Annotated in this window: 56 protein-coding genes and 1 other RNA gene (1 of these 57 cut by a window edge); 29 read left to right on the top strand and 28 right to left on the bottom strand. The window is 57.1% G+C overall.

Translation table 11 applies throughout. The features are described 5' to 3' along the window. Positions 1–511 carry the 5' portion of a LysR family transcriptional regulator gene (locus FQK12_RS11965; RefSeq protein WP_014226785.1) on the bottom strand. Its footprint begins 386 nt before the window's first position, so 511 of the gene's 897 nt are visible here — the first part of the coding sequence; it begins with the start codon at positions 509–511; its stop codon lies beyond the left edge, outside the window. 215 nt (positions 512–726) lie between these two features. On the opposite strand from FQK12_RS11965, the gene FQK12_RS11960 reads away from it, so the two are divergent. The 4 genes from FQK12_RS11960 to idi are packed head-to-tail and all read left to right on the top strand — an operon-like array spanning position 727 to position 4,143. Further along, positions 727–2,220 (top strand): UbiD family decarboxylase, encoded by a 1,494-nt coding sequence (locus tag FQK12_RS11960; RefSeq protein ID WP_014226786.1) that lies wholly within the window; start codon positions 727–729, stop codon positions 2,218–2,220. A gap of 12 nt (positions 2,221–2,232) precedes the next feature. Then, entirely contained in the window at positions 2,233–2,811 is a 579-nt protein-coding gene (locus FQK12_RS11955; RefSeq protein WP_014226787.1) for a UbiX family flavin prenyltransferase, read from the top strand. Positions 2,812–2,825: 14 nt separating this feature from the next. Continuing rightward, the gene (locus FQK12_RS11950) at positions 2,826–3,542 is read left to right on the top strand and encodes a DUF554 domain-containing protein (protein WP_146295717.1); all 717 of its coding nucleotides are present in this window, start codon (positions 2,826–2,828) and stop codon (positions 3,540–3,542) included. Between the two features lie 52 nt (positions 3,543–3,594). After that, the gene (gene idi, locus FQK12_RS11945; RefSeq protein ID WP_014226788.1) at positions 3,595–4,143 is read left to right on the top strand and encodes an isopentenyl-diphosphate Delta-isomerase; all 549 of its coding nucleotides are present in this window, start codon (positions 3,595–3,597) and stop codon (positions 4,141–4,143) included. A 40-nt stretch (positions 4,144–4,183) separates the two neighbouring features. Here idi and lysS read toward each other — a convergent pair whose 3' ends face one another. The 5 genes from lysS to xerD all read right to left on the bottom strand — a co-directional run bounded on the left by lysS (position 4,184) and on the right by xerD (position 10,266). Next, positions 4,184–5,701: a lysine--tRNA ligase gene (gene lysS / locus FQK12_RS11940; protein WP_014226789.1), complete on the bottom strand. Its 1,518-nt coding sequence runs from the start codon at positions 5,699–5,701 to the stop codon at positions 4,184–4,186. Positions 5,702–5,710: 9 nt separating this feature from the next. Continuing rightward, a protein-coding gene (gene prfB / locus FQK12_RS11935; protein WP_102962091.1) for a peptide chain release factor 2 occupies positions 5,711–6,809 on the bottom strand; the annotation gives its coding sequence in 2 pieces (ribosomal slippage) (positions 5,711–6,733 and positions 6,735–6,809; 1,098 coding nt in all). A gap of 85 nt (positions 6,810–6,894) precedes the next feature. Further along, positions 6,895–8,628 carry a single-stranded-DNA-specific exonuclease RecJ gene (recJ, locus tag FQK12_RS11930; protein ID WP_014226791.1) on the bottom strand — a complete coding sequence of 578 codons (1,734 nt, stop codon included), beginning with the start codon at positions 8,626–8,628 and terminating at the stop codon, positions 6,895–6,897. A gap of 5 nt (positions 8,629–8,633) precedes the next feature. Then, positions 8,634–9,347 (bottom strand): bifunctional protein-disulfide isomerase/oxidoreductase DsbC, encoded by a 714-nt coding sequence (gene dsbC, locus FQK12_RS11925; RefSeq protein WP_004854054.1) that lies wholly within the window; start codon positions 9,345–9,347, stop codon positions 8,634–8,636. Positions 9,348–9,369: 22 nt separating this feature from the next. Further along, entirely contained in the window at positions 9,370–10,266 is an 897-nt protein-coding gene (xerD, locus tag FQK12_RS11920) for a site-specific tyrosine recombinase XerD (RefSeq protein WP_004105555.1), read from the bottom strand. A gap of 121 nt (positions 10,267–10,387) precedes the next feature. Between xerD and fldB the strand changes: the two genes are divergently transcribed. Then, positions 10,388–10,909: a flavodoxin FldB gene (fldB, locus tag FQK12_RS11915; RefSeq protein WP_014226792.1), complete on the top strand. Its 522-nt coding sequence runs from the start codon at positions 10,388–10,390 to the stop codon at positions 10,907–10,909. A gap of 8 nt (positions 10,910–10,917) precedes the next feature. Here the strand turns inward: fldB and FQK12_RS11910 are convergent, their stop codons facing one another. After that, a complete protein-coding gene (locus FQK12_RS11910) occupies positions 10,918–11,328 on the bottom strand; it encodes a protein YgfX (protein ID WP_004854060.1) in 411 nt (136 codons plus the stop codon). After that, complete coding sequence (gene sdhE, locus FQK12_RS11905; protein WP_004124953.1) at positions 11,309–11,575, bottom strand: FAD assembly factor SdhE; 267 nt, start codon at positions 11,573–11,575, stop codon at positions 11,309–11,311. The genes FQK12_RS11910 and sdhE overlap by 20 nt, the downstream gene beginning before the upstream one ends. Positions 11,576–11,819: 244 nt before the next feature. Between sdhE and ygfZ the strand changes: the two genes are divergently transcribed. The 8 genes from ygfZ to dagF all read left to right on the top strand — a co-directional run bounded on the left by ygfZ (position 11,820) and on the right by dagF (position 20,314). Beyond that, on the top strand, positions 11,820–12,803 hold the full coding sequence (ygfZ, locus tag FQK12_RS11900) for a tRNA-modifying protein YgfZ (RefSeq protein ID WP_014226793.1): 984 nt from the start codon (positions 11,820–11,822) through the stop codon (positions 12,801–12,803). A 193-nt stretch (positions 12,804–12,996) separates the two neighbouring features. Further along, a complete protein-coding gene (gene dagR / locus FQK12_RS11895; protein ID WP_014226794.1) occupies positions 12,997–15,795 on the top strand; it encodes a transcriptional regulator DagR in 2,799 nt (932 codons plus the stop codon). Between the two features lie 120 nt (positions 15,796–15,915). Beyond that, a complete protein-coding gene (locus FQK12_RS11890) occupies positions 15,916–16,341 on the top strand; it encodes a PTS sugar transporter subunit IIA (protein WP_004854067.1) in 426 nt (141 codons plus the stop codon). A gap of 12 nt (positions 16,342–16,353) precedes the next feature. After that, the gene (locus FQK12_RS11885; protein ID WP_014226795.1) at positions 16,354–16,839 is read left to right on the top strand and encodes a PTS system mannose/fructose/N-acetylgalactosamine-transporter subunit IIB; all 486 of its coding nucleotides are present in this window, start codon (positions 16,354–16,356) and stop codon (positions 16,837–16,839) included. A 25-nt stretch (positions 16,840–16,864) separates the two neighbouring features. Next, positions 16,865–17,614 (top strand): PTS mannose/fructose/sorbose/N-acetylgalactosamine transporter subunit IIC, encoded by a 750-nt coding sequence (locus FQK12_RS11880; protein ID WP_004124968.1) that lies wholly within the window; start codon positions 16,865–16,867, stop codon positions 17,612–17,614. Next, positions 17,611–18,471, top strand: coding sequence for a PTS system mannose/fructose/sorbose family transporter subunit IID (locus FQK12_RS11875; RefSeq protein WP_014839507.1), 861 nt, complete (start codon positions 17,611–17,613; stop codon positions 18,469–18,471). Before FQK12_RS11880 ends, FQK12_RS11875 begins: the two co-directional genes overlap by 4 nt. 3 nt (positions 18,472–18,474) lie before the next feature. Next, positions 18,475–19,584: a D-glucosaminate-6-phosphate ammonia lyase gene (dgaE, locus tag FQK12_RS11870; RefSeq protein WP_014226797.1), complete on the top strand. Its 1,110-nt coding sequence runs from the start codon at positions 18,475–18,477 to the stop codon at positions 19,582–19,584. Then, positions 19,571–20,314 carry a 2-dehydro-3-deoxy-phosphogluconate aldolase gene (gene dagF / locus FQK12_RS11865; protein WP_014226798.1) on the top strand — a complete coding sequence of 248 codons (744 nt, stop codon included), beginning with the start codon at positions 19,571–19,573 and terminating at the stop codon, positions 20,312–20,314. Before dgaE ends, dagF begins: the two co-directional genes overlap by 14 nt. Positions 20,315–20,473: 159 nt before the next feature. On the opposite strand, the gene trhA is transcribed toward dagF, so the two are convergent. Beyond that, positions 20,474–21,133: a PAQR family membrane homeostasis protein TrhA gene (gene trhA / locus FQK12_RS11860; RefSeq protein WP_014226799.1), complete on the bottom strand. Its 660-nt coding sequence runs from the start codon at positions 21,131–21,133 to the stop codon at positions 20,474–20,476. 161 nt (positions 21,134–21,294) lie between these two features. Then, positions 21,295–21,606, bottom strand: coding sequence for a N(4)-acetylcytidine aminohydrolase (yqfB, locus tag FQK12_RS11855; protein ID WP_014226800.1), 312 nt, complete (start codon positions 21,604–21,606; stop codon positions 21,295–21,297). 50 nt (positions 21,607–21,656) lie between these two features. On the opposite strand from yqfB, the gene FQK12_RS11850 reads away from it, so the two are divergent. From FQK12_RS11850 to FQK12_RS11840, 3 genes are all read left to right on the top strand, one after another. After that, complete coding sequence (locus FQK12_RS11850; protein ID WP_025105967.1) at positions 21,657–22,385, top strand: MurR/RpiR family transcriptional regulator; 729 nt, start codon at positions 21,657–21,659, stop codon at positions 22,383–22,385. Positions 22,386–22,506: 121 nt separating this feature from the next. After that, positions 22,507–23,940, top strand: coding sequence for a 6-phospho-beta-glucosidase (locus FQK12_RS11845; protein WP_014226802.1), 1,434 nt, complete (start codon positions 22,507–22,509; stop codon positions 23,938–23,940). A 190-nt stretch (positions 23,941–24,130) separates the two neighbouring features. After that, positions 24,131–24,622 carry a protein disulfide oxidoreductase gene (locus tag FQK12_RS11840; protein ID WP_014226803.1) on the top strand — a complete coding sequence of 164 codons (492 nt, stop codon included), beginning with the start codon at positions 24,131–24,133 and terminating at the stop codon, positions 24,620–24,622. A gap of 108 nt (positions 24,623–24,730) precedes the next feature. On the opposite strand, the gene FQK12_RS11835 is transcribed toward FQK12_RS11840, so the two are convergent. The 8 genes from FQK12_RS11835 to FQK12_RS11800 all read right to left on the bottom strand — a co-directional run bounded on the left by FQK12_RS11835 (position 24,731) and on the right by FQK12_RS11800 (position 34,791). Continuing rightward, positions 24,731–25,474, bottom strand: a complete 744-nt coding sequence (locus tag FQK12_RS11835) for an SDR family oxidoreductase (RefSeq protein WP_014226804.1) — start codon at positions 25,472–25,474, stop codon at positions 24,731–24,733. A 60-nt stretch (positions 25,475–25,534) separates the two neighbouring features. Next, on the bottom strand, positions 25,535–28,408 hold the full coding sequence (gene gcvP, locus FQK12_RS11830; RefSeq protein WP_014226805.1) for an aminomethyl-transferring glycine dehydrogenase: 2,874 nt from the start codon (positions 28,406–28,408) through the stop codon (positions 25,535–25,537). 143 nt (positions 28,409–28,551) lie between these two features. Next, a complete protein-coding gene (gene gcvH / locus FQK12_RS11825; protein WP_004854088.1) occupies positions 28,552–28,941 on the bottom strand; it encodes a glycine cleavage system protein GcvH in 390 nt (129 codons plus the stop codon). A gap of 22 nt (positions 28,942–28,963) precedes the next feature. Next, the gene (gcvT, locus tag FQK12_RS11820) at positions 28,964–30,058 is read right to left on the bottom strand and encodes a glycine cleavage system aminomethyltransferase GcvT (RefSeq protein ID WP_009654955.1); all 1,095 of its coding nucleotides are present in this window, start codon (positions 30,056–30,058) and stop codon (positions 28,964–28,966) included. A 421-nt stretch (positions 30,059–30,479) separates the two neighbouring features. Then, a complete protein-coding gene (gene ubiI / locus FQK12_RS11815; protein ID WP_004854091.1) occupies positions 30,480–31,682 on the bottom strand; it encodes an FAD-dependent 2-octaprenylphenol hydroxylase in 1,203 nt (400 codons plus the stop codon). Positions 31,683–31,692: 10 nt separating this feature from the next. After that, on the bottom strand, positions 31,693–32,871 hold the full coding sequence (gene ubiH / locus FQK12_RS11810; protein ID WP_014226806.1) for a 2-octaprenyl-6-methoxyphenyl hydroxylase: 1,179 nt from the start codon (positions 32,869–32,871) through the stop codon (positions 31,693–31,695). After that, the gene (pepP, locus tag FQK12_RS11805) at positions 32,868–34,184 is read right to left on the bottom strand and encodes a Xaa-Pro aminopeptidase (RefSeq protein ID WP_014226807.1); all 1,317 of its coding nucleotides are present in this window, start codon (positions 34,182–34,184) and stop codon (positions 32,868–32,870) included. Before pepP ends, ubiH begins: the two co-directional genes overlap by 4 nt. A 28-nt stretch (positions 34,185–34,212) precedes the next feature. After that, positions 34,213–34,791, bottom strand: coding sequence for a YecA family protein (locus FQK12_RS11800; protein ID WP_014226808.1), 579 nt, complete (start codon positions 34,789–34,791; stop codon positions 34,213–34,215). Between the two features lie 165 nt (positions 34,792–34,956). Between FQK12_RS11800 and zapA the strand changes: the two genes are divergently transcribed. The 3 genes from zapA (at position 34,957) to FQK12_RS11785 (ending at position 36,210) form a co-directional block, all read left to right on the top strand. Then, positions 34,957–35,286, top strand: a complete 330-nt coding sequence (gene zapA, locus FQK12_RS11795) for a cell division protein ZapA (RefSeq protein ID WP_004105598.1) — start codon at positions 34,957–34,959, stop codon at positions 35,284–35,286. Between the two features lie 41 nt (positions 35,287–35,327). Beyond that, positions 35,328–35,511: non-coding RNA, 6S RNA (gene ssrS / locus FQK12_RS11790), on the top strand. A gap of 102 nt (positions 35,512–35,613) precedes the next feature. Then, positions 35,614–36,210, top strand: a complete 597-nt coding sequence (locus tag FQK12_RS11785; protein ID WP_014226809.1) for a 5-formyltetrahydrofolate cyclo-ligase — start codon at positions 35,614–35,616, stop codon at positions 36,208–36,210. A gap of 377 nt (positions 36,211–36,587) precedes the next feature. Here FQK12_RS11785 and serA read toward each other — a convergent pair whose 3' ends face one another. Next, positions 36,588–37,820 carry a phosphoglycerate dehydrogenase gene (serA, locus tag FQK12_RS11780; RefSeq protein WP_004115297.1) on the bottom strand — a complete coding sequence of 411 codons (1,233 nt, stop codon included), beginning with the start codon at positions 37,818–37,820 and terminating at the stop codon, positions 36,588–36,590. A gap of 269 nt (positions 37,821–38,089) precedes the next feature. Continuing rightward, positions 38,090–38,749, bottom strand: coding sequence for a ribose-5-phosphate isomerase RpiA (gene rpiA, locus FQK12_RS11775; RefSeq protein ID WP_004125006.1), 660 nt, complete (start codon positions 38,747–38,749; stop codon positions 38,090–38,092). 169 nt (positions 38,750–38,918) lie between these two features. On the opposite strand from rpiA, the gene argP reads away from it, so the two are divergent. From argP to FQK12_RS11750, 5 genes are all read left to right on the top strand, one after another. After that, the gene (argP, locus tag FQK12_RS11770; RefSeq protein ID WP_004105608.1) at positions 38,919–39,812 is read left to right on the top strand and encodes a DNA-binding transcriptional regulator ArgP; all 894 of its coding nucleotides are present in this window, start codon (positions 38,919–38,921) and stop codon (positions 39,810–39,812) included. Between the two features lie 198 nt (positions 39,813–40,010). Continuing rightward, positions 40,011–42,155, top strand: coding sequence for a methylmalonyl-CoA mutase (gene scpA, locus FQK12_RS11765; protein ID WP_014226810.1), 2,145 nt, complete (start codon positions 40,011–40,013; stop codon positions 42,153–42,155). Next, positions 42,148–43,143: a methylmalonyl Co-A mutase-associated GTPase MeaB gene (gene meaB, locus FQK12_RS11760; protein WP_014226811.1), complete on the top strand. Its 996-nt coding sequence runs from the start codon at positions 42,148–42,150 to the stop codon at positions 43,141–43,143. Before scpA ends, meaB begins: the two co-directional genes overlap by 8 nt. 10 nt (positions 43,144–43,153) lie before the next feature. Continuing rightward, positions 43,154–43,939, top strand: coding sequence for a methylmalonyl-CoA decarboxylase (gene scpB / locus FQK12_RS11755; RefSeq protein ID WP_014226812.1), 786 nt, complete (start codon positions 43,154–43,156; stop codon positions 43,937–43,939). A 24-nt stretch (positions 43,940–43,963) separates the two neighbouring features. Beyond that, positions 43,964–45,430 (top strand): acetyl-CoA hydrolase/transferase family protein, encoded by a 1,467-nt coding sequence (locus FQK12_RS11750; protein WP_014226813.1) that lies wholly within the window; start codon positions 43,964–43,966, stop codon positions 45,428–45,430. On the opposite strand, the gene srsR is transcribed toward FQK12_RS11750, so the two are convergent. From srsR to epd, 7 genes are all read right to left on the bottom strand, one after another. Then, positions 45,427–46,323, bottom strand: coding sequence for a LysR family transcriptional regulator SrsR (srsR, locus tag FQK12_RS11745; RefSeq protein ID WP_014226814.1), 897 nt, complete (start codon positions 46,321–46,323; stop codon positions 45,427–45,429). The two genes, FQK12_RS11750 and srsR, sit on opposite strands and share 4 nt — an antisense overlap. 120 nt (positions 46,324–46,443) lie before the next feature. Beyond that, positions 46,444–47,211, bottom strand: coding sequence for an oxidative stress defense protein (locus FQK12_RS11740; RefSeq protein ID WP_014226815.1), 768 nt, complete (start codon positions 47,209–47,211; stop codon positions 46,444–46,446). A 121-nt stretch (positions 47,212–47,332) separates the two neighbouring features. After that, complete coding sequence (gene argO, locus FQK12_RS11735; protein ID WP_014226816.1) at positions 47,333–47,968, bottom strand: arginine exporter ArgO; 636 nt, start codon at positions 47,966–47,968, stop codon at positions 47,333–47,335. 149 nt (positions 47,969–48,117) lie between these two features. After that, complete coding sequence (locus tag FQK12_RS11730; protein WP_014226817.1) at positions 48,118–48,975, bottom strand: small-conductance mechanosensitive channel MscS; 858 nt, start codon at positions 48,973–48,975, stop codon at positions 48,118–48,120. A gap of 188 nt (positions 48,976–49,163) precedes the next feature. Continuing rightward, positions 49,164–50,243, bottom strand: coding sequence for a class II fructose-bisphosphate aldolase (gene fbaA / locus FQK12_RS11725; protein WP_009654956.1), 1,080 nt, complete (start codon positions 50,241–50,243; stop codon positions 49,164–49,166). A 97-nt stretch (positions 50,244–50,340) separates the two neighbouring features. Further along, entirely contained in the window at positions 50,341–51,504 is a 1,164-nt protein-coding gene (gene pgk / locus FQK12_RS11720) for a phosphoglycerate kinase (RefSeq protein ID WP_014226818.1), read from the bottom strand. A 51-nt stretch (positions 51,505–51,555) separates the two neighbouring features. After that, positions 51,556–52,575, bottom strand: coding sequence for an erythrose-4-phosphate dehydrogenase (epd, locus tag FQK12_RS11715; protein ID WP_014226819.1), 1,020 nt, complete (start codon positions 52,573–52,575; stop codon positions 51,556–51,558). A gap of 376 nt (positions 52,576–52,951) precedes the next feature. Between epd and FQK12_RS11710 the strand changes: the two genes are divergently transcribed. From FQK12_RS11710 to FQK12_RS11690, 5 genes are read left to right on the top strand one after another with little or no spacing between them, the layout of a single operon-like run. Next, a complete protein-coding gene (locus tag FQK12_RS11710; protein ID WP_032693818.1) occupies positions 52,952–53,377 on the top strand; it encodes a PPC domain-containing DNA-binding protein in 426 nt (141 codons plus the stop codon). A 23-nt stretch (positions 53,378–53,400) separates the two neighbouring features. Further along, positions 53,401–53,979, top strand: a complete 579-nt coding sequence (locus tag FQK12_RS11705) for an ECF transporter S component (protein WP_014226821.1) — start codon at positions 53,401–53,403, stop codon at positions 53,977–53,979. Continuing rightward, positions 53,979–54,686: an energy-coupling factor transporter transmembrane component T gene (locus FQK12_RS11700; protein WP_014226822.1), complete on the top strand. Its 708-nt coding sequence runs from the start codon at positions 53,979–53,981 to the stop codon at positions 54,684–54,686. Before FQK12_RS11705 ends, FQK12_RS11700 begins: the two co-directional genes overlap by 1 nt. Beyond that, complete coding sequence (locus tag FQK12_RS11695) at positions 54,674–55,351, top strand: ABC transporter ATP-binding protein (RefSeq protein WP_014226823.1); 678 nt, start codon at positions 54,674–54,676, stop codon at positions 55,349–55,351. The genes FQK12_RS11700 and FQK12_RS11695 overlap by 13 nt, the downstream gene beginning before the upstream one ends. Continuing rightward, positions 55,345–56,001 (top strand): ABC transporter ATP-binding protein, encoded by a 657-nt coding sequence (locus FQK12_RS11690; RefSeq protein WP_014226824.1) that lies wholly within the window; start codon positions 55,345–55,347, stop codon positions 55,999–56,001. Before FQK12_RS11695 ends, FQK12_RS11690 begins: the two co-directional genes overlap by 7 nt. A 129-nt stretch (positions 56,002–56,130) precedes the next feature. Here FQK12_RS11690 and FQK12_RS27650 read toward each other — a convergent pair. Continuing rightward, on the bottom strand, positions 56,131–56,426 hold a 296-nt coding region (locus FQK12_RS27650), incomplete at its 5' end, for a transketolase-like TK C-terminal-containing protein (protein WP_275951730.1).

Here is a 56,426-nt window from a genome sequence, read left to right as displayed (position 1 = left end):
TTTTATTGATCACCGCGACCAGCTTAATCGGGTCAAAAGAGACATAATCAAAGCCTTCGCTACGGTAGGGGCGCTGGATTAAGGCGAAATCAATTGCGCCCTCGGTTAATAACGTTTCGAGATGGCTGGAGTCAGTAACGGAAATATTTATGGAAGTGTCGGGATGACGTCGATATACCTCCATCAGCAACGCTTTAAAATAATTCTGATAGAGATGAGTTAAGCCGATTCTCAATTCAGTTCTGTTTTTGTGCGCAATATCCATCGTTTCCCGCGCCGTATCCTCTACCTGGCGTAATATTTCACACGCTTTTCGATAGAGAAAAAAACCGGCTTCCGTAGGCTCAATGCGGTTTCCCCGGCGAACAAAAAGCGATACCTGAAGCTCCTCTTCCAGCTCCTGAATTCGCTTGCTGAGCGGCGGCTGCGCCATGTTCAGCGACTTCGCCGCCTGGCTCACCGAACCTTGTTCCACCACCCGACAAAAATAGCGTAAGCGCTTTAAATCCATCATCATTATCCGCAGTGTAATTTATCACCAGTATCACACTTAGCCGGAGAAATAAAAAGCCGCAGCGTTGCTCCTCATATTAATTAATCATTATTTAACACCTTGTTAAAATAAACTTTTTTGATCTACTGACCATCCGGTAAACGGTATTTGTTTATGCGCGCCAGGGAAAATATTGTGCCGGGAGCAAAACTTCTTTTCCGAAGGAACATCCCATGGCAAATAGTGATAACAAAACCCCCTCATCGGTACATGATTTACGCTCCGCGCTGGAACTGCTGAAAACGCTTCCCGGCGAGTATGTTGAAACCGATACCGAAGTCGACCCGCATGCTGAACTCTCCGGCGTCTATCGTTACGTAGGCGCCGGCGGGACCTGCCAGCGTCCGACCCGCAAAAATGGCCCGGTCATGGTCTTTAACAAAATCAAAGGCTTTAAAGATATCAGCGTGGCGATTGGCCTGAATGGCTCCCGCCAGCGCGTCAGCCATTTCCTCCAGTGTGAACCGGCTAAACTGGGGCATCTGCTGAAGGATTCGGTGGAGAATGCGATAGCGCCGGTGATGGCCCAGGGCGCAGCGGTCTGCCAGCAAGTGGTCCACCTGGCAAGCGATGCCGATTTCGATCTGCGCAAGCTGCTGCCGGCGCCGACGAATACCGAAGAGGACGCGGGCCCCTATATCACTATGGGTCTGTGCTACGCCTCCGATCCAGAAACGCATGAGTCCGATATCACCATTCATCGCCTGTGCGTCCAGAGCCGCGACGAACTCTCCATGTGGCTAACGCCCGGCCGCCATATCGATGCTTTTCGCATGAAGGCGGAAGCGGCAGGCCAGCCGCTGCCGATTTCAATCAGCATCGGCGTCGATCCGGCCATTGAAATTGCCGCCTGTTTTGAGCCGCCGACCACCCCGCTAGGCTTCAATGAGTTAAGCATCGCCGGCGCGCTGCGCGGCAAAGCGGTGGAGATGACGCAGTGTAAAACTATTAACGAGAAAGCGATCGCCCACGCTGAGATCGTGATTGAAGGCGAACTGCGGCCCAACGCGCGCGTACGAGAAGATCAGAACACCCATACCGGCCGCGCGATGCCTGAGTTTCCGGGCTACACCGGCGAAGCTAAAGAGGCGATCCCGGTCATCAAAGTGAAAGCCGTCACTCACCGTATCAATCCTATCTGGCGCACCACCGTAGGGCCAGGCGAAGAACACGTCAATATGGCCGGTATCCCGACCGAAGCCAGCATTCTGGATATGGTCGAGCGCGCGATGCCCGGCAAGTTGCTGAACGTCTTCGCCCATTCCGCGGGAGGCGGCAAACTGCTGGCGGTGCTGCAGTTTAAAAAATCCTCCCCGGCGGACGAAGGGCGCCAGCGTCAGGCTGCTCTGCTGGCGTTCTCAGCCTTCCCGGAACTGAAGCACGTCATTCTGGTTGATGAAGACGTCGATATTTTCGACAGCGACGACGTGCTTTGGGCCATGCAAACCCGCTACCAGGGCGATGTCGATACGATCGTTATTCCCGGCGTTCGCTGCCATCCGCTCGATCCGTCGCAGGTACCGGAATACAGCCCGAGCATCCTGCAGCAGGGAATGTCCTGCAAAACGATATTCGACTGCACGGTGCCGTTCCATCTGAAGCACACCTTCCAGCGCTCCAGATTTAAAGAAGTGGACGTGAAGCGCTTCCTGCCGGATTTCGAATAAAAGGAGAACCTCATGACGGCACGCATCATCATTGGTATCAGCGGCGCATCCGGGTTTCAGTACGGCGTTAAGGCGCTGGAGCTACTGCGCCCGCATCCCGTTGAAGTCCACCTGGTCGTCTCTAAAGGCGCGGAAAAAACCTGCGAGCTGGAGACGGATCACCGCCTGGACGAGGTGATGGCGCTGGCCGACGTGGTGCATCCCATCGCGAATCTTGGGGCGGCTATCTCCAGCGGTTCGTTTAAAACGCTGGGAATGTTGATCGCGCCGTGTTCAATGCGTTCTTTAGGCGCCATCGCCCACTGCCTGACCGACAACCTGCTCACCCGCGCTGCGGACGTGGTGCTGAAAGAGCGTCGCCGCCTGGTGCTGCTGGCCCGGGAAACACCGCTGAACCTTGGCCATATCCGCAATATGGCCGCCGTAACCGAAATGGGCGGAATTATCTTTCCGCCGGTCCCGGCACTTTACCAGCGTCCGCAAACGGCGGACGACATCGTTACCCATAGCGTCAATCGCGCGCTCGATCTGTTTGACCTGCAGGTCAACAACATCCCCCGCTGGGGTGAAGGCGAGCTACGTTTTAATTAACCGGAAATTATTCAATGTTAATCGGCCCATATGTAAACGGAGCCGCCGTGATTATCGGCGGACTCAGCGGCGCTGCGGCGGGCGGCAAGCTCCCCGAGCGCGTCAAAACGGCGCTGCCGATGACCTTCGGCCTGTGCTCCGTTGGTCTTGGTATTACGCTGGTGCTCAAAGTGAAATATATGCCCGCCGTCGTGCTGGCAATGGTGATTGGCGCCATCCTCGGCGAATTGCTGCATCTGGAAAAGGGCATCGGTAAAGCCGCAGGTTCCACCCGCGGTTTGATCAACAAGGTGCTGCCGCCGGTCAATGGCCTCGGCCATGAAGAGTTTACCGAGAAATTTGTCGCCATCCTGGTTCTGTTTTGCGCCAGCGGCACCGGTATTTTCGGCGCGATGACCGAAGGCATGAGCGGCGATCCGTCAATTCTGTATATCAAAACGATTCTCGATCTATTTACCGCCGGGATTTTCGCGACGCTGCTGGGCTACGCGGTGATGACCATTGCTATCCCGCAGGTCATTATTCAGGTGGCGCTGGCGATGCTGGCGGTGGTTATTCTGCCGTCGATCTCGCCTGATATGATGGCGGATTTCTCCTGCGCCGGCGGGCTGCTGATGGTGGCGACCGGGTTGCGTATCTGTAACATTAAGCTCTTTCCGGTAGCCAACATGTTGCCAGGGCTTGTTTTGGTAATGCCTTTGTCCCATTTATGGGCTACCCTAGTGGCCTGAGTACATGACCCGGCGGGTTTGTGCCGGGTCATTTTCTATTTCAGGAGTTGTCATGGCCGGGGAACATGTCATTTTGCTGGACGAGCAAGATAAGCCTACAGGTATGCTGGAGAAGTATGTCGCCCACACCCTCAACACCCCTCTGCATCTCGCGTTTTCCAGCTGGCTGTTCAATGAACAAGGCCAGCTGCTGGTCACGCGCCGCTCGCTGGGCAAAAAAGCCTGGCCAGGCGTATGGACGAACTCAGTCTGCGGGCATCCGCAAACCGGCGAAACCTTTGAACAGGCCGTTGAGCGCCGCTGCCGCTTTGAGCTCGGCGTCGAGATAACCCGCATCGTCCCGGTCTTTCCGGGGTTCCGTTACCGGGCCGTCGCGCCGAATGGCATTGTCGAAAACGAGGTCTGCCCGGTCTATGCGGCACGAGTCGCCAGCGCGTTACGGATAAATGCTGACGAAGTGATGGATTTTCAGTGGAGCAATCTTGCGGATGTGTTAAGCGGGATTCGCGCGACGCCCTGGGCTTTTAGTCCGTGGATGGTGCTGCAGGCGGCGGACGATAATGCGCGTAACGCATTAATCAGCTTTAGCAATCAGGCATAAAAAAACCCAGCTCTGCTGGGTTTTTTTATTCGCGTAATGCTTATTTTACCGGACGCATCGCCGGGAACAGGATCACGTCGCGGATGGTGTGGCTGTTGGTAAACAGCATCACCATACGGTCGATACCGATACCCAGGCCCGCGGTCGGCGGCAGGCCGTGCTCCAGCGCGGTAACGTAGTCTTCGTCATAGAACATCGCTTCGTCGTCACCGGCGGCTTTCGCGTTAACCTGATCGAGGAAACGCTGCGCCTGGTCTTCCGCATCGTTCAGCTCGCTAAAGCCGTTACCGATTTCACGCCCGCCGATGAAGAATTCAAAGCGGTCGGTGATTTCCGGGTTCTCGTCGTTACGACGCGCCAGCGGAGAGACTTCTGCCGGATATTCGGTAATGAAGGTCGGCTGAATCAGGTGCGCTTCCGCCACTTCTTCGAAGATCTCGGTCACGATGCGGCCCAGACCCCAGCTCTTCTCAACGTGGATACCGATGCTTTCCGCAATGGCTTTTGCAGAATCGAAGTTATCCAGATCGGCCATCTCGGTTTCCGGACGATACTTCTTGATCGCTTCGCGCATGGTCAGCTTTTCAAACGGCTTGCCGAAATCAAAAGTCTGATCGCCGTAAGGCACTTCAGTATGGCCCAGAACGTCCTGCGCCAGAGTGCGGAACAGGGATTCGGTCAGTTCGATCAGATCTTTGTAATCCGCATACGCCATATAGAGTTCCATCATGGTGAACTCTGGGTTGTGGCGAACGGAGATACCTTCGTTACGGAAGTTACGGTTGATTTCGAACACGCGCTCAAAGCCGCCAACCACCAGACGCTTCAGGTACAGTTCCGGCGCGATACGCAGGTACATGTCCAGATCCAGCGCGTTGTGATGGGTGATGAACGGACGCGCGGACGCGCCACCGGGGATCACCTGCATCATCGGGGTTTCCACTTCCATAAAGCCGCGGCCGACCATGAACTGGCGGATGCCGGCCAGGATCTGCGAACGCACTTTAAAGGTGTTGCGCGATTCATCGTTGGAGATCAGATCCAGGTAGCGCTGACGATAGCGCGCTTCCTGATCCTGCAGGCCGTGGAATTTGTCCGGCAGCGGGCGCAGGGCTTTGGTCAGCAGGCGCAGCTCGGTACAATGGATGGAGAGTTCACCGGTCTTGGTTTTGAACAGCTTACCGCGCGCCGCGATGATGTCCCCGAGGTCCCATTTTTTGAACTGCTCGTTGTAGACGCCTTCCGCCAGATCGTCGCGGGCGACGTACAGCTGAATGCGGCCGCCAACGTCCTGCAGCGTAACGAAGGAGGCTTTACCCATGATACGGCGGGTCATCATGCGGCCAGCAACGGCGACTTCAACGTTCAGCGCTTCCAGCTCTTCGTTTTCTTTGCCATCGAAGTCAGCGTGCAGAAGGTCTGAGGTATGGTCACGACGGAAATCATTCGGGAACGGGATACCCTGCTCACGCAGCGCGGCCAGCTTCTCACGACGGGCTTTCAGTTCATTATTAAGGTCAATTGCCGCGTCAGCGCCCTGTGCTTGTTGTTCAGACATGTTGGTTCCTCATAACCCTGCTTTCAAACTTGCTTCGATAAATTGATCCAGGCTGCCGTCCAGCACCGCCTGAGTGTTGCGGGTTTCCACCCCGGTACGCAGATCTTTAATGCGGGAGTCATCCAGCACGTAAGAACGGATCTGGCTGCCCCAGCCGATGTCGGATTTGGTATCTTCCATCGCCTGCTTCTCGGCATTTTTCTTCTGCATTTCCAGCTCATAAAGCTTCGCTTTCATCTGCTTCATGGCCTGGTCTTTGTTCTTGTGCTGTGAACGGTCGTTCTGGCACTGGGTCACTAAGCCGGTCGGAATGTGGGTAATACGCACCGCGGATTCCGTACGGTTAACGTGCTGACCGCCCGCGCCGGATGCGCGATAAACGTCAATGCGCAGATCCGCCGGGTTGATGTCGATATCAATATCGTCATCCACTTCCGGATAAACGAACGCGGAGCTGAAAGAGGTGTGGCGGCGGCCGCCGGAATCGAACGGGCTCTTACGCACCAGGCGATGAACGCCGGTTTCGGTACGCAGCCAGCCGTAGGCGTAGTCGCCGATAATCTTGATGGTCACAGACTTAATGCCCGCCACTTCGCCTTCAGACTCTTCGATGATCTCGGTCTTGAAGCCGCGCGCTTCGGCCCAGCGCAGATACATGCGCATCAGCATGCTGGCCCAGTCCTGCGCTTCCGTTCCGCCGGAACCGGCCTGGATATCGAGGTAGCAATCGGCGCTGTCGTATTCACCGGAGAACATGCGGCGGAATTCCAGCTGCGCCAGCTTCTCTTCCAGCACATCGAGCTCGGCGACGGCTTCGTTGAAGGTCTCTTCGTCTTCGGCTTCAATGGCCAGCTCCAGCAGGCCGGAAACGTCCTCCAGCCCCTGAGACATCTGATCCAGCGTATCAACGATGGCTTCCAGCGAGGAACGCTCTTTACCCAGCGCCTGCGCGCGCTCTGGTTCGTTCCAGACGTCAGGCTGCTCCAGCTCGGCGTTTACTTCTTCGAGACGCTCTTTCTTAGCATCGTAGTCAAAGATACCCCCTAAGAACGTCCGAGCGCTCCGTGAGGTCCTGAATACGGTTTTTTACCGGATTTATTTCAAACATGGTCGGTTTCTTTTAATGGATTCGTCAAAATGCGGTGATAAGAGCGGAATTCTACCGGATTCGCGCCCTCATTAATATACTGTTCTCAATTTGGCCAGAGGTGGTCAATGATCAGCTGCAGGCTGCGGTTGCCGCGGAACTCATTGATATCAAGCTTATAGGCAAGCTGAACTTCGCGAACGCCGTTATCCGGCCAAAGGGAAGTATCAACATTGAACGCGATACCGTCCAGCAGCGGGCCGCCGCCGACCGGCTCAACCATCACCTTCAGATGACGCTCGCCGACCAGGCGCTGCTGTAGCAGACGGAAACGGCCGTCAAACAGCGGCTCCGGGAACATCTGCCCCCACGGTCCGGCGTCGCGCAGCATCTGCGCGACCTCCATGCTCATCTCTGCCGCCGCCAGCGGACCGTCGGAGACCACTTCCCCCTGCAGCAGCGCAGGATCGAGCCACTCGGTCACCAGCTCGCCGAAGCGCTGCTGGAACTCTTCAAAGCGCGCCTCTTCCAGCGATAGCCCCGCCGCCATGGCATGGCCGCCAAACTTCAGAATCAGCCCGGGATAGAGCGTATCCAGACGCTCCAGCGCATCGCGCATATGCAGCCCCTGAATCGACCGACCGGAGCCTTTGAGCGTACCGTCGCCGGTGGGCGCAAAGGCGATAACCGGACGATGGAAACGCTCTTTGATACGCGAGGCCAGAATGCCAACGACGCCCTGGTGCCACTGCGGATGGTACATCGCCAGGCCGCCGGGCAGCGTCTCACCGCTGCGCTCCAGCTTCTCACACAGGGTCAGGGCTTCCGCCTGCATCCCCTGCTCTATCTCTTTGCGCGTCTGGTTCAACGCGTCCAGCTCATTGGCCAGCACCCGCGCTTCGCCGGTGTTGTCGCACAGCAGCAGCGCCACGCCGACGGACATATCGTCCAGCCGCCCAGCCGCGTTAAGCCGCGGACCGAGCGCGAAGCCGAGATCGCTTGCCGCCAGCTTTTGCGGGTCGCGGTTGGCGATCTCCAGCAGCGCCTTAATGCCCGGACGGCATTTCCCCGCCCGGATGCGGCTCAGCCCCTGCCAGGTCAGAATACGGTTGTTGGCATCCAGCGGTACGACGTCCGCCACGGTGCCGAGCGCCACCAGATCGAGGAGGTCAGCCAGATTCGGCGGCGCAATGCCGCGCTCCTCAAACCAGCCTTTATCGCGCAGAAAAGTGCGCAGCGCCAGCATCAGATAAAAAGCCACGCCCACCCCGGCCAGCGATTTCGACGGAAACTCACAGTCGCGCAGGTTCGGGTTAATAATCGCTTCCGCCGCGGGCAGCGAATCCCCCGGCAGGTGGTGATCGGTCACCAGCACCGGAATACCCAGCGCATGGGCGCGATCGACGCCAGCGTGCGAAGAAATACCGTTATCCACGGTCATAATCATCTGCGCGCCGCGGGCGTGAGCCTGATCGACCACTTCCGGGCTCAGGCCGTAGCCATCTTCAAAACGGTTTGGCACCAGGTACGAGACGTTGCCGTAGCCCAGCGCCCGCAGGGCCAGAACGCTCAGCGCGGTGCTGGTGGCGCCGTCGGCGTCAAAATCGCCGACCACCACAATATGCAGCCCCTGCTGAAATGCGCCGTAGAGCATCTCTACCGCTTTTTCGACGCCGGTCAGCTGCGACCACGGCAGCATGCCTTTCACGCCGCGTTCCAGCTCCTGCGCGCTACGCACGCCGCGGCTGGCGTACAGCCGCTGCAGCAGCGGTGGGAGATCGGCAGGTAAATCGACGCCGTCAGCCGCCTCGCGGCGGCGTAGTTGTATCTGTTGTTTCACGCGAATCAGTTACCGCTTGTCTGTTTTTGATGCTCATCAAGGAGCGCTTTCAGGTCTTTAGGATCGCGATAGCCGGGCATCAGCGTGCCGTCGCTCAGCACCATCGCCGGCGTGCCGTTAACGCCAAGCTGCACGCCCAGCATGTAGTGTTTAGCGATATCAACATCGCAGCTGGCCGGCTGCACGCCCTTACCGCTCATCGCGTCATCCAGCGCTTTGTTACGATCTTTAGCGCACCAGATAGCCTTCATATTCTGCTCGGCTTCGCTTTGCAGCCCCTGGCGCGGGAAGGCCAGATAGCGCACGGTAATACCCAGCGCGTTATAGTCGCTCATCTGCTCATGCAATTTATGGCAATAACCACAGGTAATATCGGTGAAGACGGTGATGACGTGTTTTTCCTGCGGCGCTTTATAGACGATCATCTCTTTTTCCAGCGCGTTCAGCTTACCGGCCAGCAGCGTATTGGTGACGTTTACCGGCTGCGCGCCGCTGACGTCGTACATCGGCCCCTGGATAATGTGCTTACCGTCATCGGTAACGTATATCACGCCGCTGTCCGTCAATACGGTGCTGATGCCTTTGATCGGCGAAGGTTGCACGTCCGAACTCTGCACGCCCAGCTTCGCCAGCAGTTGCTTGATCGCCGCGCTATCGGCATGCGCCGCACCGGATAAGGTGGTCGCCAGCAGAGTGAACATCAGTAAACCTTTTTTCATACTCAGTCCTTTTTTTCAGCACTCACGCACGCGGGTGATGCTGTTGATGGAGTTGTCGCAGACGCTCGGTCGCCACGTGGGTGTAGATCTGCGTCGTGGAGAGATCGCTGTGTCCTAACAGCATCTGCACCACGCGTAAGTCGGCGCCATGGTTAAGTAAATGCGTCGCGAACGCATGGCGTAACACGTGCGGGGAGAGCTTTTCGCTGTCAATCCCTGCCAGTACGGCATAGTGCTTAATTCGATGCCAGAACGTCTGGCGCGTCATCTGCTGCGCGCGCTGGCTGGGAAAAAGCACATCGGACGCCACGCCGTTCAGCAGCCAGGGGCGCCCGTATTCAAGGTAATTCTCAACCCACAGCACCGCCTCTTCACCCAGCGGTACCAGACGTTCTTTATTTCCTTTACCAATCACGCGCAGCACGCCCTGTCGCAGGCTAATGTCGCTCATGGTCAGGCCCACCAGCTCGGAAACGCGCAGACCGGTGGCGTACAGCACTTCCAGCATCGCTTTATCGCGCAGCTCCAGCGGTTGTTCAACCAGCGGCGCCTGGAGCAGGCGTTCCACCTGCGCCTCGCTCAGATCCTTCGGCAGCCTCTGCGGCAGCTTTGGCGAGGCCAACAGCGCGCTGGGATCGTCCGGGCGAATTTTCTCCCGGTAAAGATGCTGGAAGAAACGGCGCACGGCGCTTAGCAGGCGCGCGGTGCTGGTGGCTTTATAGCCGCCGGTTTGCCGCTCCGCCAGCAGCGACTGGAGATCTTCGCCGCTGACGCTGGCAAGCGACAGGCCACGATGATGCAGCCATTCGACCACCATCGTCAGGTCCCGGCGGTAGGCGCTTAGCGTGTTCTCCGCCAGATTCCGCTCCAGCCATAAGGCATCAAGAAACTGCTCGATTTGTGCGAGATCCTGTTCCACTCCGGCCTCTTTGCTTATTAAAACGGCGCCATTATACCCTAAATAATTCGAGTTGCAGGCGGGCGCGGCCTTTCTGGTACACTAAGCGCAAAGTCACAGCAAGAATTGAGACGTTTCCGCGATGAACATAGGTCTTTTTTACGGTTCCAGCACCTGCTACACCGAAATGGCGGCGGAAAAAATCCGCGATATTATCGGCCCTGAACTGGTCACGCTGCACAACCTGAAAGATGATTCCCCTGCCCTGATGACGCAATACGATGTGCTGATCCTCGGCATTCCAACCTGGGATTTCGGCGAGATCCAGGAGGACTGGGAGGCGGTCTGGCAGCAGCTCGATACGCTGGATCTGCAGGGTAAAATCGTCGCGCTGTACGGCATGGGCGACCAGCTAGGCTACGGCGAATGGTTCCTTGATGCGCTCGGCATGCTGCACGATAAGCTGGCGACCAAAGGGGTTAAGTTTATCGGCTACTGGCCTACTGAAGGCTATGAATTCACCAGCCCGAAACCGGTCATTGCCGATGGGCAGCTGTTCGTTGGCCTGGCGCTTGATGAAACGAACCAGTACGACCTGAGCGATGAGCGCATTCAGAACTGGTGCGAGCAAATCCTCGGTGAAATGGCTGAGCAGTTCTCCTGAGTCCTTGCCTACTCTTGCGTCGGTTTTAGCAACACCAGCCGACGCAGGTCTCGCCATTCTCCCGCGTCCATGCTATCCGCCGCGACCCACAAATGCTGGGTTCGTTGGTTTTCCGTATTCCGCAGGCGCAGCAGCATTCCGCTGTTAATCACCCACGGGGTGCCGATGATATCCCACTCCGCCTTTTGCCAGCGCAGACGGGAGTCGATCAGCAGCTTGATTTCTCCCTGACGGGCATGGATCCGCCGCTGGCTGCGCACGCAGTCGAACACCACCAGCGACAGCAGTATCAGCCACAGCGGGGTATAGCTCAGCGGCCAGGGCATCAGCAGCACAAGCGCCGCCACCACGCCGTGCATCAGCAGCGAAAACCACTGCGCTCGCCACGAGATGCGTAAATCAGATTGCCACAGGACCACGTTCCCGATTCCGTGTCTGAATTAATTTTACCATCCGCTGCAGTTCTGCATCAGCCGGCTCGCCATGATTCATCAACCAGTTGAACAGATCCGGATCGTCGTTTTCCAGCAGGCGGATGAATAACGCTTTATCGCCATCGCTGAGCGTGTCGTACTCATGCTCGAAAAACGGCATGATGGAGATATCGAGTTCACGCATACCTCGACGGCATGCCCAGTGGATGCGGGCTTTATTGTTAATGTCCATGTTTTACTTCCTGCTTATAAATATCTCTTAGTTTAACCCGTTTTCGGCGCTGACTTCACTGGAATATCAAGTTTCGCGAGCGCTATTCCATGAAAACCCTAAAATAATCAGGCCATTTATTATTTCGCTGGTTTCAGCGCCCCGTCTTTGAGGGCACGAATGGCCTGTCAAAAGCGCTTGCATTGCACCATAGCTCTTTTACCATTAGTCACACACTCTGCGTTAAGCTATTCAGGATATGACTATGGCTTTTACACCTTTTCCTCCGCGTCAGCCTTCCTCTTCCGCTCGTCTGCCGTTAACGCTGATGACGCTGGACGACTGGGCGCTGGCGACGATTACCGGTCCGGATGGCGAAAAATATCTGCAGGGGCAGATTACCGCCGACGTCAGCCACCTGACCGACGAGCAGCATCTGCTTGCCGCGCATTGTGACGCCAAGGGCAAGATGTGGAGCAATCTGCGCGTTTTCCGCCGCAACGAGGGTTTTGCGTGGATTGAGCGCCGCAGCCTGCGCGATGCGCAGCTGACCGAACTGAAAAAATACGCGGTGTTCTCTAAAGTGACCATCGCCGCCGATGATGAATCCGTACTGCTGGGCGTTGCCGGGTTTCAGGCGCGCGCTGCGCTGTCGCCGCTGTTTAGTGAGCTGCCGAACGCCGAGAAACAGGTTGTCAGCGAAGGTGCCACCAGCGTGCTGTGGTTTGCGCATCCGGCCGAGCGTTTCCTGCTGGTGACCGATGTGGCAACCGCCACCCGCATCACCGATGCGCTACGCGGTGAAGCGCAGCTCAACAACAGCCAGCAGTGGCTGGCGCTGAATATTGAAGCCGGGCTGCCGGTTATCGACAGCGCCAACAGCGCGCAGTTTATTCCGCAGGCCACCAACCTACAGGCGCTGGGCGGCATCAGCTTTAAGAAAGGCTGCTATACCGGCCAGGAGATGGTTGCCCGCGCTAAATTCCGCGGCGCCAACAAGCGCGCCCTGTGGTATCTGGCGGGAACAGCCAGCCGCGTGCCTGAGGCCGGGGAAGACCTGGAGCTGAAGATGGGTGAAAACTGGCGCCGAACCGGCACCGTTTTAGCGGCCGTGCAGCTGGACGACGGTCGCCTGCTGGTACAGGTGGTGATGAATAACGATATGGAGCCGGACAGCGTGTTTCGCGTACGCGATGATGCCGGTAGCCTGAGCATCGAGCCGCTGCCGTATTCGCTGGAAGAGAGTTAAAGCGATATTCCCTGCCGCCTTCTCCCCGGAGGCGGCAATCCCGCGCCTGTCTGGGCTACCCCACCCGCAAACCACGAAACACCCGCGGCCGCGCGCTTTGCGCAAATGCGCCATCTCTGGCCCAGGCCACTTTCTTGCGTAGAAGAATAGTGTATGTTCTGAACAATCATTTATTTCTTAAGCGGTAAAAGAGATGAGACGGATTGAGGTCATACTGGGAGAGCTGGAGCGGTTAACTCGCGGGCTGAATCTTGCGGATCTGGAACAGGAAACGGCATTTACGGCGGAAGCCATCGGCTTTAACCTCGGGCTTGCGCGCAACTCGGTCAGCAAAGACCTCAATCAGTTATGGAACGACGGCCTGGCGATTAAGAGCAGAGGACGCCCCGTGTTCTTTTGGCACCGCCAGGCAATGGAAACGCTGCTGGGGCGCAGACTGAATGATACCGAATGTGAAGTGCGCACGGTTGCCGACCTTCTGCCGCATCAGGAAGGTTGCTCAACGGATGACCCCTTCAGCGGCCTGATTGGCTACGATCGCAGCCTCCGTGATGCGGTGGAAAAAGGCCGCGCAGCGGTGCTTTATCCTCACGGGCTCCACGTATTGCTGACCGGCCCCTCCGGAGTAGGTAAAACTTTCTTTGCCGAGCTGATGCACCGTTTTGCCTGCGAGCATGCGGCGGGTTCTCCCCCGCCGCTGGTCTACTTTAACTGCGCCGAGTATGCGCATAACCCGGAGCTACTCTCTTCGCATTTGTTCGGCCATCGGCAGGGCGCATTTACCGGCGCCAGTGAGAATAAAGCCGGTCTGGTGGAGCAGGCGGACGGCGGATATCTGCTGCTTGATGAGGTGCACCGCCTGCCGTATGAAGGACAGGAAAAACTCTTCTCCATTCTCGACAAAGGCCAATATCGCCCGCTCGGTTCAAGCGCCACGGCGCGGTCCATCACGGTGCGCTTGATTTGCGCCACCACCGAACCGGTCAGCTCAGCCCTGCTGCGAACGTTCCAGAGGCGCATCCAGGTCTGTATCGATCTCCCCGGGATCCGTCAGCGCTCGGTGGAAGAACAGGTGGAACTTATTGTCGGTTTTCTCCAGCGCGAGAGCCGCAAAATTGAGCGTACGGTCAGTATCGACAAAACGCTGTTGCTCTGGCTGCTGAATAAACCGCTGGAAGGCAATATCGGCCAGCTCAAAAGCGATATCCAGTTTCTTTGCGCCCAGGCGTGGGCCGCGGGAATGACCGAGCATAACGACACGCTCCAGCTGGATAAACGGCTGGTAGAAGTGCCGTTCAACGCCACCCCGGAACAGCGTCTGCTGGTCGATACCTTGTTTGACGGCCAGGATCGGCTAAGCGTCGATGCGCGCACGTTACCCGCATTGAAAACCTCTCTGGCGACAGGAGCGGAGATCGAAGAAAGCGATCTGTTTTACAGCTTCCTGACCCGCGAATACGTCAACCTGCGCAACAGCAACGTCCCACCGGCTGAGACGCTGGCGATCCTCAAAAACAAACTCAGTTCTATCTTTGAATATGGTCTCTACAGCCGCGACAGCGTGGCCCATCCGCCGCGCTATGGCGATCGGATTGAAGAGCGGGTGACCCTGCTAATTGGCTGTGTGGAACAGGTGCTGGGCTTTACGCTGCCAGAAAACCTGATGAATCCGCTGCGTAAACACTTTCTGGCGCTGATTGGCTACGTGCAGCGCGGGCTGATCCCACAGCTCTACTCCTCCAGCCTGATCCTCGACCGCTGCAAAGACGAGTATGAAAACGCGACTCTGCTGTGCCGGAAAATCAACGAACTGCTGCATATTCAGTGCCCGGCGACGGAGGTCGTCTGGCTATGTCTGTTCCTGAAAGAGTGCCGCCATTATCGCCAGCGGATCGACGCCAGTCCCGACTGCGGCGTCATTTTAATCGCCCACGGCGCGACGACGGCGACCAGTCAGGCGCAGTACGTCAACCGGGTGCTGGAGCGCGAGCTGTTCAGCGCCATCGATATGCCCTTTGAGCAGTCGGTGCATGACACGCTGGAAACGCTAACCCAGCGGATCCAGAGCCAACGCTACCGGCGGCTGATTCTGATGGTGGATATCGGCTCGCTGGTGCATTTTGGCAGCACCATCAGCAAGCTATTCCAGATTGACGTCCTGTTAATGCCCAATATTACGCTGACCAGTCTGCTGGAGCTGGGTCTGGATTTAAGCTATGAAACCAGCGAGCTACCGCAGCTGGCGGAATTACTGCAGAGTAAAAATATCCCCTGTCAGCTCTGTACTCCGCAGCAGGAGAACGGCGGTAAGGTGCTGGTGATCTCCTGCATTACCGGCATGGGAACCGCAGAGAAAATCAAAAAAGTGCTGGAGGAAAGTTTTGGCGAGCTGATGTCGCAGGATACGCGAATGGTGATCCTCGATTACAACGAGGTTCGCAGCCTGGAGCGCGTTCAGCAGTCGCTGCTGGCCGGTGAGCGACTGGCGGGGATTGTCGGCACCTTCCAGCCGGGGCTGCCGGATATTCCGTTTATCTCACTTGAAGAGCTGTTCTCCGAGCAGGGGCCGGAACTGGTGCTCAGCCTGCTCACGCCGGACCTCTCAAGCAGTGAGCGCCGTCTGGAGATGGAGCGCAGCGCGATGCGCTTCATCAGCGCGCTGACCATGGAAAGCATCATCAACCATATTTCGGTACTCAATCCCCAGCGCATTCTCAAAGAGATGGAGGGGGTGTTTAACCATTTAACCACCTCGCTTTCGCTGAAACCCAGCCGCCAGGTGACACTGCGCTTCCTGATCCACTGCTGTTGCATGGTCGAGCGTATCGTAATTAACCGGAAACCGTTACAGATGTCGCTGGAGAGCCAGCCCGCGCTGGACGTCCGCGCGTTTAGTGTCATTAAATCCGCCTTCCAGCCGATCGAAGAGGCTTATGCCATTCGTTTATCCGACGCGGAATATTTTTATATCTACGAACTGCTGTATCGCTGATCCCTTAACTGGCGTGGCTTTACGCCGCGCCTGCCCCTCTTCGCCCCCCATGTGACACAAATTCTGGCACAGCCTTTGCTCTTATTACGTATATCAACGTAATAGCGCCAGGAGGCCATTTTGATTACCACTGAACCTTTGTCCCAGATCCTGCTGCTGACCCATGGCGGCTGGGGACAGCAGCTCTGCAACAGCCTGTGCATGGTGACGGGCGAAATTAAAGGCGTAACGGAAATCGCCCTGATGCCCGTCGATACCTTGGGCGAGTTTTATCAGCGCGTAGAAGCCGTCGTGAAAACCCTGCCCGAAGGCTCGCTTATTCTGACCGATTTTATTGGCGGGACCACCTCTAACGTGGCCGCGCGGCTAAGCGCCGATTATCCGGTGGCGGTGATTTCCGGACTGAATGCCTCGCTGCTGCTGGAGGCCCTGGACAAGCGGGAACAGGGGCCACTATCCGCCTGCGTAGCTGAATTAGTGGAAGCCGCGCGCAGCAGCTGTCTGGACGTTGTCGCCCACGTTCGGCAATTACAACAATCACAATAAGGAAAAAATATCATGGCTAACATCGTGTTATGTCGCATCGACAGCCGCCTCATTCATGGACAAGTGGTGACGAAGTGGGTCGGACAATCCCAGGCCAACCGGATTGCGGTAGTGAGTGATGAGCTGGACGCCGATCCGTTTATGAAAAATATCTATCTGATGGCGGCACCGCCAAACATCAAAGTGGATTGCTACAGCAATCAGAGCTTTGCCGCATCGTGGAAAGAAAACCAGCTTGGCGACGGCAGCGTGATGGTGCTGTTCCCCTCTCTCGCGGCGATTCAGGAAGCCGTACAGCTCGGGTTTGATGTTTCCGCCATTCAGGTTGGCGGCTTAGGCGGCGGGCCGAACCGCAAGGTCGTTTTCCAGAACATCACGTTGGATGAAAAAGACGTTGGCATTCTTCTCGACCTGAAAAGTCGAGGGATTAAGGCGGTCTTCCAGACTATCCCGGAAGATAAGCCGCAGTCGCTGGACGATATCCTGAAAAAATTCTAATCCTCTGATTACAGGGTAAATAACTATGGATACTTTAGTCTTCGCAAGCCTGATGGGGTTGTATTACTGGTTTGCCCGCTTACGCCTTGGCTACACCTTCTCCGCCATGCTGTTACAACCTGTTGTAATCGCCGTTTTTGTCGGCCTGCTGTTGGGCAATATGGAAACGGCAATGATTATTGGCGCAGGTATGCAGCTGGTTTACCTCGGCGTGACCTCAACGCCCGGGGGTAACGTGCCGTCAGATCCGGCGCTGGCGGCCTGTATCTCGATTCCTATCGCCGTAAAAGCCGGGATGGACCCGAACCTGGCCATCGCGCTGGCCATCCCGTTTGGCGTGATCGGCGTTTTCCTTGACCAGCTCAGACGCACGCTGAACGCCGCGTGGGTGCATATGGCGGATAAACACGCGGAAACGGCCAACATGGGCGGTATTATGCGCTGCGCGTTCCTCTACCCGGCGTTGCTCGGCCTGGTGCTGCGTTTCCCGGTGGTGTTTGCTGCCAACTATTTTGGCCAGGACGTGGTAGAGAGCTTCCTTAAGCTGATGCCGCACTGGTTGACCCACTCCTTTGAAATTATGGGCGGAATTCTGCCGGCGCTGGGCTTTGCCATCACCATCATGGTGATCGGTAAGAAGAGCCTGCTGCCGTGGTTTATCGGCGGATTCTTTGCGGTGCTGTACCTGAAGGTGGACATCATGGCGATGGCAATCTTTGGTACCTGCGTGGCCTTCCTGATTAAAGGCCTGGCGAAAAATGAAGGAGCAGCATGATGAGTAGCGACGTAATGCAGCATGAACTGGTGGAGCGCGCGCGGGAGAACGGCACGCTGACCAAAGCGGACATCACCAAAGCCTGGTTTATTTACTGGCTGGGCGCGGAAGTTTCCAGCTCCTATGAGCGTTTACAAAGCCTGATTTTCTGCGCCTCAATGACGCCGATTATCAAAAAACTCTACCCGCAAAAAGAAGAGCAGGTGGAGGCGCTAAAACGCCATCTGAACTTCTTCAACTCTGAGCAGACCTTTGGCGCGGTGATTCAGGGGATCTCGATTGCGATGGAGGAGCAGAAAACCCGCGGTGAACCGATTAGCGACGCGTCTATCACCGGGATTAAAACCGGGCTGATGGGGCCGCTGGCCGGAATGGGGGACTCCATCATCTGGGCGGCCGTCATGCCGTTGCTGATTGCGATTTTCATCCCGTTCGCCGCCAGCGGCAGCGCGATGGGCGGCATTGTGCCCTTAATTCTCTATCCGGCCATTACGCTGGCGATCAGCTACGGCATGGTGCACAAAGGCTACACGCTGGGACGCGACTCAATCATCGGCCTGCTCCAGGGAGGGCGAATTAAGGAGCTTATCTACGGCGCGAACGTGCTGGGCCTGATAATGATGGGCGCGCTCTCCGCAAGCTACGTCAAAATAACGACCCCCTTAAAGCTCAGCGCGCTGAAGGGCTCGGAGGTGGTGGTCCAGCAAATCCTCGACTCTATCGCGCCCGGCCTGTTGCCGCTGGCGGCGGTGTTTGCCATCTACTTCTATCTGGTGAAGAAAGGGCCGCGCTACACCACCATTCTGCTGTCAATTGTCGCGCTCAGCGTGGTCTGTTCGCTGCTGGGAGTGCTGTAAACCATGACGCAGAATATCTATCAACAGCTGGGGTTAAAACAGGTGATTAACGCCTGCGGCAAAATGACGATTCTGGGCGTTTCCAGCGTGGCGCCGGAGGTGATGCAGGCAACGGCGCGGGCGGCATCGGCCTTTGTGGAAATCGACAGCCTGGTAGACCGAACCGGCGAGCGGGTCTCCCGCTTTACCGGCGCGGAGGACAGCTATATCACCTCCTGCGCCTCGGCGGGAATCGCCATCGCCGTGGCCGCCGCGATTACCCATGGCGACCAGGCGCGAGTGATGCAGATGCCGGACAGTCGCGGTATGGCCAACGAAGTCGTCATGCTCCGCGGGCATAACGTCGATTACGGCGCGCCCATCACCAGCGCGATTCGCTTAGGCGGTGGGCGCGTTGTGGAGGTCGGTTCAAGCAATCTGGCGGCGCGCTGGCAGCTGGAGAGCGCGATCTCTGCCAGCACCGCCGCCCTGCTGTATGTGAAATCACACCACTGCGTGCAAAAAGGGATGTTGAGTATCGAGGATTTCGTGCAGGTCGCACAGACTCACAACCTGCCGCTGATTGTCGATGCCGCCGCCGAGGAGGATTTACGCGTCTGGGCGGCGAGCGGAGCGGACATGGTTATCTATAGCGGGGCAAAAGCGTTTAACGCGCCCACCTCCGGATTCATCACCGGGAAAAAACAGTGGATAGCGGCGTGTAAGGCGCAGCATCACGGTATTGCCCGGGCGATGAAAATCGGCAAGGAGAATATGGTCGGTCTGGTTTATGCGCTGGAACACTATCATCAGGGGCAGAAGGGGGTCACTGCCGAGGAACTCCTGCCCGTCGCGAAAGCGATCTCAGCGATAAACGGCTTACAAGCCGATATTGAGCAGGATGAAGCCGGACGCGCTATCTGGCGTATCCGCATTCAGGTGAATGCCCAGGAACTCGGCCTGGATGCCCGCGAAGTCGAAGCACAGCTGCGCAATGGCGATATCGCCATTTACGCCCGGCGCTATAACCTCCATCAGGGGGTTTTTAGCCTGGACCCACGAACGGTAGCCGAGGGTGAAATGAGCCTGATCGTGGCGCGCCTAAAGGAGATTGCAGACCATGCAGCAAATTAATTTTTACCGTCAACGCGTCGCGATTAACGTGCTGGCGAAAGATATCGCCAACGCCCGGGACATTTATGATGCCGCCGAAGGCCATGCGGCGATTGGCGTCCTCTCGGCACAGTTTGCCTCCGTGGAAGAAGGTGTTCAGGAGGTAAAACGCTGGATGGCGGAGATACCCTCCATCTCCGTAGGCCTGGGCGCCGGCGATCCTGCGCAGTATTACAAAGCGGCGATGATCGCGTCAGCGCTTCACCCGGCGCACGTTAATCAGACCTTTACCGGCTGCGGGTTTGCCGCAGGGGCGCTGGCGGCTACGGGGGGGCAGCAAACCTGCATTAACGCGCTGGTCAGCCCGACGGGAACCCCTGGCGAGGTTCTTATCTCCACCGGCGTCAGCAGCTGTCAGGGCACGCCGGCCCGCGTCTCCTGCGATGCGGCGGTACGCATGATGCAGGACATGGGGGCCCATGCGGCGAAGTTTTTCCCCATGGGCGGCGAAAAGTCGTTACCGGAGCTGTATATGCTGGCGACCACGGCAGCCCGTAACGGGATGACGTTAATCGAACCAACCGGCGGAATCGATCTCGATAACTTTGGCATTATTTTGCAAAGCTGTCTGGAAGCAGGCGTACCTCGCGTGATGCCCCATGTTTACAGCTCGATAATCGACCCGCAAACCGGCAATACCCGGCCAGAAGATATCCGCAGATTAATGGATATCGTGAAAGCCGTGGTCTGAATAAAAAACACCAGGCCGTAGCCCGGGCAGGCAGGCCATCACCAACGAAGAATGTCCCGGAGGCGGCGCTGGCGCGCCATGTCCGGGCTACCAGCCCTCAGACGACGATGAACCTGTAGCCCGGCTAAGCGTAGCGCGAGCCGGGAGATTTCGCGAAATTTAAACCTGCCCGACGTACAAATAAATGGCCAGGAAGTGGCACACGCTGCCGCCCAGGACAAAACCGTGCCAGATAGCGTGGTTGTACGGAATACGTTTGCAGACGTAGAAAATAACCCCCAGCGAATAGACCACGCCACCCACGGCAAGCAGCGTCACGCCGCCCACCGCCAGCTTAATCGCCAGCTGATAAACGACGATCAGCGACAGCCAGCCCATGGTCAGGTAGGTCACTAAAGAGAGGATCTTAAAACGATGCGCAATGGTCAGCTTAAACAGGATCCCCAGCAGCGCCAGGCTCCAGATGACGATCATCAGCCCACGCGATAGCGGCGAATTTAGCCCCACCAGCAGAAACGGCGTGTAGGTCCCGGCAATCAGCAAATAGATGGCGCAGTGGTCGAATTTTTTCAGCCACAGCTTAGCCCGCTGATGCGGAATCGCGTGATAGAGGGTCGAGGCGAGGAACAGCAAAATCATGCTGCCGCCGTACAGGCTGTAGCTGGTAATGGCCGTGGCGCCGGCGTTGCTGTCCACCGCCTGCACCAGCAGCAGCACCAGACCGACGATACCGAACACCAGCCCAATCCCGTGACTGACGCTGTTGGCAATTTCCTCTGCCAGAGAATATCCCTGTGTGATTAACGATTTGCGACCCATATTTGACTCCGAAAACAAGTACGCTTTCAATGCACACTTAGGTTAACTGAGAATGATTCCAGTGAACACCTGTTCGCTAAAATAAAAAGATGAATATTTATGAACAGTATAAAATCAATAGGTTACATAAAAATTTCAACTAACAGACGTTCACTGTTTATTTAAAGCTTTTCGAATTCAATAACATAAAACTGCTTTTCTTCAGGATAGATCTCCGCAATCACCTCACGCAGCTGCGCCAGGGTCATATTCTCCTGCTGCGCGTGCAGTTCACTCAGCGTATCCAGCGTCACCGTTGAGGTGGCCACCACGCGAATGGTGCAAAAATAGCCGTCATCTTCATAGCGGCCAACGCGCAACACATCGCCCGTTTTAAAGAGTGATTCAGCCGCATCGCGGAGGGTAATGGTTTTGCGTCCGGCGAGGATGTCGTCCTGAAAACGCTGAAAAAAGGTTATGTCATTTGGCTGCATGATATCATTCCGTCCTGGTCATTATGAATTGTGAGTTCGCCACTGTGAGTATCTTCTCCCACGCCGCTATCGCCAGTCTCAATAACCTTGAGATGATGGTCTATCACTACGTCATTAAAAATCGCGACAAAGTGATGTACATGACCATCCGCGAGCTGGCGGAAGCGGCCGGAGTCTCCACGACTACCGTTTTGCGCTTCTGCCGCAAGCTGCAGTGCGAAGGCTACTCGGAGTTTCGCGTACGCTTTAAATTATATCTGGAGCAGAATGAGCCTCAACAGGCAAATATCGGCGCCAGCGAAATAATGAGCTTTTTTAAAAGCGTTAATAACGATGAATTTGACCAGCTGCTCGAGCAGGCGGTCGATATTATTCTGTCTTCAGAACGTATTATTTTTGTTGGCGCCGGCACCTCCGGCGCGCTGGCAAAATATGGCGCGCGTTTCTTTTCTAACGTCGGGAAATTCAGTAACCATATCGACGACCCTTATTTCCCGGTGACCAATGATATGGCGCGTAATGCGCTGGCCATCGTGCTGTCGGTCTCCGGCGAAACCGAAGAGATCCTGCGCTTCGCCAGCCAGTTCAGCCTGCATCGCTGTAAAGTGATGTCCATCACCAGCCACGAGCACTCGCGGCTGGCAAAGCTTGCCGACTTTAATCTCTCCTGGCACGTTCCGCAAACGCGCATCGGCGGCGTCTATGACATTACCACCCAGATCCCGGTCATTTATATTCTGGAAACGCTGGGGCGTAAATTAGCGCGCAAACTCGCCTGAAAATAACAGGGTGTTTTTTCGATGTAACAAATTCCATTCCGGGCAAATTGTTATATCGTGACATTTATATTCCCTTTGTTAGACTCGCAGCCAACAAGTCATTAAGACGAGATGAGCAAAGATGAAGAAAATTCCTTTACCAAAAGACTTTTTATGGGGTGGCGCCGTCGCCGCGCACCAGGTTGAAGGCGGCTGGAATAAAGACGGCAAAGGCCCGAGCATCTGCGACGTGCTTACCGGCGGCGCGCACGGCGTGCCGCGCGAGATAACCCAGCAGGTAGAGCCGGGCAAGTACTATCCGAACCACGAAGCCATCGATTTCCACGGCCGCTACAAAGAAGACATCAAGCTGTTCGCCGAGATAGGCTTCAAGTGCTTCCGCACCTCTATCGCCTGGACGCGCATCTTCCCGCTGGGCGACGAAAGCCAGCCGAATGAAGAAGGGCTGAAATTCTACGATGACATGTTCGATGAACTGCTGAAGTACAACATCGAACCGGTTATTACCCTCTCCCACTTTGAGATGCCGCTGCATCTGGTTCAGCAGTACGGCGGCTGGACCAACCGCAAAGTGGTCGATTTCTTTGTGCGCTTCGCCGAAGTGGTCTTCGAGCGCTATAAGCACAAAGTGAAATACTGGATGACCTTTAACGAGATCAACAACCAGCGTAACTGGCGCGCGCCGCTGTTTGGCTACTGCTGCTCCGGCGTGGTCTATACCGAGCATGAAAACCCGGAAGAGACCATGTACCAGGTGCTGCACCATCAGTTTGTCGCCAGCGCGCTGGCGGTGAAGGCAGCGCGTCAAATCAATCCGGAGATGCAGGTGGGCTGCATGCTGGCAATGGTCGCCCTCTATCCGTTCTCCTGCAAGCCGGAAGACGTGATGTTTGCCCAGGAATCAATGCGTGAACGCTACGTCTTTACCGACGTCCAGCTGCGCGGCTACTACCCGAGCTACGTCCTGAACGAATGGGAACGCCGCGGCTTCAATATCAACATGGAGGACGGCGATGCGCAAATCCTGCGCGAAGGCACCTGCGCGTATCTCGGCTTCAGCTACTACATGACCAACGCGGTGAAAGCGGAAGGCGGCACCGGCGACGCGATCTCCGGCTTTGAAGGCAGCGTGCCCAACCCGCACGTCAAAGCCTCCGACTGGGGCTGGCAGATTGACCCGGTCGGCCTGCGCTATGCGCTGTGTGAACTGTATGAGCGCTACCAGAAGCCGCTGTTTATCGTCGAAAACGGCTTCGGCGCGTACGATAAAGTCGAGGAAGACGGCAGCATCAACGACGACTATCGCATCGACTATCTGCGCGCTCACGTCGAAGAGATGATCAAAGCGGTGACTTACGACGGCGTTGAGCTAATGGGCTATACCCCGTGGGGCTGCATCGACTGCGTCTCCTTCACGACCGGTCAGTACAGCAAGCGCTACGGCTTTATCTACGTCAACAAACATGACGATGGTACCGGCGATATGTCCCGCTCGCGCAAGAAGAGCTTTAACTGGTACAAAGAGGTTATCGCCAGCAACGGCGAGAAACTGTAATCATCTTGCCCCTTTCCAGCCGGAAGGGGGCAAAACTTCCCACAAAACAGACACTTCTTTACAGCTTTAGCATTGCTAACCCACGCTCAGCCGATAAGATAAACCACATTAATCGTTGAGTCGCTGACGCTGACTTCGTGAATCAACGCCGCACGCTGCCGGCCTTTCCGGCGCATCACAATGTAGAAAAATGATGCTAAACCTCTTCAGACAGATCCTGATATGGCTGCTGATTGTCGCCGCCGTCAGCCTGGCGGTGGATTACCTGCGCAGGCCCGCGCTGCCGCAGAATTTCTCCAGCATGCCGCTGCAAACGCTTGATGGCCGAACGGTCGATCTGGCGGCAATGAGCCACGAGCGCCCTTTGCTGCTGTACGTCTGGGCCACCTGGTGCGGCGTTTGCCGCTATACCACCCCGTCGGTGGCCGCTTTAGCCAACGATGGCGGCAATGTGATGACGGTAGCGCTACGCTCCGGCGACAACGCCGCTCTGGCGCGATGGCTGGCGCATAAAAAAATGGCGCTGCCGACGATCAATGACGCCAGCGGTCAGCTATCCCAACGGTGGGAGGTGCAGGTCACGCCGACCCTTATCGTTATCTCGCGCGGCGAGGTGAAGTCAGTCACCACCGGCTGGACCAGCGGCTGGGGGATGCGCCTGCGGCTGTGGCTGGCGTCGTAGCGCATTTCCCTGCTTGCGCTGCGCTTAGCAGGGCCAGGGATGGGGTGAGGTAAACAGATGTTGTATCCCGGGCAAGGCGTTAGCCGCCCCCCGGAAAACGAGTTCCGATTATCTCCCGCCCGCCAGCTCCAGAAAGCTGCCGGTCACGTAGGAAGCCTTCTCACTCAGCAGCCAGACGATGGCCTGAGCCACCTCCTCCGGCTGCCCGCCGCGCCGCATGGGCAGCATCGACTTCACGCGATCCACGCGCCCCGGCTCACCGCCGCTGGCGTGCATGTCGGTATAAATTAAGCCGGGACGCACGCCGTTAACCCGAATCCCCTGCGCCGCCACCTCCAGCGACAGGCCGGTGGTCAGAGTATCAACCGCGCCCTTTGACGCGGCATAATCCACATACTCCCCCGGCGCCCCGAGGCGCGATGCTGCGGATGAAACATTCACAATCGCCCCACCTTTACCGCCATGCTTGTGCGACATCCGCTTTACCGCCTCCAGGCAGCAAAGGAAGTAGCCGGTAACATTGGTGGCCAGCACCCGGTTAATTCGCTCGGCGCAAAGGCTTTCAATCGTCCCCTGGGTAAATAAAATCCCGGCGTTATTGACCAGCGCGGAAAGCGGTTCACCGAGGCGGTCGATAGCGGCGAACATCGCCATCACCTGCGCTTCATCGCTGACGTCCGCCCGTAGCGCAACGGCTTTGCCACCGCTGGCGATAATTTCGTTCACCACGCCGGTCGCGGCAGCGCTATTTTGGTGGTAATTCACCGCCACGGTATAGCCTTCCTGCGCCAGCAGCAGCGCCGTCGCTTTACCTATTCCCCGGCTGCCGCCCGTCACCAAAGCTATCGTCATGCCATTCTCCCAAAAAATAAAGGCGCCGCAGCGCCTTTAAAAGATAGTCTAATCAGCAAATTACTGGTATTCGCTCATCGGCACGCAGGAGCAGAACAGGTTACGGTCGCCGTAAACATCGTCCAGACGCTTAACGGTCGGCCAGTACTTGTTGTTCAGCCCCGCCGGGAAGACCGCCAGTTCACGGGTGTACGGATGGTTCCACTCGCTCACCAGTTCACCCTGAGTATGCGGCGCGTTCACCAGCGGGTTATCCTCCAGCGGCCATTCACCGCCTTTCACGCGGTCGATCTCGCCGCGAATCGCCAGCATCGCATCGATAAAGCGGTCCAGCTCCACTTTGCTTTCCGATTCGGTCGGTTCCACCATCAGCGTGCCGGCAACCGGGAAGGACATGGTCGGAGCGTGGAAACCAAAATCAATCAGTCGCTTGGCAATATCCAGCTCGCTGATGCCGGTCTCTTCTTTCAGCGGACGAATATCCAGAATACATTCGTGCGCCACGCGACCGTCGCGGCCGGTATACAGCACCGGGAACGCGTCTTTCAGCCGGGTAGCGATGTAGTTGGCGTTCAGAATCGCCATCTGGCTCGCCTGTTTCAGCCCCTCTGCGCCCATCATACGGATATACATCCAGCTGATCGGCAGAATGGAGGCGCTGCCAAACGGCGCGGCGGAAACCGCGCCCTGGCGGGTCAGCATGCCTTCAATTTGCACCACGCTGTGGCCCGGCACAAACGGCGCGAGGTGCGATTTCACGCCGATCGGCCCCATACCCGGGCCGCCGCCGCCGTGCGGAATGCAGAAGGTTTTATGCAGGTTGAGGTGCGAGACGTCCGCGCCGATAAAGCCCGGAGAGGTAATGCCGACCTGGGCGTTCATGTTCGCGCCGTCAAGGTAAACCTGGCCGCCAAACTGATGCACCACTTCGCACACTTCGCGAATAGTCTCTTCATAAACGCCGTGGGTGGACGGATAGGTGACCATAATGCAGGAGAGGTTCGCCGCATGCTGCTCGGCTTTCGCCCGCAGATCCGCCAGATCGATGTTGCCATTTTTATCGCAGGCGACCACCACCACCTGCATTCCCGCCATCTGCGCGGAAGCCGGGTTGGTGCCGTGCGCAGAGCTTGGGATCAGGCAGATATCGCGATGCCCTTCGTTGCGGCTCTCGTGGTAATGGCGAATCGCCAGCAGGCCCGCGTATTCGCCCTGCGCGCCGGAGTTCGGCTGCATGCAGACCGCATCATAGCCGGTCAGCTTAACCAGCCAGTCGGAGAGCTGGGCAATCATCTGATGATAGCCTTCGGCCTGGTCAACCGGGCAGAACGGATGCAGTTCGGCGAATTCCGGCCAGGTGATCGGGATCATCTCGGCGGCGGCATTCAGCTTCATGGTGCAGGAGCCCAGCGGGATCATCGCCTGGTTCAGCGCCAGATCCTTACGCTCCAGCGCGTGCATATAGCGCATCATCTCGGTTTCGCTGTGGTAGCGGTTGAACACCGGATGAGTGAGGATCGCATCGTCACGCAGCATGCTGGCCGGGATCGAACGGCTGTCCAGGGCCACGTCTTTATCCAGCGTGTCGATATCCAGGCCGTGATCGTCGCCCACGATGGCGCGGAACAGGTTCAGGACGTCTTCGCGCGTGGTGGCTTCATCGAGCGTGATCCCGACGGCGTGATGAATATCGCTGCGCAGGTTGATCTGCAGCGCTTCCGCCCGCGCCAGCACAGCGGCTTTATCGGCGACGTCCACGCACAGGGTATCGAAGTAGTGAGCATGGCGGAGCTTAAGACCTTTTTTCTGCAGGCCATCGGCGAGAATATCGGTCAGGCGATGAATACGGCTGGCGATACGCTTCAGGCCGGCCGGGCCGTGGAACACGGCGTACAGGCTGGCAATATTGGCCAGCAGCACCTGGGAGGTACAGATATTGGAGTTCGCTTTCTCGCGGCGAATATGCTGCTCGCGCGTCTGCATCGCCATGCGCAGCGCGGTATTACCCGCCGCATCTTTCGATACGCCGATAATACGGCCCGGCATGGAGCGTTTGAATTCATCTTTTGCGGCAAAAAACGCCGCGTGCGGGCCGCCGTAGCCCATCGGTACGCCGAAGCGCTGGGCGGAGCCAAACACAATGTCCGCGCCCTGCTTGCCGGGGGCAGTCAGCAGAACCAGGGCCATAAAATCGGCCGCGACGCTGACAATCACTTTGCGCGCTTTCAGGTCAGCTATCAGTTTGCTGTAATCGTGAACCTCGCCGGTGGTGCCTACCTGCTGCAGCAGCACGCCAAAGACGTCCTGATGGTCGAGCGCTTTTTCCGCATCATCGACAATCACATCGAAACCAAAGGTTTCCGCGCGGGTGCGCACCACGTCCAGCGTTTGCGGATGAACGTCGGCGGCGACGAAGAAACGGTTGGCGTTTTTCAGTTTGCTTACGCGTTTGGCCATTGCCATCGCTTCCGCAGCGGCGGTGGCTTCGTCGAGCAGCGAGGCCGAGGCAATATCGAGCCCGGTCAGGTCGAGGGTCACCTGCTGGAAATTCAGCAGTGATTCCAGGCGACCCTGGGAAACCTCCGGCTGATAAGGCGTATAGGCGGTATACCAGCCCGGATTTTCCAGCATGTTGCGCTGAATCACCGGCGGCAGCTGCACGGCGGTGTAGCCCATGCCAATGTACGACTTGAAGCGCTTGTTACGACCGGCGATCGCCTTCAGTTCCGCCAGCGCGGCGAATTCCGTGGTTGCTTCGCCCACCTGCGGCGGCGTTGCCAGCTGGATATCCTGCGGCACAATCTGGCCAATCAGGGCGTTAAGCGAATCGGCGCCAACGGTTTTCAGCATCTCCTGCTGCTGCCGGGCATCCGGGCCGATGTGACGTTCAATAAAGGCGTCACGGTTTTCAAGCTGGCCTAAAGTCTGGGTCATGAGCGATGGTTCCTGAACGTGCGGTGAATCGTGATTGTCTGACGGGTTTGCCCGGCGAGCACTGACGCTAACCGGGCCAGAAGACGCAAATCATTCGCGTTGCAGGAAGCCAACGCCCCTGCAACGTGAAGGATGAAGCGTATTTATTCGTCTTCTAACAGAGCTTCATATGCGGTCGCATCCAGCAGCGCGGCAACCTGAGCTTCATCGCTGGCTTTGATTTTAAAGATCCAGCCGCCGGCGTACGGCTCGCTGTTGACCAGCTCAGGGGAGTCGTTCAGCTCTTCATTGACGGCAACAATTTCGCCGCTAATCGGCGCGTAGATATCGGAAGCGGCTTTGACGGATTCGGCAACCGCGCAGTCTGCGCCCGCTTCTACGGCGGCGCCCACTTCCGGCAGGTCAACGAAAACCATATCGCCAAGCAGCTCCTGCGCGTGCTCGGTGATACCGACGGTATAGGTGCCGTCCGCTTCTTTACGCAGCCATTCGTGTTCTTTGCTGTATTTCAGTTCTGCTGGTACGTTGCTCATCAATTCATCTCCAAATGGGAAATCACACCACGGCTTTGCCGTTGCGTACAAAAACGGGTTTCGTCACTTTGACCGGCATTTCGCGATTGCGAATCTGCACCACGGCGGTTTCACCGATGCCTTCCGGTACGCGCGCTAAGGCAATACTGTAGCCCAGCGTCGGGGAGAAGGTGCCGCTGGTGATAATGCCTTCTTTCTGATTGCCATCGGCATCGCTGAAGCGCACCGGCAGGCCGCCGCGCAGAACGCCTTTCTCGGTCATCACCAGGCCGACCAGCTGTTCGGTGCCTTTTTCACGCTGGAGTTCCAGCGCTTCACGCCCGATAAAATCACGGTCAGCCGGTTCCCAGGCAATGGTCCAGCCCATGTTAGCCGCCAGCGGAGAGACGCCTTCGTCCATCTCCTGGCCATAAAGATTCATGCCCGCTTCCAGGCGCAGCGTATCGCGCGCGCCAAGGCCGCACGGCTTAACGCCCGCGTCCAGCAGGCCGCGCCAGAAATCCACCGCCTGCTCGTTCGGCAGCGCGATTTCATAACCCGCTTCACCGGTATAGCCGGTAGTCGCAATAAACAGATCGCCCGCCTGCACGCCAAAGAACGGCTTCATGCCTTCCACGGCCTGGCGCTGCGCGTCGGTAAACAGCGTCGCCGCTTTCTCTTTCGCCTTTGGACCCTGTACGGCGATCAGGGAGAGATCGTCACGCACGGTTATCTCAAGACCATAGGATTCAGACTGTTGGGTGATCCAGGCGAGGTCTTTTTCACGGGTGGCGGAGTTAACAACGAGGCGGAAATAGTCTTCAGAAAGGAAATAAACAATCAGGTCATCAATGACGCCGCCGGAGGCGGTCAGCATGCCGCTATAGAGCGCTTTGCCCGGCACGGTGAGCTTCGCCACGTCGTTAGCCAGCAGATAGCGCAGGAACTCGCGGATTCGGCTGCCGTGAAAATCGACGATGGTCATGTGCGACACATCGAACATTCCGGCATCACCGCGCACCGCATGATGCTCATCGATCTGGGATCCGTAATGCAGCGGCATCATCCAGCCATGGAAATCCACCATGCGCGCGCCGCATAGCGTGTGTTGTTCAAACAACGGAGTCTGTTGAGCCATCTTTTCCTCATCGAATAAAACGGAACCAGCCACGATTTTTGGCGTTTTTGCGCCGCGAAAAACGCCGCCAGCATCGCTAAAGGACGCCGACGCAAACGTTCTCTTTGGCCTGAACTTACCACCGATATCCGCACTAAACCATAAGCCTGGTCAGGACATCACATTAGCTTATGACCAAAATCAGCCGCAGAGCCTACAGAGTTTTTATCTACAAAAAAGCGATTCAATCCGCACAAAACCAAACTAATTAGTTAAAAAAGCAGCGAATGATGATATTTTCTGCGAAATGACGAGCCTAATTTCTATAACAAAAAAAAGGTAACATTAATAAAACTAATGCGAAAAACGAGGTGAAATTAGATTATTTCAAATGAGAGGGGATAACCCGGCGCGGCGGCCGGGTGAGAGAAGTGTGACGTACTTAACGTAACCAGGCGGGCAGGTCGTTGAGGCCCATCGCTTGACGGATAAGCTGCGGCTTCACGCCGGGCAATGTATCCGCCAGCTTAAGACCGATATCGCGCAGCAGCTTCTTCGCCGGATTGTGGCCGGAGAACATGTCGCGAAAGCCCTGCATCCCCGCCAGCATCAGCGCAGCGCTATGTTTACGGCTGCGTTCATAGCGACGCAGATACAGATGCTGGCCGATATCCTTGCCCTGCGCGTGCAGGCGCTTCAGTTCGTCGATCAGCTCGGCGGCATCCATAAAGCCAAGATTGACGCCCTGCCCCGCCAGCGGATGAATGGTATGGGCGGCATCGCCGACCAGCGCCAGACGATGGGCAGCAAACTGACGCGCATAGCGGCCGGTGAGCGGGAAGACCTGGCGCTCGCTCTCCACGGCGCATAAGCCGAGGCGGTTATCGAAGGCAATATTCAGCGCCTGGTTAAAAGCGGCATCGTCCGCCTGCCGCATGCGCTCAGCCTCTTCGGGAGAGAGCGACCAGACAATCGAGCAAAGATGCGGATCGCTCAGCGGCAGAAACGCCAGAATCCCTTCGCCGTGGAACGCCTGACGCGCCACCGCTTCGTGCGGTTCTTCGGTGCGAATAGTGGCAACCAGCGCGTGATGGTGATAATCCCAGTAGGTCAGCGGGATATCGGCTTTATTGCGCAACCATGAATTGGCCCCATCGGCGCCAACCACCAGCCGGGCGGTTAACATCGTGCCGTCCTGCAGGCTAAGAAAGGCCTCGTTCTCCCCCCACGCAACCTGCTGCAGCTGCGCCGGAGCCAGCAGAGTGACGTCCGCGCAGCGCTGCGCTTTTTGCCACAGGGCGTGGTGAATCACGGCGTTTTCAATAATATGCCCAAGGTGGCTAAAGCCCATGCTCTGGTCATCAAAGCTGATGCGGCCAAAACTGTCTTTATCCCACACTTCCATACCGTGGTAGCAGCTGGCGCGCTGGGCGATAATATCCTGCCAGACGCCCAGTTTGCTCAGCAGCTTCTCGCTGGCGGCGTTAACCGCCGACACCCGCAGCGCCGGCGGCGCATCCGCGCTTAACGGCTGAGGCGCGGCCTGTTCCAGCACCGCAACGCGCAGCCCGCTGCCCTGCAAACCGCAGGCAACCGCCAGCCCCACCATTCCACCGCCAACAATAGCGACATCAACACTTTGCACGTTTCACTCCTTAACGGGGAACCCAACCGAGGGTACGCTGCGCCAGCGCATCGCGCGCCGGGGTAAATAATTCCATCGCCATCAGGCCGACGTTGCGCCCCACCACCAGCGGCGCCCAGCGATTGGCGAACAGATGCACCAGCCCATCGGTCACGCCGACGGTGGCGGCTTTATCTGCGGCGCGTCGGGTCTGATAGCGGCTCAGAAGCAGATAGCCGCCCGGATCCTCTCCTTCTGCCTGCGCCTGCGCCAGCATTTCCGCCAGGCTCATGACATCGCGCAGACCGAGGTTAAATCCCTGCCCGGCAATAGGATGCAGCGTTTGCGCCGCGTTGCCGACCAGCGCCAGCCGATGCGCAACCGTGCGGCTGGCTCGGGTGAGCGAGAGCGGATACACGCTGCGCTTTCCGGCGTGGACGATCCGGCCAAGACGCCAGCCGAATGCCTGCTGAAGCTCATGGCGGAAGCGTTCGTCCGACCAGCTCAGCACCTCTTCACGCCGCGACTGCGGATGACACCACACCAGCGAGCAGCGGCCCTGCGACATGGGCAGCATCGCCAGCGGGCCGTGTGGGGTAAAGCGTTCAAACGCGCGCCCGCTATGCGGCTGCGCGGTACTGACGTTGGCGATAATCGCCAGCTGTTCATAGGGTTCCTGCTGCCAGCTGATACCGCAGCGGGCCCCCAGCGTCGAGCGCGAGCCGTCGGCGGCGACCAGCAGTTTACCGCTGAGGGTTTCGCCGTTGTCCAGAACCAGGCTGACGCTCTCTTCGCTGCGGCTGACATTTTCCACCTTTGCCGGGCAGTGTAGCGTCACGCCCGGCGCCTTGCGCAGCTGCGCAAACAGGCGCTGGCCGACATCGTGCAGCTCGACCACCTGGCCCAGCGCCGCCAGCCCATACTCCTCAGCCTCGAGCGTCACAAACCCCGCGTGGCCGCGATCGCTGACGTGAACGCGCTGAATGGCCGTGGCGCAGTCGGCTATCTCTTGCCAGATATCAACGCGAGCCAGTTGCTGGCAGGTGCCGGCAGCCAGAGCGATGGCGCGGGCGTCAAAGCCCGGATGCTGCGCGGAATCCGGCGCAGATGCTTCAACCAGATGCACCGGCAGCGTACCGCCGGTCAGGCGAGATATCGCTAGCGCCAGCGTCGCGCCGGTCATTCCTCCGCCGACGATCAGGATGCTCATAGCTGGCGCGCCGCCGCCATCAGCGCCTCGATATCGTCCGCTTTTTTCACTACGCCGGCGGTGAGGTTCTCATTACCGTCTTCGGTAATGACGATGTCGTCTTCAATACGAATGCCGATGCCGCGGTACTGGGCCGGCACGTCGGCATCCGTCGCAATATACAGCCCCGGTTCAACGGTCAGCACCATTCCCGGCTCAAGAATACGCGAGCGGTCAACGTCATAGCTGCCGACATCATGCACGTCGAGCCCCAGCCAGTGGCTCAGGCCATGCATAAAGAAAGGTCGATGGGCGTTATTGGCAATCAGCTCATCAATTTCACCTTTCAGGATCCCCAGACGCACGAGGCCGGTAATCATAATCCGCACCACCTGCTGGTTAACCTCTTTAATTGAGGTACCCGGGCGATAGAGCTTCAGCGAGGTTTCCAGAGATTCAAGGACGATATCGTAAATCTCTCGCTGGGCCGGGCTAAATTTGCCGTTAACCGGGAAGGTGCGGGTGATATCGCCCGCGTAGCCGCGGTATTCGCAGCCTGCGTCAATCAGCACCAGATCGCCGTCGCGCAGCTCGCACTCATTTTCGGTGTAGTGCAGGATGCAGCCATTTTCGCCGCCGCCCACGATGGTGTTATAAGAAGGAAAGCGCGCGCCGTGACGGTTGAATTCGTGAAGGATCTCGCCTTCCAGATGATATTCGAACATCCCGGGACGGCATTTTTCCATAGCGCGGGTGTGGGCCAGCGCGGAGATCTCCCCTGCGCGGCGCATGACCTCCAGCTCTTCTGCCGATTTAAACAGGCGCATCTCATGCACCATCGGCCGCCAGTCAATGACCGAGCCTGGCGCCTGCAGATTCTGCCGTACGCCTTTGCGCAGTTTTTCCAGCGCGTTAAACACGATGTCGTCGGCGTAGGCATATTCGCCCTGGGCAAAGTAGATAGCGTCGAGGCCGTTAAGGAGCTGGAACAGCTGCTGATTGATTTCACTAAATGCCAGCGCGCGATCGACGCCCAGCTTCGCGGGGGCAGCTTCCTGCCCGAGGCGGCGGCCAAACCAGATTTCAGCGGTCAGATCGCGCACGCGGTTAAACAACACGCTGTGGTTGTGCGTCTCATCGCTTTTAATCAATACCAACAGCGCTTCTGGCTCATTAAAGCCGGTGAAGTACCAAAAATCGCTGCTCTGCCGGTAGGGATATTCTGAATCTGCGCTGCGTACCGCTTCCGGCGCGGCGAAAATGAGCGCTGCGCTGCCCGGCTGCATCTGCGCCAGTAGAGCCTGGCGACGAGAGAGAAATTCCTGCTGAGTCATGACGCCCCCTGAACGATTTAATGAATGATTAGTGTAGCGTCGGCTTTTGAACTTCCGGCGCAGTGGGTTTCTGAAGAGAGAAGGTGTCGTGGCACAGCAGCGCAGCAACGCGTACGTATTCGATAATCTCCTCCAGAGACATTTCGAGCTCTTCCTGATCCTCGTCTTCGTCATACCCGAGCTGAGCAATATTGCGCAGATCGTCGATGGCTTCACCCGTTTCGTCTTTGATTTTATCCAGCTTAGGCTGCGTCACGCCCAGCCCAAGCAGAAAATGGTTCACCCAACCCGCGAGCGCATCGGCGCGATCGAACACGCTCACCTCGTCGCCATCCGGCAGGTAGAGCTGGAATAAGAAACCGTCATCCTCCAGCGAGTCGCTGGTGGCGGAATGCATGTTACGCAGCGCCTGCGCCAGCTCGTGACCAAAAGCCAGACCTTCGTTAGTCAGATCGTGCACCAACGGCTGCCAGCTGCTGTCTTTGTTGCCGCCGCACAGGATCCCGCTAATCAAACCGTGCATTTCGGCAGGGGTTAATCCTACCCCTTGTTGGTTCAGTAACTGGTCTACAGCGTTGTAGCCAGGCATTTCGTTCTGTATAGACATGCGCATTCGTCATCGTTGGGAGGAATATTCATGATATGCTACCACTTTGGACCCTGGTGAACCAGAATAGGGCTTGTATCTTAAAACCAGGGTAGCTATAGTGTCGCCCCTTCGCAGACCCTCCCAGGGCGTGAAGGCCGCGCAGTCAATCAGCAGGAAGGTGGCATGTCTGCACAACCCGTAGATCTCCAAATTTTTGGCCGTTCACTACGAGTGAATTGCCCGCCTGAACAAAGGGATGCCTTAAACCAGGCAGCTGACGACCTGAATCAGCGGTTGCAAGATTTAAAAGAACGCACTAGAGTCACAAATACTGAGCAGCTGGTCTTCATCGCCGCGTTGAACATCAGCTATGAGTTGACTCAGGAAAAAGCGAAAACCCGCGACTACGCCGCCAGCATGGAGCAGCGTATTCGGATGCTTCAGCAGACCATCGAACAAGCATTGCTTGAGCAAGGTCGCATAAGCGAAAGACCCGGGCAGAAGTTTGAATAACACTTTGCATTTAACTGTGTTAGAGTAATCGCAAGAACAAAATTTCTCTGAGATGTTTGCAAGCGGGCCAGTCCCCTGAGCCGATATTTCATACCACAAGAATGTGGCGCTCCACGGTTGGTGAGCATGCTCGGCCCGTCCGAGAAGCCTTAAAACTGTGACGACACATTCACCTTGAACCAAGGGTTCAAGGGTTACAGCCTGCGGCGGCATCTCGGAGATTCCCTTCTTTTTCGTTTCATCCCCCCCTAAGTTAATTTTCGGCTTTTGCCGTCGTGTATTAGACTACGCCTGTTGGTATCGTTTGCTCACCGATGAGACTCAGGTATGACCCTATTGTCAGATATCCCCTTTACCAGGCAGCAAATTCGTCAGCAGATCCGCCAGCGCCGACGCGCGTTAACGCCGGAGCAGCAAACCCAGTTCGCCCTCCATGCGGCGGACAGAATGATGGCGTATCCGCCGGTTCTGCTCGCGCAGACGGTCGCGGTATTTCTTTCGTTTGATGGCGAGCTGGATACGCGGCCGCTGATTGATCAGCTCTGGCGGGCAGGCAAACGGGTCTATCTCCCCGTGCTTCATCCGTTCAGCCCCGGCAATCTTCTGTTTCTGCACTACCACCCAAGCAGCGATCTGGTGGTGAATCGTCTGAACATCCGCGAACCGAAGCTCGACGTGCGCGATGTCCTCCCGCTTAGCCAGCTGGATGTACTGGTAACGCCGCTGGTCGCGTTTGATGCCGCCGGACAGCGCCTGGGTATGGGCGGCGGATTTTACGACCGGACGCTGCAAAACTGGCGGCAGCATCGCCTGCAGCCGGTCGGCTACGCGCATGATTGCCAGCAGGTCGACGCGCTGCCGACGGAGCAGTGGGATATCCCGCTGCCAGCGGTCATCACTCCGTCAAAAACCTGGCTCTGGTAAAACGTCCGAACAATTGACATTGCTGATTTTTTCACCTAAATTCCTGGATAAAGGGTGAGGGAGGCGAACCTCCCTCCTGCATTCTCTCTGTTAATATGCTGGCCAGGCGATGATTAACAGGATAAGCAGCATGATGAAGAGTCTCATCATCGTCCCTTTCCTTTTAGAGCCCCTGCCTCGGTAGGGGCTTTCCCGTTTCAGCCCCACGCTGAGTCTTTATCGTAAATCCCTTTCTTTCAGGCACAACGACATCCGACGGTTTTAATCGCCGTTTGCGGCAAGCCTCGCTAAGCGTTTGAGTGGCGACGGGAAATTGCAGAAGGGTCTATCAGGAGAAAAGGGGCAGGTCGATGACCTGCCCGCTGGCATAAAAGGAGTTAGAACAGCAGACGGGCGCGGATGGTACCAGGAATAGCCTTCATCGCCTGCAGCGCGCTCTGCGCGACATCTTCTTCGGCTTCGATATCAATGACCACGTAGCCCATTTGCGGAGTGGTCTGCAGATACTGCGCCGCGATGTTAATGCCCTGCGCGGCGAAAATCTGGTTAATTGCGGTCAGAACGCCCGGACGGTTTTCATGGATATGCAGCAGACGGCGCCCGCCGTGCAGCGGCAGCGACACTTCCGGGAAGTTAACCGCGGAGAGCGTAGAACCGTTATCGGAGTATTTCGCCAGCTTGCCCGCCACTTCCAGACCGATGTTTTCCTGCGCTTCCTGAGTTGAGCCGCCAATGTGCGGGGTCAGGATAACGTTGTCGAACTCACAGAGCGGAGAGTTGAACGGATCGCTGTTGGTCGCCGGCTCGGTCGGGAAGACGTCGATCGCCGCGCCCGCCAGGTGCTTGCTCGCCAGCGCATCGCACAGCGCCGGGATATCCACCACGGTGCCGCGAGAGGCGTTGATCAGCAGCGCGCCGGGTTTCATCAGCGCCAGCTCTTCCGCGCCAATCATGTTCTTCGTGGAGGCGTTTTCCGGCACGTGCAGGCTCACCACATCGCTCATGTTCAACAAATCAGAAAGATGCTGGACCTGAGTCGCGTTACCTAACGGCAGCTTGCTTTCAATATCGTAGAAATAGACATGCATCCCCAGCGATTCGGCCAGAATACCCAGCTGCGTGCCGATATGACCATAGCCGATAATACCCAGCTTTTTGCCGCGCGCTTCAAAGCTGCCGACCGCCAGCTTGTTCCATACGCCGCGGTGCGCTTTGGCATTTGCCGCCGGTACGCCGCGGAGCATAAGCAGCAGTTCGCCGATCACCAGTTCAGCAACGGAACGGGTATTGGAGAACGGGGCGTTAAACACCGGGATACCGCGTTTCGCCGCCGCGTTTAAATCAACCTGATTGGTACCGATACAGAAGCAGCCAACCGCGACCAGCTTCTCCGCCGCCGCGAAGATCTCTTCAGTCAGATGAGTACGGGAACGCAGGCCGATGAAATGGGCATCACGGATGGACGCTTTCAGCTCTTCGCTATCCAGCGCGCCTTTATGAAATTCGATATTGGTGTAGCCCGCTGCGCGAAGGCTGTCCACCGCTTTTTGGTGCACACCTTCAACCAGCAGAAATTTAATCTTGTCTTTTTCCAGTGATACCTTAGCCATTTCCCCGTCCTGTTTTTGTCTTAACTGATGTCGTGCGGAACGAAAGTTCTTCTCAGCAACATATCAAAAAAAACTATTGCGGCAATATGAACGTTTGCGTCGGCAACCTGAAGAAATATCAATCAGCGGGAAATAGCAGGACAAAACACCAGAAAGTAAAAGAAAGGTAGATTGTTACTAAGACAAGGCGCGTAAATGTGACAGAAGTCACCAAAATAGGCCTGGAGAAAAAATATTTGCGAGGAAGCGATTCGCTCCCTCGGATCAGACTATTTAGTGATGGTTTTTACACCATCAGCGGTGCCAATCAGCGCGACGTCCGCACCGCGATTCGCAAACAGGCCGACGGTCACGACGCCCGGAATACCGTTAATGGTATTTTCCAGCGCAATAGCGTCCAGAATTTCCAGACCAAACACATCGAGGATCACGTTGCCGTTATCGGTCACGACGCCCTGACGATACTCCGGACGGCCGCCCAGCTTAACCAGCTGACGCGCCACGGCGCTGCGCGCCATCGGGATCACTTCCACCGGCAGCGGGAATTTACCCAGAATATCCACCTGCTTGGAAGCATCGGCGATACAGATAAATTTGTCGGCGACCGAAGCGATAATTTTCTCACGCGTCAGGGCTGCGCCACCGCCCTTGATCATCTGCATGTGGCCGTTGATTTCATCTGCGCCGTCCACGTAAATACCAAGACGATCAACGCTGTTCAGATCAAAAACCGTAATACCGAGGCTTTTCAGTTTTTCAGTAGAGGCATCAGAGCTGGAAACCGCCCCTTCAATCTGCCCTTTCATGGTACCCAGCGCATCGATAAAGTGCGCCGCCGTCGAGCCCGTACCGACCCCAACGATAGTGCCCGGTTGTACATACTGCAGTGCCGCCCAGCCTACCGCTTTTTTCAGTTCATCTTGCGTCATGATTATGGTCCGAGATGTGAATTCCTGAGGCGCATTATAGAACATCAGGGGGGTCATTGTCCCTGCGACGGCGATCACACAACGCGGTCGCCAATTTTTCATCTTCATCAAAAACAAATTTATGTCATAGTGCGAGTTAACGAAAAGTATTAGGGGGCACGCCAGAGCAATGAAACGACCGGACTACAGAACACTACAGGCGCTGGACGCGGTAATCAGGGAACGAGGGTTTGAGCGCGCCGCGCAGAAGCTTTGTATTACGCAGTCCGCCGTCTCTCAGCGCATCAAACAGCTGGAAAACATGTTTGGACAACCGCTGCTGGTGCGAACCGTACCGCCGCGTCCCACCGAACAGGGGCAAAAGCTGCTGGCCCTGCTGCGTCAGGTCGAACTGCTGGAAGAGGAGTGGCTGGGCGATGAACAAACTGGCTCCACGCCGCTGCTGCTATCGCTGGCGGTCAACGCCGACAGCCTGGCCACCTGGCTGCTGCCCGCGCTCTCCAGCGTGCTTTCCGACTCCCCTATTCGGCTGAACCTGCAGGTGGAAGATGAGACCCGGACCCAGGAACGCCTGCGCCGCGGCGAAGTGGTCGGCGCGGTCAGTATTCAGCCGCAGGCGCTGCCCAGCTGCCTGGTCGATCAGCTCGGCGCCCTCGACTACCTGTTCGTCGCCTCGAAGGAGTTTGCCCAGCGCTATTTCCCCAACGGGGTGACCCGCTCGGCGCTGCTGAAAGCGCCGGTGGTGGCATTCGATCATCTCGATGATATGCACCAGGCCTTTTTGCAGCAGAACTTCGATTTGCCGCCGGGCAGCGTGCCCTGCCATATCGTGAACTCCTCGGAAGCCTTTGTGCAGCTGGCCCGTCAGGGAACAACCTGCTGTATGATCCCGCATCTGCAAATTGAGAGAGAGCTGAACAGCGGCGAACTGATTAACCTCACGCCGGGCCTGTTCCAGCGCCGGATGCTCTACTGGCACCGTTTTGCCCCGGAAAGCCGCATGATGCGCCGGGTGACCGATGCGCTGATCGATTACGGCCATAAAGTGTTGAGACAAGATTAACCCCCGCAAGCAGGCCGGCCCCGTCCGGCCTGTATGACCCACCTTCTCCTGTTCATATCTTTGAAATACATCACAAAATAAAACATTTCATGCGGCAAAAAACGACGCATCGATGGCTATTTTTTGCTGGCGACAGAGGCGATGAAAAAGCTCACCGTATTTGCAATATCCCATTTCATTGCGCATACGGAGCACAACATGTCAGAGTTACGGGAGTGGCAAACGCTCGCCAACAAAGAGCTCAGCCGGCGGGAAAAAACCGTCGATGCCCTGGTAAAACAGACGGCAGAGGGCATTGACGTTAAGCCGCTGTATACCGAAGCCGATCTTGATAATCTGGAAGTGACCGGCACCCTGCCCGGCCTGCCGCCTTTCGTTCGCGGCCCGCGCGCCACCATGTACACCGCACAGCCGTGGACCATCCGCCAGTACGCCGGTTTCTCTACCGCCAAAGAGTCCAACGCTTTCTATCGCCGCAACCTCGCCGCCGGGCAGAAAGGGCTTTCCGTCGCCTTCGACCTCGCGACCCACCGGGGCTATGACTCCGATAACCCGCGCGTGGCGGGCGACGTGGGGAAAGCCGGCGTGGCGATCGATACCGTCGAAGACATGAAGATTTTATTCGATCGGATCCCGCTGGATAAGATGTCCGTATCGATGACCATGAACGGCGCGGTGCTGCCGATAATGGCGTTTTATATCGTCGCGGCGGAAGAACAAGGGGTTGCGCCGGAACAGCTCACCGGCACGATCCAGAACGATATTCTGAAAGAGTACCTGTGCCGGAATACCTATATTTACCCGCCAAAGCCCTCAATGCGCATTATCGCCGACATCATCGCCTGGTGTTCGGGCAACATGCCGCGCTTTAACACCATCAGCATCAGCGGCTACCACATGGGCGAAGCCGGAGCCAACTGCGTGCAGCAGGTGGCCTTTACCCTGGCCGACGGTATCGAATACATCAAGGCCGCGCTCTCCGCCGGGCTGAAAATCGATGACTTCGCCCCGCGCCTGTCGTTTTTCTTCGGCATCGGTATGGATCTGTTTATGAACGTCGCCATGCTGCGCGCCGCACGCTACCTGTGGAGCGAAGCGGTAAGCGGCTTCGGCGCCACCAATCCGAAATCCTTAGCCCTGCGCACCCACTGTCAGACCTCCGGCTGGAGCCTCACCGAGCAGGATCCGTATAACAACGTGATCCGCACCACTATCGAAGCGCTCGGCGCCACGCTCGGCGGCACCCAGTCGCTGCACACCAACGCTTTCGACGAGGCGCTTGGCCTGCCCACCGACTTTTCCGCCCGTATCGCGCGTAATACGCAGATTATCATCCAGGAGGAGTCAGAGATCTGCCGCACCGTGGATCCGCTGGCCGGATCGTACTACCTCGAATCGCTGACCGATCGGATCGTTAAGCAGGCGCGGGCCATTATGCAGCAGATCGACGACGCGGGCGGAATGGCAAAGGCGATCGAGGCCGGACTGCCGAAACGGATGATCGAAGAGGCCTCCGCCCGCGAACAATCGCTGATCGACCAGGGCAAGCGCGTCATCGTCGGCGTCAATAAGTACAAGCTGGAAAAAGAAGATGAAACGGCGGTACTGGAGATCGACAACGTCAAGGTGCGCAACGAACAGATCGCCTCGCTGGAAAAAATTCGCGCCAGTCGGGACGACGTGACGGTAAAAGCCGCGCTGAACGCCCTCACCCACGCCGCGCAGCATGGTGAAAACCTGCTGGCCGCCGCCATCAACGCCGCCCGCGTCCGCGCCACGCTGGGCGAAATTTCCGACGCGCTGGAGGCGGCGTTTGACCGCTACCTGGTACCCAGCCAGTGCGTCACCGGCGTGATTGCGCAAAGCTACCACCAGTCAGACAAAGCAGCCGGCGAGTTCGACGCTATTGTTGCGCAAACCGAAAAATTCTTCGCGGAACGCGGCCGCCGCCCGCGCATTCTGATCGCCAAAATGGGTCAGGATGGCCACGATCGCGGGGCCAAAGTGATCGCCAGCGCCTATTCCGATCTCGGCTTCGACGTTGACCTGAGCCCGATGTTTTCCACGCCAGAAGAGATCGCCCGCCTGGCGGTGGAAAACGACGTGCACGTGGTGGGCGCCTCATCTCTGGCGGCAGGCCACAAAACCCTGATCCCCGAGCTGGTCGATGCCCTGAAAAAATGGGGGCGGGAAGATATCTGCGTCATCGCCGGCGGCGTCATCCCGCCGCAGGATTACGCCTTCCTGCAGGCGCGCGGCGTGGCCGCCATTTACGGCCCCGGTACGCCGATGCTGGAGAGCGTACGCGACGTCCTGATGAGGATTAGCCAATATCATGATTAACCACGCCACGCTGACGGACGCCGTGCGGCGACTACGCCTGGGCGAGCGGGCCACGCTCGCCCAGGCCATGACGCTGGTGGAGAGCCAGCATCCCCGCCACCAGGCGCTAAGCGCACAGCTGCTGGATGCCATTATGCCCTTCGCCGGCAACGCCCTGCGCCTCGGCGTCACCGGCACGCCGGGGGCCGGAAAAAGCACTTTTCTGGAAGCTTTCGGCATGCTGCTGATTCGCCACGGCCTGCGGGTCGCGGTGATAGCGGTCGATCCGAGCAGCCCGGTCAGCGGCGGCAGCATTCTTGGCGACAAGACGCGCATGATCGAACTGGCGCGATCGGACTCGGCATTTATCCGCCCGGTGCCCTCCAGCGGCCATCTGGGCGGCACCAGCCTGCGCGCGCGGGAGCTGATACTGCTGTGCGAAGCGGCGGGCTATGACGCGGTAATTGTCGAAACCGTCGGCGTCGGCCAGTCGGAAACGGAGGTCTCCCGGCTGGTGGACTGCTTTATCTCGCTGCAGATCGCCGGCGGCGGTGACGATCTGCAGGGCATTAAGAAGGGGATTATGGAGATGGCGGATATCGTGGTTATCAATAAAGATGATGGCGAGAACCGCGCCAGCGTGGCAATCACCCGTCATATGTATGAATCCGCCCTGCATATTCTGCGCCGCAAGCACGCCGCGTGGCAGCCGCGCGTTTTGAGCTGTAGCGCGCTGGAGCAGCGCGGCATCGAAGCCGTCTGGCTCGCAATTCTTGACTTCAAAACCACCCTCACCGACAGCGGCGAGCTGGAAAAACTGCGCCAGCGCCAGGCGCTGGAGTGGCTGCAAAAGCAGGCCGAAACCGAGGCGCTGCACCTGCTGTTTGCCCGAACCGACTTTGCACGCTACTTCCAGCAAACGCTACAGGCGGTGAAAAACAACGGCCTCTCGCCGCGCACCGGCCTGCGGCAGATTAGCGAATTCCTCCAGAATCATTACTTTGCGTAAAAGGATATTTATGTCTTATCAATATGTTAATGTCGAAATTATCCGCAAGGTTGCGGTGATTGAGTTCAACTATAGCCGCAAGCTCAATGCCTTAAGCAAGGTGTTTATCGACGATCTGATGCAGGCGCTGAGCGACCTCAACCGGCCGGAAATTCGCTGCGTCATTTTACGCGCGCCCGGGGGAGCAAAGGTTTTCTCCGCCGGCCATGACATCCACGAATTGCCCGGCGGGCGCCGCGATCCGCTCTCGTATGACGATCCTCTGCGTCAGATCACCCGTATGATCCAAAAGTATCCGAAACCGGTGATCTCCATGGTCGAAGGCAGCGTCTGGGGCGGCGCGTTTGAGATGATCATGAGCTCCGATCTGATCATCGCCGCCAGCACGTCAACGTTCTCTATGACGCCGGTGAATCTCGGCGTGCCCTACAACCTGGTCGGCATCCACAATCTGACCCGCGACGCCGGCTTTCATATCGTGAAAGAGCTGATTTTCACCGCCCTGCCGATTACCGCCCAGCGCGCGCTGGCGGTCGGTATTCTCAATCACGTGGTGGACGCCGACGAACTGGAAGATTTTACCTTGCAGATGGCGCACCACATCTCCGAGAAAGCGCCGCTGGCGATCGCGGTCATTAAGGAAGAGCTGCGCGTGCTTGGCGAAGCCCACACCATGAATTCCGATGAGTTCGAACGTATTCAGGGAATGCGTCGCGCCGTCTACGACAGCGTGGATTATCAGGAAGGCATGAGCGCGTTTATGGAAAAGCGTAAACCTGAGTTCGTCGGCCATTAATCACGCCGGATTAAGGAGTATAAAATGAAACGGATGAGCGCCGATGAAGCGGCGGAGATTATCCAGCACGACCAGATGGTGGCGTTCAGCGGATTCACGCCCGCCGGTTCGCCTAAAGCGCTGCCCGCGGCCATCGCTCGCCGCGCTGACGAATTACATCGGGCGCAGAAGCCTTTTCAGATCCGCTTGCTGACCGGCGCCTCCATCAGCGCCGCCGCCGATGATGCGCTATCGGCAGCCGATGCCGTCTCGTGGCGCGCGCCGTATCAGACTGCCTCCGGACTGCGACAAAAAATCAACCAGGGGCAGGTGAAGTTTGTCGATCTGCACCTGAGCGAAGTGGCGCAAATGGTCAACTATGGGTTCTTTGGCGAGATTGATGTCGCGGTGATCGAAGCTTCGGCTATCGCGCCGGACGGACGGGTCTGGCTCACCAGCGGTATCGGCAACGCGCCAACCTGGCTGCTGCGGGCGAAGAAAGTGATCATTGAGCTGAATCACTACCACAGCCCGCGGGTTGCCGAGCTGGCCGATATCGTGATCCCCGGCGCCCCGCCGCGGCGCAACAGCATCGCCATCTTTCATGCGATGGATCGCGTGGGCAGCCGGTACGTGCAAATCGATCCGAAAAAGATTGTCGCTGTGGTGGAGACCGAGCTGCCCGACGCCGGAAACGTTCTGGATAACAATAATCCGGTTTGTCAGAAAATTGCCGATAACGTGGTCACCTTTCTGCTGGAAGAGATGGCTCGCGGACGCATCCCACCAGAATTTCTGCCGCTGCAAAGCGGCGTGGGCAATATCAACAATGCGGTCATGGCGCGGCTGGGCGAAAATCCGGATATCCCCGCTTTTATGATGTACTCGGAAGTTTTACAGGAGTCGGTGGTTCATCTGCTGGAAACGGGGAAAATCACCGGCGTCAGCGCCTCCAGCCTGACGATATCCGCCGGTTCGTTGCGCAAGATTTACGACAATATGGATTTCTTCGCCAGCCGTATTGTCCTGCGCCCGCAGGAGATCTCCAATCATCCGGAAATTATCCGCCGTCTGGGGGTTATCGCCCTCAACGTGGGGCTGGAGTTTGATATCTACGGTCACGCCAACTCGACGCACGTAGCCGGGGTGAATCTGATGAACGGCATCGGCGGTAGCGGCGATTTTGAACGCAACGCCTGGCTCTCTATCTTTATGGCGCCGTCCATCGCCAAGGACGGGAAGATCTCCACCATCGTGCCGATGTGCAGCCATGTCGATCACAGCGAGCACAGCGTGAAGGCGATCGTTACCGAGCAGGGTATCGCCGATCTGCGCGGGCTATCGCCGCTGCAGCGCGCCCGCGCCATCATTGATAACTGCGCGCATCCGCTCTACCGGGACTATTTACATCGCTATCTGGAGAGCGCTCCCGGCGGACATATTCACCACGACCTCGCCCACGCCTTCGACCTGCATCGTAATCTGCTTGAGCACGGTTCAATGCTCGGCTAGCCCTCCGCGCCGTCGCGATCTTCAGTAATATGCTGAAGCATCGTGGCGGTATAGCGATGATTTTTCAGCGAATAGAGATACTCCTGCATATACATCGCGCTGCCGGGCGCGTCGAAGTACTTCAGCTTCGCCGGATTCACCAGACGCCAGGCGAAGTAAGGAATAACCGTCAAAAACTGCCCGCGCTCTACGGCGCTAATTTTGGCCATAAAGCTGTAGGGGCGATAGATAATCGTCGGGTTGATCCCGCTGGGGCGCATATACGCGTCCAGCATCGCCTCAAAATTGGCCCGGTTCTGGAAACGCATCTGCAGCCAGGGCAGCTCACGTAACAGATCCTGCGGCGGCTTATCTTCATAACGGCGGGAAACCAGAAACCCCAGACGCAGCGGCGCCAGTTCGCTAATGGTCAAATTTTCCAGCTCCTGCACGCGGGGCGAAACATGCTGCGGCGAGATAATAAAATCCAGCTGGCGATCGAACAGGTTATCAATCACGCCATTCTCGCTGAACTCCACGGCCTGGGTGGTTACGCCATCGTATTTATCGCCCAGGCTGATGAGCTGATCGAAAATAATCGTTGGATAGGTATTGTCGATGCCGATAACGATGTTGCGCGAGCGGTGCGCGGAATAGTGAATTTCGTTATCGATGGCCGATAAGCGCTGATAAATGGGAAACAGCTTCTGATAGAGCTCCTGCCCCGCTTTATTGAGGCTGATGCTGTTATCTTTACGGGTAAATAGCGTATAGCCGATCTGATCCTCCAGCGCAGCGATGCTTTTGCCGAAGGGAGACGCGGTCATATGAATTTTTTCCGCCGCTCTGGCAATATTATTGGTCTGCGCCAACAGAATGAAATTGCGCATCTTTTTCGAAATAAAGATATCCATGCTCACCTCATCGTAGAACAGGGATATATCCTTACCTTATTCAGGGAAAAGACTTTTGTCGCGCTCTCAATTTTACAGATAGTGACAGAAAAAACCCGGCGCGAAGGCCGGGCGACAGGATTACTGTGCGGCTTTGGGTTCTTCAGCGGGTTTCGCCGGTTCCGCAGATGCTGGCGCAGGCTGGGTCGGCTGCAGCTCAAACACCACGTCCACCTGGTCATCAAACTGAATGGTCGCCTGCTCGTAGGTTTCCTGAGCAGAAACCGGCGCCGCATCGGCTTTCATCATCCGCACCATCGGGCTCGGCTGGTAGTTGGAGACATGATAGCGAACGCTGTAGACGGGCCCCAGTTTGCCGTGGAACCCGGTAGCCAGCTCCTGAGCCTGGTGAATGGCATCATCAATCGCCGCTTTACGCGCTTTATCTTTATAAGCGTCCGGCTGCGCCACGCCCAGTGAAACCGAACGGATCTCATTCAGGCCGGCTTTAAGCGCCCCATCTAACAGACCGTTGAGCTTATCCAGCTGGCGCAGCGTCACTTCAACGCTACGCACCGCGCGGTAGCCCTTAAGAATGCTTTTACCGTTCTGATAGTCGTAATCAGGCTGGGTACGCAGGTTAGCTGAGTTAATGTCTTTCTTCGCAATGCCGCTCTTCTCCAGGAAGGAGAGATACTGGGCCACGCGCTCATCGGCCTGTTTTTTAGCGGATGCCGCGTCTTTCGCGGAGACGTTTACTTCAATCGCCAGCGTAGCGATATCAGGAACCGCAGCGACGCTGGCGGTACCTGAAGTGACAATATGTGGGCCGTTTGGCAACTCATTTGCCTGAACCGCCATTGCGCTAAATCCGAGTGCCGCCGCCAGGGCCATGACTTTTAACTTCACTGTCGTTTCTCCATCTTACATTGGTCGTCTATACGCAGACGCATGCCTGCAAGGGTCGTCTATACGCAGACGCATGCCTGCAAGCTTAGCGCGTACGCGGAGAAAGTCCATCGGACAAGGCTTAGTTAAGCAGCGCCTGAACATGAGCGAAGCCGTCCTTCGCCAGCTGGAAGGCAATGACCCACATCACCAGACCGACCAGCACGTTGATAACGCGCTGCGCCTTCGCCGTACGCAGGCGCGGGGCGAGCCAGGCGGCCAGCAGGGCCAGCCCAAAGAACCATAAGAATGAGGCGCTGATGGTACCTAAGGCAAACCAGCGCTTCGGCTCCATCGCCAGCTGCCCGCCAAGGCTGCCGAGAACCACAAACGTATCCAGATACACGTGCGGATTCAGCCAGGTGACCGCCAGCATGGTGACGATAATTTTCCAGCGCCCCTGCTTCATCACTTCCGCGCTGGCCAGCGCCAGATTGCTGCTCAAGGCCGTTTTCAGCGCGCCAAAGCCGTACCACAATAAAAAAGCGACGCCGCCCCAGGTCACCAGCGCCAGCAGCCACGGTGACTGCATCAGCAGCGCGCTGCCGCCAAAAATCCCGGCGCAGATCAGCAGCAGATCGCTGATGGCGCACAGCAGAGCAATCATCAGGTGGTACTGACGGCGAATGCCCTGATTCATCACAAAGGCGTTTTGCGGACCGAGCGGCAAAATCATGGCCGCTCCCAGGGCAAGACCCTGAAAGTAATACGATAACATCGGAAGTGATTTCCACTGAAAGAGTCAATGCCGGGGAATATAGCGCGCGGAAATCATTAGAGGAAATTGAAAATTTTAATCGTTAATAAGAACTACTAATAGGGCGCAGAAAAAAGGCCGGACGAACCGGCCTGTATAAAAGAGGAGAATTACTCTGCTTTTTCCTGCGGACGAATGACGTGAACGTCCATCTGCGGATACGGGAAGCCGATGCCGTTGGCGTCAAAGTCGCGCTTAATACGCTCCAGAACGTCCCAGTATACGCTTTGCAGATCGCTGCTCTTACTCCATACGCGCACCACGTAGTTCACCGAAGAAGCGCCCAGTTCATTGAGACGCACGGTCATTTCACGATCTTTGAGGATACGTTCATCCGATTCGATGATATTGGTGAGCAGCTGCTTCACTTTATCGATATCAGCGTCGTAGGCCACGCCGATGATAAACTCGTTGCGGCGCACCGGCTCGCGGGAGAAGTTGATGATATTCCCGGCAATGATTTTACCGTTCGGCACCACCACGATTTTGCCATCCGCGCTGCGCAGGGTCGTGGAGAAAATCTGCACGTTCAGCACGGTTCCCGCGATACCGCCAAGGTCAACGTATTCACCGGCGCGGAACGGGCGGAAGACCACCAGCAGGACGCCAGCGGCAAGGTTAGACAGCGAGCCCTGCAGCGCCAGACCGACGGCTAAGCCCGCGGCGCCGAGCACCGCGATCACCGAGGCGGTTTGCACGCCCACGCGGCCGAGAGCGGCGATCAGGGTAAAAGCAATAACGGCGTAGCGTACCAGCGCAGAGAGAAAATCGGCAACGGTGGCATCAATATGCCGCGCCCGCATCAGGCGATTGACGGTGTTGGAAACAATCCGCGCCACGATCAAACCGACAATAATAATCGCGATAGCCGCGACAATGTTGACGGTATAGCTCAGCAGTAATGCCTGATTGCGCACCAGCCATGAACCGGCGTTATTTATGCTATCGACAACGTTCAAATCTTCCATTCAACTTTCCTTATGGATACCCGGACGGGGAAAAAATAACCAAACCTGATAATTACAAACAGGTTAAGGGTAAACAATAAGAGTGCGTTTTGCCAAATTGATCACATTTATTTAGCAACATTTCATGTTGTTCAGATAATAAAAAAGCCCGCATTTCTGCGGGCTTCCGGGTAAGCAACAAACCTTTCTTACAGAACGTCGATCGCGTTCAGCTCTTTAAATGCCTGCTCCAGACGGGTCACCATGGACGTCTGTGCAGCGCGCAGCCATACGCGCGGATCGTAGTATTTCTTGTTCGGCTGGTCTTCGCCTTTCGGGTTGCCCAGCTGGCCCTGCAGGTAAGCTTCGTTAGTTTTGTAGTACTGCAGGATACCGTCCCAGGTTGCCCATTGGGTATCGGTATCGATGTTCATTTTGATCACGCCGTAGCTTACGGAGTCTTTGATTTCCTGAGCGGAAGAACCGGAACCACCGTGGAATACGAAGTTCAGGCTGTTGTGCGGCAGGTTGTGTTTCTTAGAAACGTATTCCTGAGAGTCGCGCAGGATAGTCGGGGTCAGTACCACGTTGCCCGGCTTGTAAACGCCGTGTACGTTACCGAAGGAAGCGGCGATGGTGAAACGCGGGCTGATTTTGCTCAGCTCGGTGTACGCGTAATCAACGTCTTCCGGCTGGGTGTACAGAGCAGAAGCGTCCATGTGGCTGTTGTCCACGCCGTCTTCTTCGCCGCCGGTGCAGCCCAGTTCGATTTCCAGAGTCATGTCCATTTTGGCCATACGCGCCAGGTACTTAGAACAGATCTCGATGTTTTCGTGCAGGGACTCTTCAGACAGGTCGATCATGTGAGAAGAGAACAGCGGTTTGCCGGTTGCGGCGAAGTGTTTTTCACCCGCGTCGAGCAGACCGTCGATCCACGGCAGCAGTTTCTTAGCGCAGTGGTCAGTGTGCAGGATAACCGGAACACCGTAGTGCTCAGCCATCTGATGCACGTGATGCGCGCCAGAGATAGCGCCCAGGATGGCTGCGCCCTGAGGAACGTCAGTTTTCACGCCTTTGCCCGCGATGAACGCAGCGCCGCCGTTAGAGAACTGAACGATAACCGGAGAACGAACTTTTGCAGCTGCTTCCAGAACGGCGTTGATGGAATCAGTACCCACGCAGTTTACCGCTGGCAGAGCAAAGTTGTTTTCTTTAGCTACCTGGAACACTTTCTGAACGTCGTCGCCAGTGATGACGCCCGGTTTTACGAAATCAAAAATTTTAGACATGTTACGTAGTCCTGTATCTGTATCTTCGACCGTTGAAGAAGGTTCGCGAGCTTTTACGCGCGCTGAAAAACAGGCGGGTCTCCCCGCCTGAACTGAATTACTGCTTAGCGCGCTCTTCGAGCATGGCTACTGCCGGCAGAACTTTACCTTCCACGAATTCGAGGAATGCGCCGCCGCCGGTGGAGATGTAGGAGATTTTGTCAGCAATACCGAACAGGTCGATTGCTGCCAGGGTGTCGCCGCCGCCTGCGATGGAGAACGCTTCGCTGTCTGCGATGGCGTTAGCCACGATTTCAGTACCTTTGCGGAAGTTCGGGAATTCGAACACGCCGACCGGGCCGTTCCACAGGATGGTTTTCGCGTTTTTCAGGATTTCAGCCAGTTTCTCTGCGGAAGCATCGCCCAGGTCCAGAATCTGCTCTTCATCTTTGATGTCGTTAACAGATTTCAGGGTAGCGGTTGCGGTTTCAGAGAACTCGGTTGCCACGCGAACGTCAGTCGGAACCGGGATATCGCAGGTCGTCAGCAGGCGTTTCGCTTCGTCAACCAGATCGGCTTCGTACAGGGACTTACCGACGTTGTGGCCCTGAGCGGCAACGAAGGTGTTGGCAATGCCGCCGCCGACGATCAGCTGGTCAGCGATTTTAGACAGGGAGTCCAGAACGGTCAGTTTGGTAGAAACTTTAGAACCACCCACGATAGCAACCATCGGACGAGCCGGTTCTTTCAGCGCTTTACCCAGGGCGTCCAGCTCAGCGGCCAGCAGCGGACCTGCGCAAGCGACGTCAGCGAATTTGCCGATACCATGAGTAGAAGCCTGCGCGCGGTGAGCGGTACCGAACGCATCCATAACAAAGACATCGCACAGCGCAGCGTATTTTTTCGCCAGCGCTTCGTCATCTTTCTTCTCGCCTTTGTTAAAGCGAACGTTTTCCAGAACCACCAGCTCACCGGCAGCGACTTCAACGCCGTCCAGGTAATCTTTAACCAGACGTACCGGGTTAGACAGTTTGTCTTTCAGATAGTTAACAACCGGCAGCAGAGAGAATTCTTCGTTGTACTCGCCTTCGGTAGGACGACCCAGGTGGGAAGTGACCATCACTTTCGCACCCTGTTTCAGGGCCAGTTCGATGGTCGGCAGAGAAGCACGGATACGCGCGTCGCTGGTTACTTTCCCTTCTTTAACCGGTACGTTCAGATCCGCACGGATAAAAACGCGTTTACCAGCCAGATCCAGATCGGTCATCTTAATTACAGACATGGTGAATCCTCTCGTTGATTCTTGATAAAGTTTTGCAGGCGCCTGAGCGCCTTACCTGAAACCTTGTGCGGCCATCGCTAACGTGGTGTCGAGCATCCGGTTAGCAAAGCCCCATTCGTTATCGCACCAGACCAGCGTTTTGATCAAATGCGCGCCACTTACCCGCGTTTGTGTGCCATCGACAATGGCGCTATGGGGATCGTGGTTGAAATCTATCGAGACTAACGGCAATTCCGTATAGTCAACTATACCATGAAATGCACCCAGTGCTGCTTTTTGCAGCAACTGGTTGACTTCACTTGCTTTTACCGGTTTTTTCACCGTTACGCTAAGGTCGATCGCCGTCACATTAATCGTCGGTACACGAACCGCGATCGCTTCAAAGCGATCGTTAAACTGAGGGAAAAAACGCGTGATCCCCGCAGCAAGCTTAGTATCAACCGGGATGATTGATTGGCTGGCCGCTCGCGTCCTGCGTAAATCCGGATGCCAGGAATCAATGACCTGCTGATCGTTCATTGATGAGTGGATCGTGGTTACCGTTCCTGACTCAATGCCATAGGCATCATCTAACAGCTTAATGACCGGAATAATGCAGTTGGTGGTGCAGGAGGCGTTGGAGACGATACGGTGCTCGGTTCTGAGCTCAGCATGATTTACGCCAAAAACGATCGTCGCGTCGAGGTCGTTGCCGCCAGGGTGTGAAAAAAGCACTTTTCTGGCGCCGGCCTGAAGATGGGCTTCGCCATGCTCGCGGCTGCCGTAAACGCCGGTACAGTCAAGCACCACATCAACCGCCAGTTCCCGCCAGGGCAACGCCTCAAGGGAAGATTCATGCAAAAGACGAATGGCATCGTCGCCAACAAACAGCTGCTCTCTCTCCTGACGTACATCCCAGGCAAAGCGCCCATGGCTGGTGTCATATTTCAATAAATGCGCGATGCCGGCAGCATCCGCCAGTTCATTGATTGCCACCACGGTAATTTCCGCACGACGCCCGGATTCATACAAAGCACGAACCACGTTACGCCCGATGCGACCGAAGCCATTAATCGCAATGCGTATGGTCATAGGTCTCCTGCAAGGCTATCCATGATATGAGGTGGCTGACAGAGTAATGCAGCAACGCTCTAAGGGAAACCTTACCTGTCGCAAACTGCGACTGATTGATTAATTGTCGAACATTTAGACGACTGAAACGCTTCAGCTAGAATAAGCCAAACAAGGAATAAAAGGAATGATTGTCCAGCCGGAGAAACCATTTATCTGACTTACATCACACTTTTACCCTCTCTGCCGCGGAATTTATTCCCTATTCCACAATGACGAATAAGCGTAGCAAAATCTTTTCGTTGCCGGGCGGCAAACACTGATTTATATCAGAAACTATACCGTTTAGCGGCGATATGATGACCGTTACGTCCGAGTCTCGGAGTCCCTCGAAAAAATGACAATCCCCCACTTGCAGCCCTCTGCGGCTCGTTACTATGCGCTTCGCTTACTTCCGGGCGAGGAGGTTTTTTCACGCCTGCGCGCCTTCATACAAGAGCAACAGATTCAGGCTGCCTGGATAGCCGGCTGTACCGGCAGCTTAAGCGATGCGGCATTACGTTTTGCCGGCCAGGATGAGACCACTTTTTTGACCGGAACCTATGAGGTTATCTCCCTGAACGGCACGCTGGAATGGCAAGGTGAACATCTCCATTTAGCGATATCCGATCCGCAAGGCGCCATGCTCGGTGGCCATATGATGCCCGGCTGTACCGTCCGCACCACCCTTGAGCTGGTGATAGGCGAACTGACCTCCCTGGCGTTTAGCCGTCAGCCGTGCGCGGTTTCCGGCTATGACGAACTGGTCATTTCATCCCGATAACTTTTCCCCTTAAAGAGGTTTATATGGCTCGTCGCCAATTTACCAGCCAGTCCCTGGTGCTGATTGCGATCGCCGTCGCCATCAATATGATCGGCGGACAGCTCATCAGTCTGTTAAAGCTTCCCATCTTTCTCGATTCGATCGGCACCTTAATCAGCGCGGTTTTACTCGGCCCGGTCATTGGCATGTTGACCGGGTTACTGACCAACCTCCTGTGGGGGCTGCTGACCGATCCGATTGCCGCCGCCTTTGCGCCGGTGGCGATGGTGATTGGTCTGGTCGCCGGATGGCTGGCGCGCGCGGGATGGTTCCGCACCTTACCGAAGGTGGTCATTAGCGGCGTTGTCATTACCCTCGCCGTGACCGCGGTCGCCGTACCGCTGCGTACGGCGCTGTTCGGCGGCGTGACGGGCAGCGGCGCGGATCTGTTTGTCGCCTGGATCCATTCGGCAGGTCAGAATCTGCTGGAATCGGTGGCGATTACCGTCTTAGGCGCTAATCTGGTGGATAAAATCCTTACCGCGATTATCGTCTGGATCCTGCTGCGCCAGCTGCCGCTGCGCACGCTGCGTCAGTTTCCTGCGATGTCTGCCGTACGCTAATGCACCCTTTTACGTCATTAACCCTCTGGGCGCTGGCGGCGGCGACTACGCTGCTGCTACCCGCAGAGACGGCGCTGCCGGTGTATAGCGCTGCGGCGTTTCTCAGCTTGCTGCTGTTCAGGGCGACGCGGCGGCGGGCAAAATACGTCGCCTGGCTCCTCTTCTCGCTGGGCATTGGCCTGTGGCTGGTCCACGGCGGCTGGTTTACCCAGTGGCTGAGCGGCCACCCCCGCGACCCGCAGCGCTGGGCCAGCGCCATCACGCTGTGGCTGAGAATTCTGGCGATTGTTTCAACGTCACAGCTGTGGATGGAGTACGTACCGGTACAGCGCTTTATTCGCGCCCTGTTTGCTTCACGCCTGCCGCCGGGCGTCGCTTATCTGTTCGCTGGCCCACTGCTGGTTGTCGAACAGCTAAAGCGCCAGCTGACGATTATCCACGAAGCCCAACGCGCCCGCGGCGTACCGCTGGACGAGAACGGCTATCAGCGGCTGCGCGCTATGCCTGCGCTCATTATCCCTCTGACCCACAACGCGCTTAACGATCTGGCGATACGCGGAGCGGCGCTGGATATGCGGGCATTTCGTTTACATCGTCGGCGCACCACGCTTTGGGCGCCGAAAGACAGCGCCTTACAACGTCTGGCGCGTTACGGCATGCTGCTGGCGATGGTCGCTGAAGCTGGAGCCTGGCTATGGTTACGTTAGAACAATTCCGCTACCACCCGACCCAGGCGGCGCGATCTGCGGCATGCTTTGATTTCCATTATTCGCAGCCCGGCATGGTGGCGATTTTTGGCGATAGCGGCAGCGGGAAAAGCACTCTGGCGCAGATTATGGCGGGCTGGTATCCGGATTTTCTGCCCGGCGATATCGAAGGTAAAGGCACCCTGCTTGGTATCCCCATCGGCCAGCAATCGCTGGTCGAACGGGCGCAGGCCATCCAGCTGGTCCAGCAATCACCCTATCTCCAGCTTTCCGGCTGTACCTTCAGCGTCGAAGAAGAGGTCGCTTTTGGCCCTGAAAATCTCTGCCTCAGCGAAGAGGAGATTATGCGCCGTATTGACGAAGCGCTGACGCTGACGGCGTGCCAGGCGTTACGACATCGCCACCCCTCCACGCTATCCGGGGGAGAAACCCAGCGCGTGGCGATCGCCTGCGCGCTGGCTATGCGGCCAACGCTACTGATCCTTGACGAAGCCTTTAGCCGCCTGACGGCGCAGGCAAGCGCTATGCTTCTGGAGCGCCTGGGGCACTGGGCGCTGGCGCAGCGTTCGTTGATTATCCTTTTTGAACGCCCCCCTTCGCCTTTTCTTGCCTGGTGTCAGCAGGGATGGCGACTGCACGATGGAGCGCTTTCCCCGCTATGCTAACGTTGAATCAGGTGACCTGGCGCTGGCCCGGCGCGACGGCTGACTGTCTGCAAAATATCTCGCTGGCGCTCGGCCAGGGGGAATGGCTGGCGCTCACCGGCGATAATGGCGCGGGGAAATCCACCCTGCTGCGGGTGATGGCCGGACTGCTACCCGCCACGTCCGGTAGCGTCAATTTGCTGGATAAGCCGATTGCGCAATACAAAAACCGTCAACGCGCCAATATCATCGGCGTGCTGTTTCAGGAGGCCGAAAACCAGCTCTTCCACAGCAAAGTCGCGGAAGAGGTCGCCTTTGGGCTGCGGCTCCAGAAATTGCCTTCTGCGGAGGTTGCGCAACGCACCGCGGCGGCGCTGAAATTATGCCGGCTGGAGAGCGTAGCCGACGCGCATCCGCTGGATTTACATACCGCCCAACGCAGGATGGTCGCCGTCGCCTCTCTGGAAGCCATGGCGCCAGAAATACTGCTGCTTGACGAACCCAGCCGCGATTTTGACCAGCACTGGCTGGCAATATTTGAAGCGTGGCTGGCGGTTTGCCGCAAAAGAGGGACCAGCGTAGTGGCCATCAGCCACGATGAGGCGTTTACACGGCGGCACTTTTCCCGCCGGGTGCTTCTGGAAAAAGGTAGGGTGCTGAGGATGGTCTGAAAAAGAAACGGGCCGCCAGAGCGACCCGTTTTTTACGGCGGCAGCCAGAGTTTTTACCCGGAGGCGGTGCTGCGCACCTGTCCGGGCTACCCGACCGCGCTGGCCCGTAGCCCGGAGGCGGTAAAAGAACTACAGCAGCGCTTTCGCTTTCGCGACCACGTTGTCCACGGTGAAGCCAAACTCTTCAAACAGCTGCTCCGCCGGCGCAGACTCACCGAAGGTGGTCATGCCAACGATCGCGCCATTCAGGCCCACGTATTTGAACCAGTAGTCGGCGATACCCGCTTCGATGGCCACGCGCGCAGAGACGGCTTTCGGCAGCACGGCTTCACGGTAAGCGGCATCCTGCTTGTCGAACGCGTCGGTGGACGGCATGGAAACCACGCGCGCCTTCACGCCTTCGGCAGTCAGTTTTTCGTAAGCGC

It is taken from the genome of Klebsiella sp. ME-303, assembly GCF_007910085.1.
Lineage (GTDB): Bacteria > Pseudomonadota > Gammaproteobacteria > Enterobacterales > Enterobacteriaceae > Klebsiella > Klebsiella michiganensis.
Note: the sequence above shows the minus strand (reverse complement) of the source record. Positions and strands in the feature narration are given on the sequence as shown.

Excerpts from the sequence above, each read along its gene's own strand:
- FQK12_RS11960 (WP_014226786.1), top strand. The coding sequence starts at position 727 with ATGGCAAATAGTGATAACAAAACCCCCTCATCGGTACATGATTTACGC.
- FQK12_RS11955 (WP_014226787.1), top strand. The coding sequence starts at position 2,233 with ATGACGGCACGCATCATCATTGGTATCAGCGGCGCATCCGGGTTTCAG.
- FQK12_RS11950 (WP_146295717.1), top strand. The coding sequence starts at position 2,826 with ATGTTAATCGGCCCATATGTAAACGGAGCCGCCGTGATTATCGGCGGA.
- idi (WP_014226788.1), top strand. The coding sequence starts at position 3,595 with ATGGCCGGGGAACATGTCATTTTGCTGGACGAGCAAGATAAGCCTACA.
- lysS (WP_014226789.1), bottom strand. The coding sequence starts at position 5,701 with ATGTCTGAACAACAAGCACAGGGCGCTGACGCGGCAATTGACCTTAAT.
- dsbC (WP_004854054.1), bottom strand. The coding sequence starts at position 9,347 with ATGAAAAAAGGTTTACTGATGTTCACTCTGCTGGCGACCACCTTATCC.
- fldB (WP_014226792.1), top strand. The coding sequence starts at position 10,388 with ATGAACATAGGTCTTTTTTACGGTTCCAGCACCTGCTACACCGAAATG.
- sdhE (WP_004124953.1), bottom strand. The coding sequence starts at position 11,575 with ATGGACATTAACAATAAAGCCCGCATCCACTGGGCATGCCGTCGAGGT.
- ygfZ (WP_014226793.1), top strand. The coding sequence starts at position 11,820 with ATGGCTTTTACACCTTTTCCTCCGCGTCAGCCTTCCTCTTCCGCTCGT.
- dagR (WP_014226794.1), top strand. The coding sequence starts at position 12,997 with ATGAGACGGATTGAGGTCATACTGGGAGAGCTGGAGCGGTTAACTCGC.
- FQK12_RS11885 (WP_014226795.1), top strand. The coding sequence starts at position 16,354 with ATGGCTAACATCGTGTTATGTCGCATCGACAGCCGCCTCATTCATGGA.
- FQK12_RS11880 (WP_004124968.1), top strand. The coding sequence starts at position 16,865 with ATGGATACTTTAGTCTTCGCAAGCCTGATGGGGTTGTATTACTGGTTT.
- FQK12_RS11875 (WP_014839507.1), top strand. The coding sequence starts at position 17,611 with ATGATGAGTAGCGACGTAATGCAGCATGAACTGGTGGAGCGCGCGCGG.
- dgaE (WP_014226797.1), top strand. The coding sequence starts at position 18,475 with ATGACGCAGAATATCTATCAACAGCTGGGGTTAAAACAGGTGATTAAC.
- dagF (WP_014226798.1), top strand. The coding sequence starts at position 19,571 with ATGCAGCAAATTAATTTTTACCGTCAACGCGTCGCGATTAACGTGCTG.
- trhA (WP_014226799.1), bottom strand. The coding sequence starts at position 21,133 with ATGGGTCGCAAATCGTTAATCACACAGGGATATTCTCTGGCAGAGGAA.
- yqfB (WP_014226800.1), bottom strand. The coding sequence starts at position 21,606 with ATGCAGCCAAATGACATAACCTTTTTTCAGCGTTTTCAGGACGACATC.
- FQK12_RS11845 (WP_014226802.1), top strand. The coding sequence starts at position 22,507 with ATGAAGAAAATTCCTTTACCAAAAGACTTTTTATGGGGTGGCGCCGTC.
- FQK12_RS11840 (WP_014226803.1), top strand. The coding sequence starts at position 24,131 with ATGATGCTAAACCTCTTCAGACAGATCCTGATATGGCTGCTGATTGTC.
- FQK12_RS11835 (WP_014226804.1), bottom strand. The coding sequence starts at position 25,474 with ATGACGATAGCTTTGGTGACGGGCGGCAGCCGGGGAATAGGTAAAGCG.
- gcvP (WP_014226805.1), bottom strand. The coding sequence starts at position 28,408 with ATGACCCAGACTTTAGGCCAGCTTGAAAACCGTGACGCCTTTATTGAA.
- gcvH (WP_004854088.1), bottom strand. The coding sequence starts at position 28,941 with ATGAGCAACGTACCAGCAGAACTGAAATACAGCAAAGAACACGAATGG.
- gcvT (WP_009654955.1), bottom strand. The coding sequence starts at position 30,058 with ATGGCTCAACAGACTCCGTTGTTTGAACAACACACGCTATGCGGCGCG.
- ubiH (WP_014226806.1), bottom strand. The coding sequence starts at position 32,871 with ATGAGCATCCTGATCGTCGGCGGAGGAATGACCGGCGCGACGCTGGCG.
- pepP (WP_014226807.1), bottom strand. The coding sequence starts at position 34,184 with ATGACTCAGCAGGAATTTCTCTCTCGTCGCCAGGCTCTACTGGCGCAG.
- FQK12_RS11800 (WP_014226808.1), bottom strand. The coding sequence starts at position 34,791 with ATGTCTATACAGAACGAAATGCCTGGCTACAACGCTGTAGACCAGTTA.
- zapA (WP_004105598.1), top strand. The coding sequence starts at position 34,957 with ATGTCTGCACAACCCGTAGATCTCCAAATTTTTGGCCGTTCACTACGA.
- FQK12_RS11785 (WP_014226809.1), top strand. The coding sequence starts at position 35,614 with ATGACCCTATTGTCAGATATCCCCTTTACCAGGCAGCAAATTCGTCAG.
- serA (WP_004115297.1), bottom strand. The coding sequence starts at position 37,820 with ATGGCTAAGGTATCACTGGAAAAAGACAAGATTAAATTTCTGCTGGTT.
- rpiA (WP_004125006.1), bottom strand. The coding sequence starts at position 38,749 with ATGACGCAAGATGAACTGAAAAAAGCGGTAGGCTGGGCGGCACTGCAG.
- argP (WP_004105608.1), top strand. The coding sequence starts at position 38,919 with ATGAAACGACCGGACTACAGAACACTACAGGCGCTGGACGCGGTAATC.
- scpA (WP_014226810.1), top strand. The coding sequence starts at position 40,011 with ATGTCAGAGTTACGGGAGTGGCAAACGCTCGCCAACAAAGAGCTCAGC.
- meaB (WP_014226811.1), top strand. The coding sequence starts at position 42,148 with ATGATTAACCACGCCACGCTGACGGACGCCGTGCGGCGACTACGCCTG.
- scpB (WP_014226812.1), top strand. The coding sequence starts at position 43,154 with ATGTCTTATCAATATGTTAATGTCGAAATTATCCGCAAGGTTGCGGTG.
- FQK12_RS11750 (WP_014226813.1), top strand. The coding sequence starts at position 43,964 with ATGAAACGGATGAGCGCCGATGAAGCGGCGGAGATTATCCAGCACGAC.
- srsR (WP_014226814.1), bottom strand. The coding sequence starts at position 46,323 with ATGGATATCTTTATTTCGAAAAAGATGCGCAATTTCATTCTGTTGGCG.
- argO (WP_014226816.1), bottom strand. The coding sequence starts at position 47,968 with ATGTTATCGTATTACTTTCAGGGTCTTGCCCTGGGAGCGGCCATGATT.
- FQK12_RS11730 (WP_014226817.1), bottom strand. The coding sequence starts at position 48,975 with ATGGAAGATTTGAACGTTGTCGATAGCATAAATAACGCCGGTTCATGG.
- fbaA (WP_009654956.1), bottom strand. The coding sequence starts at position 50,243 with ATGTCTAAAATTTTTGATTTCGTAAAACCGGGCGTCATCACTGGCGAC.
- pgk (WP_014226818.1), bottom strand. The coding sequence starts at position 51,504 with ATGTCTGTAATTAAGATGACCGATCTGGATCTGGCTGGTAAACGCGTT.
- epd (WP_014226819.1), bottom strand. The coding sequence starts at position 52,575 with ATGACCATACGCATTGCGATTAATGGCTTCGGTCGCATCGGGCGTAAC.
- FQK12_RS11710 (WP_032693818.1), top strand. The coding sequence starts at position 52,952 with ATGACAATCCCCCACTTGCAGCCCTCTGCGGCTCGTTACTATGCGCTT.
- FQK12_RS11705 (WP_014226821.1), top strand. The coding sequence starts at position 53,401 with ATGGCTCGTCGCCAATTTACCAGCCAGTCCCTGGTGCTGATTGCGATC.
- FQK12_RS11700 (WP_014226822.1), top strand. The coding sequence starts at position 53,979 with ATGCACCCTTTTACGTCATTAACCCTCTGGGCGCTGGCGGCGGCGACT.
- FQK12_RS11695 (WP_014226823.1), top strand. The coding sequence starts at position 54,674 with ATGGTTACGTTAGAACAATTCCGCTACCACCCGACCCAGGCGGCGCGA.
- FQK12_RS11690 (WP_014226824.1), top strand. The coding sequence starts at position 55,345 with ATGCTAACGTTGAATCAGGTGACCTGGCGCTGGCCCGGCGCGACGGCT.